52 protein-coding genes (2 of these 52 cut by a window edge) are annotated in these 57,671 nt (G+C 44.5%); 28 read left to right on the top strand and 24 right to left on the bottom strand.

Going from position 1 to position 57,671, the window contains the following annotated elements:
- Positions 1-1,340, top strand: the end of a protein-coding gene (locus QI63_RS11435; protein ID WP_044016533.1) for a hypothetical protein. 1,510 nt of this gene lie to the left of the window's left edge; the window shows 1,340 of its 2,850 coding nt (coding positions 1,511-2,850); its start codon lies beyond the left edge, outside the window; it ends in the stop codon at positions 1,338-1,340.
- A 48-nt stretch (positions 1,341-1,388) separates the two neighbouring features.
- Here the strand turns inward: QI63_RS11435 and QI63_RS11430 are convergent, their stop codons facing one another.
- Entirely contained in the window at positions 1,389-2,765 is a 1,377-nt protein-coding gene (locus QI63_RS11430) for a sigma-54-dependent transcriptional regulator (protein ID WP_044016532.1), read from the bottom strand.
- A gap of 3 nt (positions 2,766-2,768) precedes the next feature.
- Positions 2,769-3,971 carry a two-component system sensor histidine kinase NtrB gene (locus tag QI63_RS11425; protein ID WP_235619704.1) on the bottom strand — a complete coding sequence of 401 codons (1,203 nt, stop codon included), beginning with the start codon at positions 3,969-3,971 and terminating at the stop codon, positions 2,769-2,771.
- Between the two features lie 90 nt (positions 3,972-4,061).
- Here QI63_RS11425 and QI63_RS11420 point away from each other — a divergent pair, with 90 nt between their 5' ends.
- The 6 genes from QI63_RS11420 to QI63_RS11395 all read left to right on the top strand — a co-directional run bounded on the left by QI63_RS11420 (position 4,062) and on the right by QI63_RS11395 (position 10,945).
- Complete coding sequence (locus tag QI63_RS11420; RefSeq protein ID WP_044017378.1) at positions 4,062-4,721, top strand: HlyC/CorC family transporter associated domain-containing protein; 660 nt, start codon at positions 4,062-4,064, stop codon at positions 4,719-4,721.
- A gap of 25 nt (positions 4,722-4,746) precedes the next feature.
- Positions 4,747-6,198 carry a sigma-54 interaction domain-containing protein gene (locus tag QI63_RS11415; protein WP_044016528.1) on the top strand — a complete coding sequence of 484 codons (1,452 nt, stop codon included), beginning with the start codon at positions 4,747-4,749 and terminating at the stop codon, positions 6,196-6,198.
- Positions 6,199-6,305: 107 nt separating this feature from the next.
- Positions 6,306-6,812, top strand: coding sequence for a UvrB/UvrC motif-containing protein (locus QI63_RS11410; protein WP_044016526.1), 507 nt, complete (start codon positions 6,306-6,308; stop codon positions 6,810-6,812).
- Positions 6,813-7,913 (top strand): ATP--guanido phosphotransferase, encoded by a 1,101-nt coding sequence (locus QI63_RS11405; protein WP_044016524.1) that lies wholly within the window; start codon positions 6,813-6,815, stop codon positions 7,911-7,913.
- Between the two features lie 13 nt (positions 7,914-7,926).
- Positions 7,927-10,419 (top strand): ATP-dependent Clp protease ATP-binding subunit, encoded by a 2,493-nt coding sequence (locus QI63_RS11400; RefSeq protein WP_044016522.1) that lies wholly within the window; start codon positions 7,927-7,929, stop codon positions 10,417-10,419.
- A gap of 76 nt (positions 10,420-10,495) precedes the next feature.
- Positions 10,496-10,945 (top strand): 2-thiouracil desulfurase family protein, encoded by a 450-nt coding sequence (locus QI63_RS11395; RefSeq protein ID WP_044016521.1) that lies wholly within the window; start codon positions 10,496-10,498, stop codon positions 10,943-10,945.
- A gap of 7 nt (positions 10,946-10,952) precedes the next feature.
- Here QI63_RS11395 and QI63_RS11390 read toward each other — a convergent pair whose 3' ends face one another.
- From QI63_RS11390 to QI63_RS11370, 5 genes are all read right to left on the bottom strand, one after another.
- Positions 10,953-11,816: a metal ABC transporter permease gene (locus tag QI63_RS11390; protein ID WP_044016519.1), complete on the bottom strand. Its 864-nt coding sequence runs from the start codon at positions 11,814-11,816 to the stop codon at positions 10,953-10,955.
- A gap of 173 nt (positions 11,817-11,989) precedes the next feature.
- Complete coding sequence (locus QI63_RS11385) at positions 11,990-12,850, bottom strand: metal ABC transporter permease (protein WP_044016517.1); 861 nt, start codon at positions 12,848-12,850, stop codon at positions 11,990-11,992.
- A gap of 259 nt (positions 12,851-13,109) precedes the next feature.
- Positions 13,110-13,988, bottom strand: a complete 879-nt coding sequence (locus QI63_RS11380) for a metal ABC transporter ATP-binding protein (protein WP_052185559.1) — start codon at positions 13,986-13,988, stop codon at positions 13,110-13,112.
- Between the two features lie 84 nt (positions 13,989-14,072).
- Positions 14,073-15,023, bottom strand: a complete 951-nt coding sequence (locus QI63_RS11375) for a metal ABC transporter substrate-binding protein (RefSeq protein ID WP_044016513.1) — start codon at positions 15,021-15,023, stop codon at positions 14,073-14,075.
- Positions 15,024-15,171: 148 nt separating this feature from the next.
- Entirely contained in the window at positions 15,172-15,588 is a 417-nt protein-coding gene (locus QI63_RS11370; protein WP_044016511.1) for an iron dependent repressor, metal binding and dimerization domain protein, read from the bottom strand.
- Between the two features lie 147 nt (positions 15,589-15,735).
- Here QI63_RS11370 and ltaE point away from each other — a divergent pair, with 147 nt between their 5' ends.
- The 4 genes from ltaE to QI63_RS11350 are packed head-to-tail and all read left to right on the top strand — an operon-like array spanning position 15,736 to position 19,254.
- Positions 15,736-16,770 (top strand): low-specificity L-threonine aldolase, encoded by a 1,035-nt coding sequence (ltaE, locus tag QI63_RS11365; RefSeq protein WP_044016509.1) that lies wholly within the window; start codon positions 15,736-15,738, stop codon positions 16,768-16,770.
- Positions 16,771-17,739, top strand: coding sequence for a cation diffusion facilitator family transporter (locus tag QI63_RS11360; protein ID WP_044016507.1), 969 nt, complete (start codon positions 16,771-16,773; stop codon positions 17,737-17,739).
- Positions 17,739-18,440 (top strand): hypothetical protein, encoded by a 702-nt coding sequence (locus tag QI63_RS11355; protein ID WP_044016505.1) that lies wholly within the window; start codon positions 17,739-17,741, stop codon positions 18,438-18,440. The genes QI63_RS11360 and QI63_RS11355 overlap by 1 nt, the downstream gene beginning before the upstream one ends.
- On the top strand, positions 18,415-19,254 hold the full coding sequence (locus QI63_RS11350; RefSeq protein WP_044016503.1) for a hypothetical protein: 840 nt from the start codon (positions 18,415-18,417) through the stop codon (positions 19,252-19,254). Before QI63_RS11355 ends, QI63_RS11350 begins: the two co-directional genes overlap by 26 nt.
- A 429-nt stretch (positions 19,255-19,683) precedes the next feature.
- Here QI63_RS11350 and QI63_RS11345 read toward each other — a convergent pair whose 3' ends face one another.
- From QI63_RS11345 to QI63_RS11335, 3 genes are read right to left on the bottom strand one after another with little or no spacing between them, the layout of a single operon-like run.
- Positions 19,684-20,223, bottom strand: a complete 540-nt coding sequence (locus QI63_RS11345) for an ATP-binding protein (RefSeq protein WP_044016501.1) — start codon at positions 20,221-20,223, stop codon at positions 19,684-19,686.
- 14 nt (positions 20,224-20,237) lie between these two features.
- Positions 20,238-20,582, bottom strand: a complete 345-nt coding sequence (locus QI63_RS11340) for an STAS domain-containing protein (RefSeq protein WP_044016499.1) — start codon at positions 20,580-20,582, stop codon at positions 20,238-20,240.
- 18 nt (positions 20,583-20,600) lie between these two features.
- A complete protein-coding gene (locus QI63_RS11335) occupies positions 20,601-22,253 on the bottom strand; it encodes a PP2C family protein-serine/threonine phosphatase (protein WP_044017376.1) in 1,653 nt (550 codons plus the stop codon).
- A 267-nt stretch (positions 22,254-22,520) separates the two neighbouring features.
- Between QI63_RS11335 and ftsH the strand changes: the two genes are divergently transcribed.
- The 5 genes from ftsH to ispH all read left to right on the top strand — a co-directional run bounded on the left by ftsH (position 22,521) and on the right by ispH (position 29,896).
- On the top strand, positions 22,521-24,596 hold the full coding sequence (gene ftsH / locus QI63_RS11330) for an ATP-dependent zinc metalloprotease FtsH (protein ID WP_044017374.1): 2,076 nt from the start codon (positions 22,521-22,523) through the stop codon (positions 24,594-24,596).
- 149 nt (positions 24,597-24,745) lie between these two features.
- On the top strand, positions 24,746-26,686 hold the full coding sequence (locus tag QI63_RS11325; RefSeq protein ID WP_044016497.1) for an alpha-amylase/4-alpha-glucanotransferase domain-containing protein: 1,941 nt from the start codon (positions 24,746-24,748) through the stop codon (positions 26,684-26,686).
- Between the two features lie 26 nt (positions 26,687-26,712).
- On the top strand, positions 26,713-27,789 hold the full coding sequence (locus QI63_RS11320) for a 3-dehydroquinate synthase (RefSeq protein WP_044016495.1): 1,077 nt from the start codon (positions 26,713-26,715) through the stop codon (positions 27,787-27,789).
- Positions 27,786-28,958, top strand: coding sequence for a cysteine desulfurase family protein (locus QI63_RS11315; RefSeq protein WP_044016493.1), 1,173 nt, complete (start codon positions 27,786-27,788; stop codon positions 28,956-28,958). Before QI63_RS11320 ends, QI63_RS11315 begins: the two co-directional genes overlap by 4 nt.
- A gap of 29 nt (positions 28,959-28,987) precedes the next feature.
- Positions 28,988-29,896 carry a 4-hydroxy-3-methylbut-2-enyl diphosphate reductase gene (ispH, locus tag QI63_RS11310; RefSeq protein ID WP_052185558.1) on the top strand — a complete coding sequence of 303 codons (909 nt, stop codon included), beginning with the start codon at positions 28,988-28,990 and terminating at the stop codon, positions 29,894-29,896.
- A gap of 143 nt (positions 29,897-30,039) precedes the next feature.
- Here ispH and QI63_RS11305 read toward each other — a convergent pair whose 3' ends face one another.
- From QI63_RS11305 to QI63_RS11290, 4 genes are all read right to left on the bottom strand, one after another.
- The gene (locus QI63_RS11305; RefSeq protein ID WP_044016492.1) at positions 30,040-32,106 is read right to left on the bottom strand and encodes an adenylate/guanylate cyclase domain-containing protein; all 2,067 of its coding nucleotides are present in this window, start codon (positions 32,104-32,106) and stop codon (positions 30,040-30,042) included.
- Positions 32,103-33,983: an adenylate/guanylate cyclase domain-containing protein gene (locus QI63_RS11300; RefSeq protein WP_052185557.1), complete on the bottom strand. Its 1,881-nt coding sequence runs from the start codon at positions 33,981-33,983 to the stop codon at positions 32,103-32,105. The genes QI63_RS11305 and QI63_RS11300 overlap by 4 nt, the downstream gene beginning before the upstream one ends.
- Before the next feature lie 121 nt (positions 33,984-34,104).
- Positions 34,105-35,484: an MATE family efflux transporter gene (locus tag QI63_RS11295; RefSeq protein WP_052185556.1), complete on the bottom strand. Its 1,380-nt coding sequence runs from the start codon at positions 35,482-35,484 to the stop codon at positions 34,105-34,107.
- Positions 35,485-35,573: 89 nt separating this feature from the next.
- Positions 35,574-36,830, bottom strand: a complete 1,257-nt coding sequence (locus QI63_RS11290) for a CobW family GTP-binding protein (RefSeq protein ID WP_044016489.1) — start codon at positions 36,828-36,830, stop codon at positions 35,574-35,576.
- A gap of 524 nt (positions 36,831-37,354) precedes the next feature.
- On the opposite strand from QI63_RS11290, the gene rpsF reads away from it, so the two are divergent.
- From rpsF to dnaB, 5 genes are all read left to right on the top strand, one after another.
- Complete coding sequence (gene rpsF, locus QI63_RS11285) at positions 37,355-37,636, top strand: 30S ribosomal protein S6 (RefSeq protein WP_044016487.1); 282 nt, start codon at positions 37,355-37,357, stop codon at positions 37,634-37,636.
- Positions 37,637-37,651: 15 nt separating this feature from the next.
- Positions 37,652-38,131: a single-stranded DNA-binding protein gene (gene ssb, locus QI63_RS11280; protein WP_044016483.1), complete on the top strand. Its 480-nt coding sequence runs from the start codon at positions 37,652-37,654 to the stop codon at positions 38,129-38,131.
- A gap of 12 nt (positions 38,132-38,143) precedes the next feature.
- Positions 38,144-38,455: a 30S ribosomal protein S18 gene (rpsR, locus tag QI63_RS11275; protein ID WP_044016481.1), complete on the top strand. Its 312-nt coding sequence runs from the start codon at positions 38,144-38,146 to the stop codon at positions 38,453-38,455.
- A 136-nt stretch (positions 38,456-38,591) separates the two neighbouring features.
- Positions 38,592-39,155, top strand: coding sequence for a 50S ribosomal protein L9 (rplI, locus tag QI63_RS11270; RefSeq protein ID WP_044016479.1), 564 nt, complete (start codon positions 38,592-38,594; stop codon positions 39,153-39,155).
- A 122-nt stretch (positions 39,156-39,277) separates the two neighbouring features.
- Positions 39,278-40,603 carry a replicative DNA helicase gene (dnaB, locus tag QI63_RS11265; RefSeq protein ID WP_044016478.1) on the top strand — a complete coding sequence of 442 codons (1,326 nt, stop codon included), beginning with the start codon at positions 39,278-39,280 and terminating at the stop codon, positions 40,601-40,603.
- A 34-nt stretch (positions 40,604-40,637) separates the two neighbouring features.
- Here dnaB and QI63_RS11260 read toward each other — a convergent pair whose 3' ends face one another.
- The gene (locus tag QI63_RS11260; protein WP_044016475.1) at positions 40,638-41,876 is read right to left on the bottom strand and encodes a CapA family protein; all 1,239 of its coding nucleotides are present in this window, start codon (positions 41,874-41,876) and stop codon (positions 40,638-40,640) included.
- A 114-nt stretch (positions 41,877-41,990) separates the two neighbouring features.
- On the opposite strand from QI63_RS11260, the gene QI63_RS11255 reads away from it, so the two are divergent.
- Positions 41,991-42,719, top strand: a complete 729-nt coding sequence (locus tag QI63_RS11255) for an adenylate/guanylate cyclase domain-containing protein (protein WP_044016474.1) — start codon at positions 41,991-41,993, stop codon at positions 42,717-42,719.
- Between the two features lie 55 nt (positions 42,720-42,774).
- Here QI63_RS11255 and QI63_RS11250 read toward each other — a convergent pair whose 3' ends face one another.
- From QI63_RS11250 to murG, 3 genes are read right to left on the bottom strand one after another with little or no spacing between them, the layout of a single operon-like run.
- Positions 42,775-44,073 (bottom strand): DNA polymerase III subunit gamma/tau, encoded by a 1,299-nt coding sequence (locus QI63_RS11250; protein ID WP_044016472.1) that lies wholly within the window; start codon positions 44,071-44,073, stop codon positions 42,775-42,777.
- A 14-nt stretch (positions 44,074-44,087) separates the two neighbouring features.
- Entirely contained in the window at positions 44,088-44,576 is a 489-nt protein-coding gene (locus QI63_RS11245; protein ID WP_044016470.1) for a CvpA family protein, read from the bottom strand.
- Complete coding sequence (gene murG / locus QI63_RS11240) at positions 44,573-45,697, bottom strand: undecaprenyldiphospho-muramoylpentapeptide beta-N-acetylglucosaminyltransferase (RefSeq protein ID WP_044016468.1); 1,125 nt, start codon at positions 45,695-45,697, stop codon at positions 44,573-44,575. The genes QI63_RS11245 and murG overlap by 4 nt, the downstream gene beginning before the upstream one ends.
- Before the next feature lie 91 nt (positions 45,698-45,788).
- On the opposite strand from murG, the gene folD reads away from it, so the two are divergent.
- From folD to QI63_RS11220, 4 genes are read left to right on the top strand one after another with little or no spacing between them, the layout of a single operon-like run.
- Positions 45,789-46,703: a bifunctional methylenetetrahydrofolate dehydrogenase/methenyltetrahydrofolate cyclohydrolase FolD gene (gene folD, locus QI63_RS11235; protein ID WP_044016465.1), complete on the top strand. Its 915-nt coding sequence runs from the start codon at positions 45,789-45,791 to the stop codon at positions 46,701-46,703.
- Positions 46,703-47,419 (top strand): IMPACT family protein, encoded by a 717-nt coding sequence (locus tag QI63_RS11230; protein ID WP_044016463.1) that lies wholly within the window; start codon positions 46,703-46,705, stop codon positions 47,417-47,419. Before folD ends, QI63_RS11230 begins: the two co-directional genes overlap by 1 nt.
- Before the next feature lie 49 nt (positions 47,420-47,468).
- Entirely contained in the window at positions 47,469-48,077 is a 609-nt protein-coding gene (ruvA, locus tag QI63_RS11225; RefSeq protein ID WP_044016461.1) for a Holliday junction branch migration protein RuvA, read from the top strand.
- Positions 48,078-48,134: 57 nt separating this feature from the next.
- Positions 48,135-48,833 carry a GntR family transcriptional regulator gene (locus QI63_RS11220; protein WP_044016458.1) on the top strand — a complete coding sequence of 233 codons (699 nt, stop codon included), beginning with the start codon at positions 48,135-48,137 and terminating at the stop codon, positions 48,831-48,833.
- Between the two features lie 44 nt (positions 48,834-48,877).
- Here QI63_RS11220 and QI63_RS11215 read toward each other — a convergent pair whose 3' ends face one another.
- The 4 genes from QI63_RS11215 to QI63_RS11200 form a co-directional block, all read right to left on the bottom strand.
- Entirely contained in the window at positions 48,878-50,596 is a 1,719-nt protein-coding gene (locus QI63_RS11215) for an ABC transporter ATP-binding protein (protein WP_044016456.1), read from the bottom strand.
- Between the two features lie 165 nt (positions 50,597-50,761).
- A complete protein-coding gene (locus QI63_RS11210) occupies positions 50,762-52,498 on the bottom strand; it encodes an ABC transporter ATP-binding protein (RefSeq protein WP_044016454.1) in 1,737 nt (578 codons plus the stop codon).
- A 1-nt stretch (position 52,499) separates the two neighbouring features.
- Positions 52,500-53,084 carry a YcxB family protein gene (locus QI63_RS11205; protein WP_044016452.1) on the bottom strand — a complete coding sequence of 195 codons (585 nt, stop codon included), beginning with the start codon at positions 53,082-53,084 and terminating at the stop codon, positions 52,500-52,502.
- Between the two features lie 86 nt (positions 53,085-53,170).
- On the bottom strand, positions 53,171-53,824 hold the full coding sequence (locus tag QI63_RS11200; RefSeq protein WP_044016450.1) for a TetR/AcrR family transcriptional regulator: 654 nt from the start codon (positions 53,822-53,824) through the stop codon (positions 53,171-53,173).
- Between the two features lie 337 nt (positions 53,825-54,161).
- Between QI63_RS11200 and QI63_RS11195 the strand changes: the two genes are divergently transcribed.
- Both QI63_RS11195 and QI63_RS11190 read left to right on the top strand, forming a co-directional pair.
- Entirely contained in the window at positions 54,162-54,770 is a 609-nt protein-coding gene (locus tag QI63_RS11195; RefSeq protein WP_044016449.1) for a LemA family protein, read from the top strand.
- Between the two features lie 27 nt (positions 54,771-54,797).
- The gene (locus tag QI63_RS11190) at positions 54,798-55,490 is read left to right on the top strand and encodes a TPM domain-containing protein (protein WP_044016447.1); all 693 of its coding nucleotides are present in this window, start codon (positions 54,798-54,800) and stop codon (positions 55,488-55,490) included.
- Positions 55,491-55,688: 198 nt separating this feature from the next.
- On the opposite strand, the gene QI63_RS11185 is transcribed toward QI63_RS11190, so the two are convergent.
- Positions 55,689-57,509 carry an ABC transporter ATP-binding protein gene (locus QI63_RS11185; protein ID WP_044016444.1) on the bottom strand — a complete coding sequence of 607 codons (1,821 nt, stop codon included), beginning with the start codon at positions 57,507-57,509 and terminating at the stop codon, positions 55,689-55,691.
- Positions 57,510-57,573: 64 nt separating this feature from the next.
- Positions 57,574-57,671 carry the 3' end of an ABC transporter ATP-binding protein gene (locus tag QI63_RS12490; protein WP_052185555.1) on the bottom strand. Its footprint extends 1,066 nt past the window's final position, so only the last 98 of its 1,164 coding nucleotides appear in the window; its start codon lies off the right edge, out of view — the gene reads right to left on this strand; it ends in the stop codon at positions 57,574-57,576.

Here is a 57,671-nt window from a genome sequence, read left to right as displayed (position 1 = left end):
AAACACAGCAAACCGATATTTCCGGCGGTGTATTCTTTCCCATTCTACTGCCGGAGAAACAGCAGCTATCAAATGAAGCAGGTAATCATTCCATCCTTTACGTAGGGCAGCATGCTACCTATCACCGTTTATATACTATGAAGGAAGCGGATCTTACGGTAAAAACTATCCAGCCGGCAGCTATAACTGTTCAACCGGATATACCGGCATCGACCAAGCTTCCTAACCTTGAGCTTCTCAATCCGAGCAGGTATCAGCCGCTCACATGGCTGTGGCGGGCAAAGATACGGCCGATAGCCAATATTCCTGCCAATATACGGCGTTTCGGGGGATACGGTCTCGGGATCAAACTGGCTATGCTTGATCCTACGGAGACAATAGAAGTTAATGCTTCATTGCTATTTCTGCTAAAGCCTTTTTTTACACAAATAAAAGCCGATGCAGCCTATCACTTTAAGCCTATTTCGTTAAATATGAACGTCTTTGATCAACTTGATACAAAGACGTTTACCTACCGTAAAACCGGATTTGGCATCGGTGCAAGCAGCGTTATTCCGCTTTCCTATTCATGGGAAATGTTTAAACTCTCTTATCTGGCAACGGCAGCATGGATAGCGCCTTTATCCGATACCGGTAAAACCTACTATCCGTTCCCATATAAGTATACGGTACTTGCACATGAAGGGCAGCTTTATTACCGAAATGTCCGCAGTTCCCGCATAATACGGTCTCCTTTCTTTGCAAAGGATCTTCAAGGTATCACTATATCAAGCTCTCTTGCTCACGCATACTGCGTTGAACAAAAAGCCAATGCTGCCGTTTTTCAGGCATCGTTTGACGGCTATATCCCTGTAGTACCGCTTCGCTTTACTTTGAGCGGTTATCTTGGATTCAATGCACAGTTTAATCCTTTAAACGGAACCTATTCGCATATTGCCGCTCATTACCCTGTTACGGAAACTAATTATTTTCCCTCTTTTGCGGCATATAATACCGATGCAATGCGGCAGAAATTTGCTTCGCTTGGAACAGGTAAAGTGTCGGGAGGAATATCCGGTGTATGCGATCTTACATTTTTCAGCTATGACGTACAAAACGGCAGCTCTTTCTTACCGCTGTTTATAAACCGTATATCCTTTCATACCGGCTATGCATGGATACTGACAGGGAATTTCGCTTCAAAAGCGCATACCGGCGGCTTTCTCTATTTGGATACCCTCTATATAAACTGCCTTGTGGCATTAAACAGATCGGTGGAGATTGGGGGAGAGTATATGCATCCGGTTCGAACGTTTTTACGGCCGGGAGTTTTCCGATTTGTCGTCGGCGTAAACCTGTAACAAAACCTTTTTCAATGTTGCTAACCGATTCATTCCCGTGCTCCCGGTTTACTCCGCACCCGAACCGGCGGCATCGGTAGCATGTGCCGCAAATTCATCGAGCTTTCTATGCAGGGTTTTACGCCCGATGCCGAGTATGTCGGCGGTCTTCGATTTATTTCCGTTATAGGCGACAAGGGTTTCCATGATGATATGCCGTTCCGCTTCGGCAAGGGGAGTGCCGATTTGGATGCGGATGGAAGAATTCTGCTCCGCTTCGCGTATCGGTTCGGGTAAATCGGACAGGCGGATGGTATCGTCCGAGCTCATCACGACGGCGCTTTCCAGACAGTTCCGCAGCTGCCGGATATTGCCGGGCCAATCATAAGCATAAAGCGCCGCGCGGGCTTTCGGCTCGATGGCGGTAATCTGTTTTGCATTTTCTTCCGTAAATTCCTTGATAAAGGCAGCAATCAGCAGCGGAATATCCTCTTTCCGTTCCCGAAGCGGCGGCACGTGGATGTGGACGACATTCAGGCGATAATACAGATCGCTCCTGAACGTACCGGCGGCAACCTCTTTTTCAAGGTCGCGGTTAGTCGCGGTGATAAGGCGGGTATCAACCGTGATGGACTTTTCGCCGCCCACCCGCTCGAACTGCTTTTCCTGCAGTACGCGCAGTATTTTTATCTGCAAACTCTGATTGATTTCTCCGATTTCATCCAAAAAGATTGTGCCGCCGTCGGCGAGTTCAAATCGCCCCCGCTTTTGACTGACCGCGCCGGTATATGCGCCCTTCTCATGTCCGAACAGTTCGCTTTCCAGCAAGCTTTCCGCAAGCGCGGCGCAGTGTACCTTAACATAGCTGTTATTTTTCCGCGGAGAAAGATTGTGTATCGCACTTGCGATCAGTTCCTTGCCGACGCCGCTTTCGCCGGTGATAAGCACGGAGGCACGGGAGGGCGCCACCTTCCTGATCATCGCAAACACGTGCTCCATCGCCGCGCTCTTCCCGATGATGTGCTCAAATGTTTTATCCGACTGCATCTGCTCGACAAGTTCACGGTGCTGCAATACCAGTTCACGGTTCTGGAGTGCGCGTTTTACCAGCAGGGAAAGCCGATCAAGGTCGAGCGGCTTGGTTAAAAAGTCATAAGCGCCCATACGCATCGCTTCGACGGCGGTTTCGACGGTGCCGTGGCCGGTCAGGACAATCACCGGTACGCCCGGCATTTCCGAACTTACCCTGCGGAGGATTTCCTGCCCGCCGACGCCCGGCATCCGCAAGTCGGTGATAACGAGATCTACTACCTCAGACAGCGCTTTTTGCAGGCCGTCGGTTCCGTCTTCCGCAGTCAGTACCTCATACCCTTCATCCTCAAGCGCCATCTGGAGCCCTTCACGGATATTTTTTTCGTCGTCGATAACTAAAATTTTAAACTTCATGCCTTATACTCCTGTGCTGTGTGTACTGTCGGCGCTTTGTGCGGTGCGGGCCTCCAATAAAAGCGGTTTTTCGCTGCGGGTAATGGGCAGCATGAATGTAAAGCGGGTTCCTTTACCCACTTCCGAATGTACCTGAATATCTCCGCCGTGCTCTTTCATCACCTTATACGTCATCGTGAGTCCGAGCCCGCTGCCGTCCGGCTTTGTTGTAAAATAAGGTTCAAAAATTTTATGCAGTATGTCGGGCGGAATGCCTTTGCCCGTATCGGTAATGATGATATATACCCGCTCTTGATCAAACCGCGTTGTAATGCCGAGTTCTCCGCCCGAAGGCATCATCGCGGCTTTTGCGTTCGTCAGGATATTCATCAATGCTTGCCGTAAAAAGCGTTCGTCCGCTTGAATAATCGGCAGTTCATCGTCAAGCTGAGAGACAAAAGAAATACCGGCAGCGGAAAATTCTTCCTGAAAGGTTGTAAAAAGATTTTTAATCAGTTCATTAACATTGACCGGTGCAAATTCGCACTGGAGCGGCCGAACGGCAAAGAGAAAATCTACGACTATCTTATTTAACCGTTCGATTTCTTCTTCCACTACGTCAAGGTGTTTTTGCGCCTTTGCATTAATCTCCAAATTACACGCTTTAAAGTTTTTCCGCAGCAGCTGCACGTGGATACTGATAGCCGCAAGCGGATTTTTTATTTCGTGAGCAACTGCCGCCGCAAGGTTGGTAAGGCTCGCCAGGTTTTCAAGCCGCCGGTTATTGATTTCTTCCCGTTTCCGCTGCGTAATATCTTCAACGGTGATAATTGTTCCCCGTACCCTTTTTTCTTTAACAAGCGGCAGTACCGAAAGCTCAATGTATTGATTTCCCTCGTCGGCAACGATGACGAATTCCTCTGCCGTTCTGACTTCTTCATTCCGTATCACCGTATGGATAAAATCCGCTAACTTTGCATCGGAAATTGATGTCCACAACGGCCGGTCGGGGCTTTCCGCAAGCGGAATGCCGAGAATCCGCGAAGCAGCTCGGTTGGTTTTTATAATCGTATGATCTGAATCCAGAATGATAACGCCGTTCGCAAGCGAATCCATCATCGCGTCAAAGAGTGCGTAGTCATCGGCAATTAATTGGATAAAAGAGCGTAGTTGCGAATCGTTCATGCGCGGTAGCTTCCGCAGTGCGCGGCTCATAAACTCTCTCATGCGGCAAGTATAGCGCAAAACGATAAAAAGCGCAAATTAGTAAAAATTTACTCTTTCTTTTTGAGGATTTCAGTGTATAATATCCGGTATATGAATAAATTAAAAGCGAAATTGAACAAACAAAATCTCAGGCGTTATTTAGGTTTAATGGCGAGTTATACGGAAATTCTGCTCGCTCTGGTAGTTATTATCGGGATTTTGCTCCTCTGTATTCGGGTTCTTGTACAACTGAAAGGCTTTATCATCAGTACATTTGCCGGTGCGGAGGTTCCGTCATTCGCGGAATTTCTTTCGACTGTATTTGAACTGGTTATCGGTATCGAGTTTGTAAAGATGCTCACAAAACATACGCCGGGCAGCGCTATCGAGGTGCTTTTATATACGATTGCTCGCGCACTCATTATGGATCACAGCAGTATGGTGAGTTCTTTGTTAGGTGTTATCGCTATCGCAATCCTTTTTGCGGTTCGCAAATATTTCAATGATCCTGAAGTGCATAATCACGAAACCGGCGGCGACTATATTGTAAACGGCGGTATCAGTATGAAAGAAGTTAATAAGCGGCTTGATGCCGATTTTGACGAATCGTATGGGCATACCGTTGCAGGATATTTATTCAATTATTTACAGGCAATAGGAAAAGCGCCGACAGTTGGATGTGAAGCTCAAATCGGTGAATATATGTTCCAAGTATATGATATGGAAGGAGAACTCATCCGGCATATTAAGATAACTCCGTTAAAATCATAAAAAATAGTTATAGGGAGGGCTGTATATGTCTGACTATAAATGTTCACGAAAAGATTCTTGCCCCATCCGCTTGGATGCGGAAAAACAGCTCGATTCCATCATTGAAAATATGTTTGACGGTATTTATATCACTGATGGTGAGGCCAATACGCTGCGGGCAAATAAAGCCTATGAAGTGATTACCGGTATTTCCCGCGACGATGTTATCGGTTGTAATATGAAGCAGCTTGAAGAGGGCGGTACTATTTCTCAATCGGGGTCTTTAATCGCTATCAGAACGGGTAAGCCGGTAACATTGCAGCAAAAATTCAGCACAGGACGTCAGGCGCTCATTACCAGTACACCGGTATTCGGACCCGACAATAAAATAGAAATGGTCATCACAAACGTCCGGGATATGACTGAAATCCATCATCTGAGGGAGGAAATAGAATCCCGAAATGAGGAACGGCTGCGCCTGCATAAGGAATTGGAGCATATAAGGACTCAATTTCTTGATAAAACCGATTTTATTGCAGCCGATAAGGTAACGCTTTCGATTATCCGTATGGCGGATAAGGTTGCCCCGCTTGATACAACGGTGATGATCAGCGGTGAAACTGGTGTGGGAAAAGAAGTATTTGCCCAATATGTCCACAGCCGAAGCCGCCGCAATAAAAAATCATTTATCAGTGTAAACTGCGGCGCTATTCCTGCCAATCTGATAGAAAGCGAACTGTTCGGCTATGAACGGGGCGCTTTTACCGGTGCCGATAAGAACGGCAAGGCGGGGCTTTTTGAGGTTGCCGACCAAGGAACTATCTTCCTCGATGAAATCGGAGAGCTGCCGCTGAATATGCAGGTAAAGCTGCTGCGGGTTTTACAAGAACATGAGGTAAAGCGTATCGGTGGCACAAAACCCATTCCGGTAGACATACGCGTCATTGCGGCGACAAACCGTAACTTAGAAGAAATGGTGAAAAAAAAGAAGTTCCGCAAAGACCTGTATTACCGGATGATGGTGTTTCCCCTGCACATTCCACCGCTCCGAGAACGCCGCAACGACATTATCCCACTGGCGGAACTGTTCCTTGAACAGCTCAACCGGAAATATGCATTCCGCAAATACTTTTCCGACGCAGCGCTCCGGCTGATGGTTGAGTACGAGTGGCCCGGAAATATCCGCGAACTGCGGAATATTGTGGAACGGGCGGTTATCGTTACCGACAGCGACGAGATTACTGCAATGAATACGTTCATTACTCCGTGTAAACAGCAGGCGGAACCCTTATATATACCGGTAAAGCAGCCTGACAGCGTACATGATTTAAAAGCCGCCCTTGCGGATATAGAAGCGGAGTATATCGACTTTGCCTATAAAACATACGGAAATGTGCGGCTTGCCGCCGAGAGTCTTGGTATGTCTCATGCAACCTTTGTCCGCAAGCGTCAGCGGCATACGGCCTCTCGCGAGATAAACGAAAAACCCTCAGCATAACGGAGCAATCAAAACCTTAATACTACCGACTCCTTGATTTTATCAATCATTGTCTGTATGCTTCTAGCGTATATGCAAGGAAATACCATAACCTTGAGGAGTGCAGCATGATATGTCAGATATGCGGAAAGCATAATGCCTCTATGCTCGTGCGGCAAATTATAGACGGAAAAACAAAAGAACTGTATATTTGCAGATCATGTGCTAAAAAGCACCATCTTTACTCTGATAACAATGAAATGCATCTTTCACTTAAAGCTATTTTTGACGGGCTTGTACCTCAATTAGACACTTCGGAAGAAGCAAGGGATAGCGTCCACCCTCTGGTGTGTCCCGATTGCGGGATGCCGTTTAGCCGTGTCAAAGAGAAGAAAATCCTCGGCTGTCCTCGCTGTTTTTTTTATTTCCGCGATACCGTATTAAAACTCATGCAAGAAACTTCCGGAGAGGTTTTTTACGCAGGAAACCTGCCCTTAAAAACGGAAACGTTTTCGGACACGGCGGTCTCATTGCAGCATCTTGAAGAGGAACTGCAAAAGGCGGTAGAAAATGAAGAATATGAACTGGCTGCATACCTCCGCGATAAGATAAAAGAGCAGGAGGTTTCAACCTAGATGTTTGCATCTTCGAATGCATGGTATACCTATTCCGGAAACGACAACGATACGGTTCTTTCTTCACGGGTACGTATTGTACGGAATTTAAAGAACTATCGCTTTCCGCCGACGCTCGAAAAAGAAGAAGCGGAAACGGTGTATCGGACTGTCGTATCCGCATTTCAAGACCTGCCTCCTTCCGACGGATTTCATCCCATTCGGCTTGATACCTTGGATGCAATAGCAAAAAAGATTTTTGAAGAGCGGAATATCATTCCTACCAATCTGGAGCGGAATTTCGGTACGGGGGTTATTGTCCGTGATGACGGTATTCTTTCGGCAACTGTGAATGTGAAAGATCATATTAGACTTTCAGCGTTCTATGCAGGTTTTGAACTGCAAAAATGCTTTACGCTGGGAAAGAATATCATCGATACATTGGCTGAAACGCTGGAATTCAGTGCCGTGCAGGATTTCGGGTATTTATCTTCGGATGTGATGAATATCGGGAGCGGAATGAAATGTTCGGTTCTGTGTTCGCTGCCCGGTCATTCGCTGACGAACAAAATACAGGGAAAGATAGAGGCGCTGACAAAGCAAAATTTTGAAGTACACGCTTATTATGCGCAGAATACCAAACGGCTGCTCGGTTATTTGTACCTCATTTCTACTAAAAGCGCCGCGGGCTATACCGATGAGGTGCAAATCAGTATGATAACGTCTGCGATTCGGGAACTCATCAATGAAGAGCGGGAATTGCGGGATTCGTTGGTAAAAACGCAACTGTGGCGTATTCAAGATGATGTCATTAAGGCGTTCAGTATTGCGAAAAATGCGTACTTGCTCGATGTAAAAGATACGATAGACCTTGTATTCAAGATAAAACTCGGTATCAATCTCGGCTTTATCGAAGGTTTAAGTCCGGAAGCCTGTCTCGCGCTTCTGTATCAAACTCAAACCGCCCATATCGCCTTTTTGATGTTGAACGGCACGTTTCATCTTGAAGAACCCTTTCAGCTTGATGAACTCCGTATTGAGCGTATCCGCGCGATTTTAGTACAGGAGATCTTAAAACGGGCTGAGCTGCGGATACAAAACTCCGCAAAAAACGGACTGTAGAAACGGGAGATACATGATGCATACTCTTTCACAGAATCTTTATGAATTGTTAACGGTTTTTAGCCAGCAAGAAGCTCGGCGGGTGAATGCCGACACGGTAGAACCTGAACATATACTGCTTGCGCTCATCACAAAAAAACTGGGGCGCGGATACCGCTTATTGGAGAATCTCCATGTCAATTTTTTGACCCTGCAACTGCGGCTGGAGCAAAGTACACCGATACGGGAAGGCGAGCCGGTGAGGGGAGAAATTCCTTCATCAAATAGGGTCAAACAGCTTGTCGATACCGCTGCCGCTCAAGCCCGGATTATGCAGCAGGAAGCGGCAGGAACGGAGCATCTTATTCTGGCCTTTGCTCAGATACAGGAGAGTATTCTTGCGCATTTCTTTTTACAGCAGGGAATTTTTCTGGATGACGTACAGCAGACCATACATCAACTGCACGGTACGGATACGCGGCGCGATAAGCAGCAGCAGGAAAAAAAGAAACACAGCGTATTATCCGAATTCAGTAGAGACCTCACGCAGATAACCCGAGAAGGCCTCCTCGATCCGGTTATCGGTAGAGAGCGGGAAATGCGCCGTGTGATGCAGATTTTATCCCGCCGCAGTAAGAATAATCCCGTCTTAATCGGAGAACCCGGCGTTGGAAAAACCTCGATTGTCGAAGGGCTCGCGGCGGCGATTGTGAATGAACAGGTACCTCGCTCGCTGTTCGGGAAGCGGGTTATCTCGCTTGACCTTGCCTCCGTCATTGCCGGCACCAAGTACCGCGGGCAGTTTGAGGAACGCATCAAGCGCATCATCAAAGAAGTCAGCGAGGCTAAAAATATCATTCTATTTATCGACGAGCTGCATACCCTCATCGGTACCGGCGGCTCGCAGGGTGCGCTCGATGCGGCTAATATCTTAAAGCCGGCGCTTGCCCGCGGAGAAATACAGTGTATCGGCGCAACAACGCTTGACGAATACCGCAAGTATTTTGAAAAAGATTCCGCCCTTGAGCGGCGCTTTCAGTCCGTGCTGATTAAAGAGCCGACAAAGGAAGAAACGTGTGCGATTCTCGGAGGGCTTAAAGCCAAGTATGAGCAGCACCACCATGTTCACTATTCCGACGAAACCATTAAAAAGATTGTGGAGCTTTCGTCCCGCTATATCCCCGACCGTTTCTTCCCCGATAAGGCCATCGACGTGATGGACGAGGCGGGCGCTTTGAAGAAAATGGATACTACCGAGCTGCCGCAAAATATCACGACCATCGAACAGCGGATTGCGGAGCTTGCCGGCGAAAAGAAGGACTTGGTTGCAGTACAGGATTATGAACGGGCGGCTGTTGTGCGCGACGAAGTAAAGCTCTTAAAAGTTCAGCTGGAAAAAATCAAAATGCGGTGGTTGAACCAAGAAAACGAAACAATGCTTGAAGTAGACCCTGCCGACATTGCCGAAACCGTCTCTTTAATGACGGATATTCCGCTCAAGAGTGTCGGCTCCGACGAGGCAAAGCGCCTTGCCGAAACCGAAAAAGAGCTGCATAAAACCATTATCGGACAGGATGAGGCAATCGGTATTATCGCAAATGCTTTGCGCCGTTCCCGCGCAGGAATTGCCTCAGCTGACCGGCCTATCGGCTCGTTCCTCTTTTTAGGACCGACGGGGGTAGGGAAGACGCTGCTGGCAAAGGCGCTTGCCGAATTCCTCTTCGGCTCTGCGGAATCCCTTATCAGGGTCGATATGAGCGATTACATGGAAAAACATGCCGTTGCACGCTTGGTCGGAGCGCCTCCGGGATACATCGGTTTTGAGAACGGCGGAATGCTGACGGAAAAAATCAGACGGAATCCGTATTCGGTTATCCTGTTTGATGAAATCGAAAAAGCGCACCCCGATGTCTTTAACCTGTTATTGCAGGTGCTGGAGGAGGGGGAACTGCGGGACAGCCTCGGCCATACGGTGAGCTTCCGGAATACGGTGATCATCCTTACCGGTAATGTCGGCACGCGAAATTTGATGGACGAACCGCTCGGCTTTGCACGGGAAGAAAACCGCACCATCGACTATCAGGGCATGAAAAAGTCCGCCGAACTGGAGGCAAAAAAAATCTTTAGTCCAGAATTTTTGAACCGGCTCGATTCGCTGATTGTCTTTACCCCGCTTTCGGAAAAAGAGATAGAAGCTATTTTCGAGTTGGAGCTTTCCAAATTAACCGGCCGCCTCGCTGCAAAACAGTTACAGCTTCGAATCACTGATAATGCCCGCGCCTATTGTATAAAGCACGGCTATGATCCCTTGCTCGGCGCTCGGCCGATGCGCAGGCTGTTGCAAACCGAAATAGAAGATGTCCTCGCCGTCAAAATCATCACAGGGGACTTTACCCCCGGCACTACCGCTGTTGTCGATACTGATGGAAACGCACTTACGATAAGCATTCAAACCGACATACCGGCTATTCCGGCAACAATCATTACCTTACTTCCTGCCGTCTCCACGGAACCGCAGGAAGGGTAGTTAAAACAGTGCTTCCGGCATTATCGGAAGCGCTGAAAATGCCGGAGATACATCCGCGAAGAGGAGCGTTCCGCTTATGATCATTGTAAGTGCCTGCCTTGCAGGATTCCCTTGTAGGTATGACGGAAAGAAAGCAATAAATCCTGCCGTGCAGCAGCTTGTAAAAGAAGGAAAAGCAATACCGGTCTGCCCGGAGCAGCTTGGAGGCTTACCGACACCGCGTTCGGCAGCAGAAATAAAAGCAGGAAAAGTCATCAACACCGACGGCGATGATGTAACCGAAGCATTTGAAAAAGGTGCTGCTGTAGTTTTAGAAATAGCACAGCAGTATGGTTGTACGGATGCACTGCTTAAAGCCCGTTCCCCTTCATGCGGAAAAGGTTTGGTTTATGACGGGACTTTTTCCGGAATACTCACTGCAGGAAACGGGAAAACGGCAGATTTACTCATGAGGAATGGGATAACCGTAATGACCGAAGAAGAATGGAGCGATATCGATCTCCCTTTGGGCTTTTTAAAGCACTAAGCAAGTTCTAAGCGAGCGCTAAACGTGCTTTCCGCGCTGCCCGGCGATGTGCCAGCATGCCGTATTTGGGTGCAAACACCATCGCGCAGGCAAAAAAGAACGACTCCGTTAAAATGATACACGCGCCGGTCGCTCCGTTCAGGTAATAGCTCACATACGTACCAATCAAGGAACTCATCACCGCGGAGCAGGCGGAAATAAGGAGCATCCGGTTCAGCCTGTCCGTCAACAGATATGCAATACAGCCGGGAATAATCAGCATCGCAACCGTCAGCAAAATCCCCGCCGCCTGCAGCGACGCAACAATGGTCAGCGCCGTCAGCGAAAGAAACAGGTAATGAATAGCCTGCACGTTCAAACCCACCGCCTGCGCATGGTTTTTATCAAACAAGTACAGCAGAATATCCTTCCGTTTGGCAATCAGTACAACCAGCGTCACCACCGAACATACAACCGCCTGTATCATATCGCCCCTTTCAATCCCCAAAAGGCTCCCGAACAAAATATGCATAAAATGAATATTTGAACTCACCTTCGTCACCAAAATCAGCCCGATCGCCATCAGCCCCGTAAAAACCACCCCCATCACCGAATCTTCATGGATACGGCTCCGGTCTTTTATCCACCCCGTCGCAGCCGCATTCAATAGCCCCGCCGCAAACGCCCCAACCCCAAGCGGAATATGTAAAAGATACGCCCCCACAATTCCCGGCAGTACCGCATGAGAAATCGCATCCCCCATCAGCGACCAGCCCTTTAAGATCAGATAACAGGAAATAAGGGCGCAAACACCCCCAACCAACGCCGCTATTACGAGTGCCTTTATCATAAATCCATACGTAAACGGCTCTAAAACCGACATTAACCACATAGACCCCTCCTCTTTTTTGTGTTTTTTATAATCTTTTGGGCGGCTTTTTGCTTCGCAAAAATCAGGCTTTTCGGGGTTCCGCCTCTCGGCTCCATTCCTTCGGAACGGCTTCGCCGCCCCTACAATCCTTGCCGCTATTAAAAGCTGGGCAGTTTAAAAATACAATCTTCTCCTCAGTTTTGCCCCAAAAAGGCTTTCAGCGAACGTGCTGCCGTCCGCCGCGCGGAGATGATGCCGTGATGCGGCGCAAAGAACAAAATGGCCAAAAATAAAAAGAATTGCAGCGCAACAATACACCCGCCCGCCGAACCATTCAAATAATAGCTGATATAGGCTCCTGCAGAAGCAGTAAGTGTCCCGATTACTGCCGCAAGCCCCATCATCATCGGAAATCTATCCGTGAGCAGATATGCGGCAGCTCCCGGCGTTACGAGCATTGCTACAACCAGCACACTACCTACCGTTTGCAGCGCCGCAATCGCCGTAACGGCAAGCAGAGTGAGCAGCAGCAAGTAGAGCGCATTGGTGTTTAGACCTATCGAGCGGGCGTGCGACGGATCAAACGAAAAAAGCCGCAAATCCTTCCATTTCAGCAAGATGATGATAAGACTTCCGCCTGCAATAATCAGTGTCTGCACAATATCTCTGTCGGCGATACCGAGAATATTTCCCATAATGATTGTCGTAAGACTGATGTTACTTGGGTACAGTGAGATCAGCAGCACACCGAGCGCAAAAAACGTGGTATAGACAATACCTATTACCGCATCTTCGCGAATCCGTGTCTTATTTTTAACAAAGCCCATGATAAGCGCGGCAAGCATTCCGCTGATAAACGCCCCGATAGAAAACGGAATACCGATAATATAAGCAACCGCAACTCCCGGCACCACCGCATGGGATAGCGCATCTCCCAAAAGTGACCAGCCTTTCAGCACAACAAAACACGACAGCAAGGCACACACCCCGCCGACACCTCCGCTCACCAAAATCGCTTTCACCATGTATTCATACTGAAAAGGAATTAATAACATATCACTCCATCAAGGCAAACGCATCAGACTATTTTTTTAAATACCCCGCAGAATAATGGGGCTGTTCGACCAGAGTTGAACTGCTTTGCAGTTCAAATGGTCTCACAACCTCCATTATTCTGCGATTTTTATATATTTGTCTAATGTGTTTGCCTTTCTCTTCAAAATAAACTGTGGAAAATTTTTAATAAAATTTTCCACAGAAAGGAACGCAACCGCTTTAAATATATCGGGCGCGGTTGCTTTTTCAAAACCACCACTACTCAACAACATTTCTTATGCCCTTGAGGTACGGTTTGCCCTCCTGCTTGGTAATCAAAGCCCCCTCGTCATCGGTGAATACTCTTATTTCGTGAGCAGTGTCTTCCGGATTATCGGTATGATCAATCTTAATACTCCGCAGAGCGCCTCCAAAGGCTTTGATCAGGTTTTCGGCGGTGAAGGTGGTTTCCGTCGCACCGGAGGCAATCACTGTCCGATTGATGATTACAACATGATCGCAAAACTCAGGGATGGAACCTAAATCGTGTGTGGAAACAAAGATCAGATGCCCTTCGTTTTTCAGCTCACGCAGCAGCTCGATAATCGCTGTTTCCGTTTTAACATCGACTCCGGTAAACGGCTCATCGAGCAATATGATTTTTCCCTGCTGCGCAAGCGCCCGCGCCAGAAATACTCGTTTTTTTTGTCCGCCTGAAAGTTCGCCGATCTGACGATCTTTAAAATCGAGCATTTGTACCCGCTCTAAACTGCGCTCGGCCATTTCTTTATCCTCTTTGCTCGGAATACGGAGAAAGTTCATATAGCCGTACCGCCCCATCATCACTACATCCCACACACTAATCGGAAACGACCAGTCCACATCTTCAGACTGCGGCACGTATGCAAGTAAGTGCTGTTTTTGTGCCATACCAATCAGTTTTCCGCAGATTGTTACATATCCGCTCATCGGTTTAATAAAGCCCATGATTGTCTTAAAAAGCGTGGACTTTCCGCTGCCGTTTACCCCGACCAATGCGGTAATCGTCCCCTTTTGCAGGGAAAATGACGCATTGTATAAGGCAACATGCCCGTTGTTATAGGCAACACTGACATCCTTTACTGTAAGTTCAACGGGATATTCCTGCTTACCGTCCATAATTCTCTCCTTAATTATTAGCCCGATATTGCGGGGGTATATTTCCGTACATCCGCCATCACCGTTTATCTAAATCTCTGCGGCTTACCGTGAAAGACTATCCTGGAATCCCTTCACGATTGCATTCGCATTGTATTCCAGCATTTTAAGATAGGTCGGGGCATCTCCGTCTTCATACGTCAAAGAGTCGACATATAAAACCCCGCCGTAATAGGCTCCGGTTTCCTTACAGACTTGCAGCTGCGGCTTATTGCTGATAGTACTTTCGGAAAAGGCAACGGGAATATGATGCTGCCGGATGGTATCTACCACCTTTTGAATTTGCTGAGGACTGCCTTCCTCGTCGGCGTTAACCGGCCACAGGTACAATTCTTTCATATTGCAGTCGCGGATAAGATACGAAAAAGCCCCTTCGCAGGTTACGAGCCAGCGCTGCGATTCGGGGATTTCGGAAAGCTTTTCAGTGAGGAAGGTGTCTATTTTTTTGATACTTTCACTGTACGCAGCTGCATTAGCATTATAGGTTTCCGCATTCGCAGGGTCTAAACTCACAAAGGCTTTTCTGATATTTTCCACATAGATGAGCGCATTTTTCGGGGACATCCACGAATGCGGGTTCGGCATCCCGTTGTACGGTCCTTCCCCAATCCCTATCGGATCAATCCCATCGCTGAGCGTAACGCTCGGCACATCTTTTACATTGCCCATGAATTTTTCAAACCAGCGTTCAAGCCCCAAACCATTGCGCAGCACCAAATCCGCAGACTGCGCCTTCACAATATCGAGGGGAGTCGGCTCATACTCGTGAATTTCCGCCCCCGGCTTGGTAATTGATTCTACCAAAAGCTTATCGCCTGCAATATTCTGTGCCATATCCTGCAAAATAGTGAAGGTTGTTACTACCCGTTTGGGGCGCGCAGCATCCGCTTTACTTGCAGCCGCATCTTTTTTTGCACAACCGGTAATACCGGCTGCACCGATAATAAACGTTAGTACTATGAGTACAATTATTGACCATTGTGTATGATTTTTCATACAATCTCCTTTAAAAAAAATATTTAAGAACAAAAAATCTGTTTTTAGTAGTTAAGACTACGTATTTCTGCCATAAATGTAGTACATACTACAGTATTTTGTCAAGACTATTATCATAATTTGAATGGTAATAATAGCAGTCCGGTGTTTAGAGGTTTTCTATAAACTGCTTCATACATTCCAATGTTTCGGAACTGATGTGGTGTTCCAATCCTTCGGAATCGAGGAGTGCAGTTTTTTCGCTTACGCCGAGTTTCAGTAAAAATTGGAGTACGATTCCATGCCGGACAGCACATTCGCGCGCCAATGCACGGCCTTCTTCGGTAAGGCATATCGGCTTATGGGTACCGCTTTCGATCAAATGATTGACTTTTAGCCGTTGCAGCACCTGAATGACCGACACATGACTTACGCCGAAATATCGTGCAAGATCCATAACGCGGCATTTCCCGTTTTCTTTACTGATTTGGGCGATAGCTTCCGTATAATCTTCCAGTATTTCTATTGCGTGATCCGCTCGTGTCCGCGAAAACGCCGCCGATGCTTCCGTTTTTTCTTCCATCATTATTCAATCCGATTTTTTACAAGATACTCCATGTTAGAGATGCCCTATAATATATGGTTCGGCGTCTGTCTTTCAAGTAACAAAATATTTTGAATATTGAAAACGCCTGTATTGCATTGGAAGGGGTTATGGGATACACTTGAATACATGAATTACATTGATTTACGCAGTGATACCGTTACATGGCCAACCGAGGCAATGCGGGAAGCTATGGCGAAAGCTCCGGTCGGCGATGATGTGTACGAAGATGATCCTACCGTTAAGGAACTGGAACAATATGCGGCAAGTATTACCGCAAAAGAAGCAGCACTCTTCGTGCCTTCCGGTGTATTCGGAAATCAGTTGGCGCTTTTCACGCATTGTCCGCGCGGCAGTGAGGTCATTTTAGACGATCAATGTCATATCGTGCAGCATGAAAGCGGAGCCGCAAGTATTATTGCAGGTGTACAACTGCGGACTATCGATGCGCACGGTTCTATTCTTTTGCCGGAATCAATCGAACCGCGGGTACGTATCGGCGACGATATCCATGAACCTAAGACAAGCCTTATCTGTTTGGAAAATGCGCACTCAAACGGAAAAGTATTTTCGATAGAGCAGATGGAGAAGGTGAGGCGATGTGCAAATCGCTATCATATTCCCATTCATCTTGACGGTGCGCGCCTGTTTAATGCAGCCGTTTCTTTAGGTGTTGAAGCGAAAGAACTGACGCAGCATGTCGATTCTGTTATGTTCTGCCTTTCCAAAGGTTTATGCGCACCGGTCGGCTCTATTTTAGCGGGAAGCCGTAAATTTATCGACCAAGCGCGCCGGAACCGGAAGATTATGGGCGGCGGGTTGCGTCAGGCAGGTGTTCTTGCCGCTGCAGGCTTAATCGCTTTAAAAGAGATGCGGTACCGCCTCGATACCGACCACCAAAATGCGGGAATGTTGGAAAAGCTCTTAAACGATGTCGATAAAATAGAGATTGCACATGACCGCAGGGACATTAACTTTGTGTTTTTCAAAAATAATGCAGATGCGCAATTGGATACCGAAGCCTTTGTCGAATACATGCATGAAAAAAATATTTTAATTAATCCTTGCGACCGCGACGGGTATTTCCGGTTGGCAACTCATTATTGGATAACAAAAGAGCATATCCAATATATTGCGGACACAATTAAAGAGTTTTACGCCTAAATGCAGCATACCAATCAAAATACGCTTACACAGGATACACGCACCAAGATTGTACGTACCGCCTCTTTTGTCGCACTCGGCGGTAATTTGCTGCTTTGCGTACTAAAACTCACTGTCGGTCTTATAACCGGAAGTTTATCGGTGCTGGGAGACGGTATCGATACTGCAACCGATGTGGGCATCGCCGTAATGGCAGTCCTTGTCAGCTTTGTCATCAATAAGCCGTCAGACTCCCGCTATCCGTGGGGACGTCAGCGTGCCGAAACCATTGCTTCTATGGTGTTGGCATTTATCATTATGTTTGCCGGTATCCAGCTTTTTATCGCCTCAATCAATAAACTGATACAGGTTTATAAGGGTGAACTGCTTCCGATGCCGCAGCGCATTGCGATAATCGTAACGGCGGTATCTATTGCCGGTAAGCTCCTCCTCGCGTTTAATCAATATCTCCTCGGTAAAAAAGCGCAAAGCTTGATGATACTTGCTAACGCGCGCAATATGGTAAACGATATTGTCATCTCATCTTCGGTACTTATCGGTTTTGTCATTTCTCTATTATTCCACGCGCCGTATTTTGATCCGCTTGTCGCATTGCTTGTTTCGTGTCTTATTATCAAATCGGCTATTACACTCTTTATCGAACTCAATGTGGAATTGATGGACGGCAATACCAATAAACAGCTTTATGAACAGCTTTTTAGCGCTGTAGCCTCCATCCCTGAAGTTAAAAACCCTCACCGGGCACGCATACGCAAGATGGCGAATTTGTGGGATATCGATTTGGATATCGAGGTGGACGGTTCCATGCCGGTAAGCGAGGCGCATATTATTGCAGAAAAGACTTCACTTGTTATTAGAAATACGCTTGGGAATGTCTATGATATTGTTATCCACATTGAACCCTATAATTCCGATAGGGACGGGGAGTGTTATGGGTTATCAGCGGAAGATGTAGGGGGCATAGAATAGTGCGGAAAAAAGGGTGCGGCGCACTTTTTTTATTGATACTGCTGCCGCTCTGTTCGGAATCTCTACGGGATCAAAATAAGGCATATTTTGACTCTATTCAATGGGAAGCATTAGGTGATGATTTAGTTATTCCGCCTATTTCCGAACCGTATAGTATTGAAGGTAACCGGCCTGTTCCGTATGCAGATACCATCGATGATGGAGATATTTTACCCTCATTGCCGCAGCTCGGCATATTGGACTATCAAAATATTCCGGAAGATGTATTGAGCTTTTGCGATAGCATTGCCGCAGCAGTTGTAGCAAAATCGCTCGGTTCCGCCTTATTTAGTACACAAAAAGCTTTTTTACCGCAGCTTGGACGTTTTATGTTTGAACATTTTCCTGATTTTTCTTCTGCTTTTTACGGACGCCCATCCTTTAAACAGGACGGAAGTGCAATAATACTGATGCGGCTTGCTGTAAAACAGGCTGTTCCGGAAGTCTCGAACGCAAATCAAGATGCCGCTATACAGCAAGATACCGCTGTGCAGACGGGAGATGCGGATAATATAGCCGATGCCCCCAACCTTTTTTCAGAAGACGAACAGCCGCTGTTTATTATGGTGGAATTCGGCGCAGTAAAAGAAGATACTGTATGGAAAATTTCTTATATTGATTTTAAGGGGGCAGAATATGCAGATTCCGCTCTCACGGATTGAATATGACTATATCGTTGAAGCATTTTTACAAGAGTTACCTCCGCTCCTTCTGCAATCGGGTGCACTCTTTTATATGTTACCGTCCGGCTCCTATACGATAAAAAATAGTAAGCTCTATTTTCAACCGCTTTCTGAATTCATTGGGAAGAAAACTTCCGTTTTTTTTGAGCATAAGAAGCGAAGTATTGTCTTTCATACGGCTGTGTATGCAGATGCAGGCAGCTGCTATGTAATGTTCCCGGATATTGCGTATAAATACGACCCCGAAAAACAGCCCCAAAATAATGTTTTTGCAGAAATTTATATACCGGATAATCCTCCGATTACCGCGCAGGAACACGAACATTTTCCCCTCGATTCGATTATCCACACAGATCTGCATCTGCCCCCCTTTACCGACTTTTTGCCCTCAGCGTATCAAACTGCCGCGCAATTTACGGCGGAAAAAACAGTAACACAGAATATTTTCCCGCTTTTTCTTTACCGGCTGCATGAGTTTGAACAGCAAACATTTATGATGTTTAACCCGTATGCTTCAAGCGGGTTGTATGTATTATTTATAGATAGCAAAATACTCATCTGTGGATGTAGAGACGACTATGCCGTTTCAATCGGAAAACGGCAATCGCTTAGATTTGTTCTGCATTTTCCTCACCGTATCATTCATAGCAAGGGACGCAGCTTATTTTCTCATTTTCTACCCAAGAGCAACCGTGCTGTTCTCGGTTTTGTGTTTGAAGAGCTTTTCGAAGAAGATAAACGTTTTTTATATGAGCGGGTGTATCATGAGAAATACAGCCCCTCGACCTTTTGAAATAGACGGTGCATCTGCGTTGCTCGTTCAGCGAAGTACATCCGTGACTTCGCTGAACACAAGTTTGACCGGTGTCAAACTTGTTTCTGCTTAATACGCGCGGCATCCGTGCCGCTTTTGAAAGTGCTCAACGTAGCAGAACCGCCATGGACGGCGGTGATGCAAATCAGAAACGTGTTTAGGCGTAAGACTAAACACGCAGCCCAAGAATGTATAGGACGTACATTCTTGGGCGTACCTGCGGTTAATTTGTGCTTGCGCCTTGTATCTGCAGAACGGACAAGGATGTCCGTGGATCCCGCAGCAGCGATGTTTTTGCAGCGCAAAAACTCGCGTCCAGAAGTGTACACGGATGTACACTTCTGGACAGGCTATTTTCAAAAGGCGTACGGAGATGATTTTTTGAAAAACAGGTAGTGCAGAACCGTATTATTCTATTGCAATACCGTGGCGTTTTTTGGGGTACTGCTTCAGCATCGCGATCGAGTTACGTTTATCACCGAATACAAAACCGCCGTTCCAGTACTCAAGCGCAGCAAATAACGCATTTCCGCCATCATTATCATCGCTTTGCGCCGTTCTAAAGGAAACATATTCGCCAAGATTGGTAAAATCTTGCTTATACAAACATTCAAGCCGTTTGCGGTTAAATTCATTCCATTTTTCTATATCTTTAAAGCCGGAACCTTCATCTTCTACGATGAGGTGAGCATGTTCGGGGCTGAATTCATACCAGACCTTTACTTTCTTTTTAGGATCGCATTTGTTTCCATGCTTTACGGCATTTTTAATGATCTCACTGATTTGCTGCTCAAGCAGGTTGATTCCTTTAATTTCCAACGGAGCCGACTGGACAATCAAAAGGGTGAAATAGCGAATTTGCCGGAAATCTGAAGGAAATTCCTTATACAGCATACCGGTCTTATCAAACAATGGGTCTTTTCCGTCAACACGTAATTCTTTGATCATATTGTAACATTCTCCTATTGGCTATCGGCTAATTTTTGCAGCGCCTCTTCCAGACTATTAGTAATTGGAAAGAAGCCCATCAGTTTTGTTAATTCGATAACTTTCTTTACTGAACCGTGAATATTAGTAATATACAATTTTAAGTTTTTCTTCTTTAAGGTTGAACAGATATAAATCAATGCGCCGATACCGGAAGAATCGATATATTCGACTTCTTCAAGATTGAGTACAATACATTGAATCTGACGCTCAAGCATCTTTGCAATTAATTCCTTCAGTTTATACGAATTGTATAAATCCATTTCTCCGCTTACATCGACAATGTATACATCCTTGTTTTTTCGGATTTTCAGTTCCATACTCTGTCCTCCTTATCCCTATTTCACTTTAATAATCATCACCGTTTGATCATCATGAGGCGATGTTTTCCCGATAAATGTTTTTATTTGCTTGTTAATTTTCTCGGTAATTGCTTTTGCCGGTAATGAGGCGTTGGCAGCCAAAATCTCCCCAAGAGCTTTTAATCCAAAGGGTTCTCCCCGTTCATTGAGTGTTTCAACAACACCGTCAGTAAACAAAACGGCAATATCTCCTGTTTCAACCTGAATCTTTTTGCAGGTATAAACCGACTTACTATCTACGCCGATAGGATCTGATTTTTGTTCAAGCCGGACTAATTTCTTTGTCGAAGCTTTCCATAAGAGGAGAGACTGCGTTCCGGCATTCACATACTCAATGCTTTTCTCTACAGGAATATACGCCAATAACGATATGCTTGCATAGTGGTCAATCGATATTTTTCCGGTAATACCCTTATTTAAAATATCGAGAATACTCTGAGTATTTTGTGCCGTATTGGTGATAAGATAAAGCAACGAGCGAATCATTACCATAACGATACAAGCATGAATACTTTTACCGGCAACGTCGGCGGTAATACAGAACAGTCTATCTTTCTGATTCTGAATAATATCATAGTAGTCGCTGCAAACGCCTCGCGCCTGATTAAAAAGCACCGAAAAACTCAAGTCCGCTGTATCGACGAGCTTCTTAGGAAGCAGTATCTTTTGAATACGGCTCGCAATATCGGTTTCATTTTCAATCGTGTTTAATTCCGTTTCTTCATGCAAATCATATATCAGTCTCAGTGCTGCCGTTGCATAGCTGGTTAATATTTCGCCGATTTGCACATCAGATTCGGTAAACGGTGCATGCTCGGTGCTTCGTGATAAAGAAATAAGACCGGCTACCGTATCCCGATATACCATCGGAAGAGTAAGTAATGAGCCCGGCATAAGAAACGGTTCTTCTCCGTTTACAACAATTCTGCTATCTTTCTGTGCATACGGAATTAAGATCGATTGTGCCGATCGCGCAGCCTCACCAAAAAATGAATTATTAAGCGGAAATTCCGCATATCTGAAATTAGTGGCAACTCGATCCGGCTGGTGCGGCACATCATCAGGCAGCTTATACGGCGGCGGATAATTTCCACTATATGCTTTAACACTGAGCACGTCTTCAAATTCACCGATGGTAAGGATAACACCTCCATCCGCAAAGAGCTGTTCAATCATGATTTTATTGATAAAACCAAGAATTGCGGATACATCATTTTGCTGCCGTATTGCTTCGGCTGCTTTTATTAAGAAGGTGTTGCCGATAGGCAGCAGCTCTTTTGCCCGTATCGCGGTTTCATCAGGACGTTGCGCGTTAATCAGTTCTTCCTGTATCGATTCTATTTCTGCTTTTAATGCTGCATATTCCCGCCGGTACATCATATCGTTTGAAGCAACTACCGACAATAGGATAAAACAGAGGATACCAAGCGCCAATGAAGCAAACGGAAAAGAAATATACCGGAAGTAACCTGCTGCCGCTATAGACAAAAGCATAAACACAGCCAATACAATATTATATACCCGCATCGTTTGCGTAGTTTTTCTATCCTTTATAGCCCGTATTACGAAAAACGAGCAGCATACTACGCTTATTGCAAGAAATACCGTTGCGGCAGAAACCATTTTCATAAAGGCAATTCTATCATCTATTGCCGGTATCGTCAATTATAAAATTCCTACATTATAAAATTCCTACATTATAAAATTCCCGCAAGCGCTGTTATTCTGCGGACATACATTTTGAAGAACCTGATGCCTTTGTTCTGACATTTTGAATATCCGGCTTGTCTATATTGTTTTTTTTGAGTATGTTATGCCTTATAAATAGGGAACCTCCACTACCTTCACCGGAGTTTTGAGCGGAATCCTAGAGTAAAAGATGAGGCAATGGCAGTTATGAATCAGAATGATGATAAGAACAAAAAGGATCCGAACGAACAAGATCCCTTTAATTTTTTCAAGTTAAGCTCCGAACCGTCCAATAACAATAATAATAAGGATCAAAAGAAACCTCGATTACCTTTTATCGCGATTATTGCAGGCGTGTTTATAATTCTACTGATTGTAAACCAGTTCTTGATGAAGCAAGATGCAAATATTATTCCTTTTTCGGAGTTTAAAGACCGTGTTGCATCAGGCGAAATCGTTAAGGTGATTATGGGGCCGACATACTTTATCGGACAAACGAAAACGCAAGCGAGCAGCGAACAAACACGAAGCAAGTTGCCGTTTTTACCTGCGGATGCGGGGGATGCCTATCAAACGGTCGGAATATATTCGGAATCTTTTTTACAATTGCTGGATGAGCACAATGTCATTTATTTAGTACGTCCTAAAGAAAACAACTTTCTCGTGGACTTTTTGGTACAATGGATACTGCCGTTCGGTTTTATCTTCCTTCTTTGGCATTTTGTCATGAAACGCTTTACCTCAAATCTCGGAGGGCTGGGCGGCAGTATCTTTTCCGGCGGGCAAGCGCGATCTGCAGCCGTCGAGGAAGGAAAAGTTACCACTCGTTTCAGCGATGTCGCAGGCGTTGACGAGGCAAAAGAAGAACTGGTTGAAGTTGTAGACTTTTTAAAATATCCTCAAAAATATACCGAAATAGGCGGTAAGATTCCGCGCGGCGTTTTGTTGGTCGGCCCGCCCGGAACCGGTAAAACCCTGCTTGCACGTGCCGTTGCAGGGGAATCGGGGGTTCCGTTCTTTCGGATTAGCGGCTCAGACTTTGTAGAGATGTTTGTCGGCGTGGGCGCCTCCCGTGTACGTGATCTCTTTAAGCAAGCACGGGAAAAAGCTCCCTGTATCATTTTTATCGATGAGCTTGATGCCATCGGTAAGTCCCGTTTAAATTCCATTCATTCAAACGACGAGCGAGAACAGACGCTCAATCAGCTGCTCGTAGAAATGGATGGATTCGATAACAGCACCGGGCTCATTTTGCTTGCGGCAACAAACCGCCCCGATGTTCTTGACCCTGCGCTGCTTCGCCCCGGCCGCTTTGACCGGCAGGTAGCGGTTGACCGCCCCGATATGAAAGGACGGGAGCAAATCCTCAAGATACACGCCAAGAATGTGAAACTTTCCAGCGGAATTGATCTCAGCGATACTGCGCGAATTACCAGCGGTTTTTCCGGCGCTGATCTTGCAAACGTGATTAACGAGGCTGCTTTGCTTGCAGTACGCGGCGGCCGTAAAGAAGTTATCGCAGAAGACCTTAATGAGGCGGTAGAAAAAGCGATTGCCGGTTTACAGAAAAAGAGTAGGGTAATAAAGGAAAAAGAACGTCAAATCGTCGCGTATCATGAAACCGGACACGCAATAACAGCCGCCTTTACCGAAGGAGCGGATAAGGTGCATAAAGTTTCCATTATACCGCGCGGTATTGCAGCACTCGGTTATACCTTGAATATCCCCGAAGAAGACCGATTCTTGAGTACTGAAAAAGAGCTGCTTGCAGAAGTTGACTGTCTCCTCGGCGGACGGGCAGCTGAATTTGTGCAGTTCGGTGTTGTTTCCACCGGCGCCTCAAGCGATCTATCACGCGCTACCGATATTATCCGCAGCATGATAACCGACTACGGTATGAGTGATCGATTTAAAAACGTTGCACTTTCAAAGCGGGGCGGCGGCTACGGAGCAGGAGATCCTCAGCTGGTACGCGAATATTCCGAAACAACACAGCAGTATATCGATGAAGAAATTGCCCGCATCATGGAAGAGCGATATGCCGTTGTCGTAAACCGATTACAAGAAAAAAAGACTCTATTGGAGTATATTGCAAAGCGCTTGCTTGAGAAAGAAACAATTGATAAACAAGAGTTTGAAGATATTATCAAGGCGGAGTCTCAGTTACCGCGGCAACCCATCCTTCAATCACCGGAAGCAGCACTGTCGGATGAATCGGATGTATCCGGAAAAGCCGGTGCGTTCGCTGCCGATAGTTCGGATTCATCCGCGCCTCAGCAATAATCAAACATTCAAAATACTTATCGTGTATCTCTAAAAGCTCATCGAGTGAGTTTTTAGAGATACCAATATCTAGAAATGTAACGGAATTTTATACTTCCATAATCACTGAAAATAGTATACAATAAATATTGTTTTAGTAAGGATGATCCGTGAATACCTCAAAAAAAAATGTGCATTTATGCTTTTGTGTACAGCTTTCTATCTCCTATTTACAGCAAATTGATAAAAACGATAATGCTTCGCTGTATAGGGCTTTTTTTTCCGGTATTCAAGCGGAGGAAAAGCTGCCGTTAACTATTTTTGCGGCGGGCAGCTTTTTAGAATGGCAAAAAGGGAAGCGCCAAGCTTATTCCATGCTGTTAAACAATATGCTTTCCCGCAAACAGATTGAGCTTCTGGGGGGAGGTTATCATCAGCCTTATCTATCACTGTTGCCTGCCTCCGATGTTATCGGTCAAATAGAGATGATGACCGCCGCTATCCGTACCCACTTCGGAAAGCGGCCGCGAGGGCTTTTTGTAACCGCTTCCGCATGGACACCGTCGCTTATTACCCCGCTTATCCGATGCGGTATGGAATATTGCCTTCTCGACTACCGTTTATTCCCGACAGATATAAAGCGAAATAATCAAAATATCGGTTTCTCTCCTGCGATTGTTGAAGATAAAGGAAAAACAATTACGGTATTTCCCTGTATTCCCGATGATCCTGATTTCGCAACCCGTACACCGCAAGAATTTTATGAAAAAGTAGCGGCCGCAGCCCCTTCTTCAGGAGAATCTATGTATCTCCTGTTCTTACCGATTAAAACCTATATAAAATGCCTTGAAAAGAATAAAGACGGATCAAATTGGTTTTCTTCCTTTGTAGAGCTGTGTAATCAACCTGAATCGGTTATTCGGCTTACCCACACGGCTGAATTGATGAAACGGAGACAACCGCATCCGCCCATGTATATTGCTCCGAATACGGTTCTCTGTGATGCTCCGACAGGACATGCGACAAAACACGCCGTTACGATACAGCGCGATGCCTTTAAAATTTATTCTAAAATGATGTATGTGAATATGTTGGCAAACGGTATGAAAGGCGATAAGGCGCGTAAAAAATATGCCTTGCAAGAGCTATGGAAAGCGCAAAATGCCGAGCTTTTTGCGCTGGAAGCTTGTATTCCCGAATACCATAACGAATTACGCCGTATTGCGTATCGAAAACTGCTTGTTGCTGAAAAACAAACACGCCTTCCGGGTATATTTACCGAAGGTCTTACCCGATATGATATCGATATGGACGGTTTTAAAGAGTTTTTATCTCAACGTTCATCATTAAATATGTATGTACATCATCACGGCGGGAAGATTTTTGAATGCGACGTATTCTCCGCTTATAAAAATTATTCCGATATGCCGCTCGAACATTCCGGAATGTTTATCGACTATCTCTTATCGGAAGCTGCTTTGCAGCACCTCAAAGATGGGCATCCGGAAGCACTTACAACCGTATTTTCCGATAATACGTATCAAGAAATTGAAATCAATACTATTCGATCGGAGCTGAAACTATCTACTGCCGGTTTATTTGATTCCAGTATCGAACAGCCAGTTTCACTGCGTAAACAATATACCTTTTTCCCTGAGGGAACACAGGTTCAATACATATTAAAGAACGACAGCCCTTTTAATCTTTCTTCTTATTTTGTCGTTGAAATCGATATTGCATTGGAAGAAACCGATTCCGTTATGCCTTCCTTATCACTGTATGATTGCGAAGAAAACCAAAAGAAAGAGTGCAGCATAACTACTGATGTATTCAATAAAGTTTCATGGATATTGCTCGAAGATCCCGAAGGAAAAATACAGTTTACAATGGAAGCAAATGAAGTACCGGGACTCATCGTTGTTCCCGTTTACGGTATGTGCAAAAAAGAAACGGAAACGATTGAACAGAGAATACACGGTGTTCGGATGTTTTTTTATTGGAAAGCTGATTTAAACTCAAATTATGAAACTGAAAAAATGCTCTTTTTAAAGATAAAAAATAGAAAGGCATCGCGAACGGCAGTATCAGCAACCACCGTGCGTGCCGATTAAATGTTACTGATACAACAAAATTGCTTATGATACCATTAGCGCAATCGTTTTCATTTTCTACACCGCATGGACGCACGCTCGTGTGCTATTCGGATACCGTCCGCCTCCCTCAACTTCCGGAAAAGGGAAGGGTAGATGCATTATATGTATGCGATGAGCATACGCTCCCGCTTTTGCGGCAAGCAGAATATTTTTCTGCTCAAGTACCGCTGGTAGTGCTGCCGGCAGGGGATGAGGCGAAAAACTTAGACACCCTGGCGCTTATTGCCGAAAAAGCTGCCGAATACGGACTTGATCGGCACGCTTGTTTTATTGCGTTCGGCGGCGGCGTAGTGTGCGACATAACCGCTCTTGCGGCTTCCCTTTATATGCGCGGTGTACAGTGTATTCTGGTACCGACAACCGTATTGGCAATGGCTGACGCAAGCATCGGGGGAAAAACGGCGGTTAATCTTTCCGGTTATAAAAATCTTATCGGTACGTTTTACGCTGCCTCATCGATTATCCTCTGTTTTCCGGTACTCAGTTCCTTGCCCGAAGCCGAATATCGATCAGGGCTTGCTGAAATACTGAAAACTGCCGCCCTCTACGATACCGAACTGTATCAAATGTTCCTAACCCGGCATGATGAGATTATCCGCAGAGATAGCACTTGCCTTTCACTGATGATTCGCCGCGCTGCAGAGGCTAAGGCACGTGTTGTTGAACGGGACTTTACCGAACAGGGAGAACGCGCTTTCTTGAATTTTGGGCATACTTTTGGCCATGCACTCGAAAGTTTATCTCATTTTTCCATACCGCACGGAGATGCTGTCGCTTGGGGCATATCCCGTGCCTTAGCTGTAGGTCTTCGTATGCAGCTCACTGATAAAGACTACGCTGCTTCTCTTATAAAGATTCTTAACTGTTATAATTGGTGTACAAATCCTGTCTACTTTAATAGACAGCTTAATAGTAGTTCTTTTGCAGATGAGATTATTGCACGTATGAAAAAAGATAAAAAGAACCGCGGCGGGATGATTCGGCTTGTTCTTCAAGAAGACATACTGAAAACACAGGTACGGGAAGTCGATACGTCTATAATACGGGAGGTACTGATATGATTTACTTGGATTGGGCGGCATCAGCCATTCCATATACTGATGAGATTGAAGCTGCTTATCGTGAGGCAACAGCGGTATTCGCAAATCCTTCTGCTCAGCACCGATTCGGAAAAGAGGCGCGGGAGATGCTGGAAAAAGCTCGCAGCCGCTGTGCCGCTGTACTCGGAGTTCCTGCTGAAACACTTTATTTTACCTCCGGCGCATCAGAATCAAACAGTCTTGTTCTCTTGTCATTATTAACCCGTCCCGTAACCGGTAGTCTGGTAATCAGCAACATCGAACACCCGTCGGTGCGGGAGCAAGCTGCCGTATTGGAGCACTGCGGCTGGACAGTTTTAACCGCACCTTCCGGTAAGAACGGTTGCGTTACCCCTGATGCAGTGCTGCATACGCTCCGGGAAGATACCATGCTGGTTGCAATTATGGGCGTTAACAATGAGGTCGGAGCTATTCAGCCTGTTAAGAGCATTGCACAGGCGCTCAAAACACACACCGCCGGGAAAAGACCCATCCATTTTCATGTTGATATGGTGCAATCGATCGGAAAATTACCGGTAGCGGAGCTGGGACTGGCCGATGTACATTCCGCATCGATGAGCGCTCATAAGATCGGCGGACCGCGCGGTATCGGCCTCTTATACTTAAAACAGCCCGTGAGTTCCGGTATCCGCGGCGGCTCACAGGAACGTAATATTCGGCCCGGAACGGAAAACCTTGCCGGTGCTTGTGCGCTTGCTCGCTGTCTTGAAAAAACATATACGGATTTTCAGCAAAAATTTGAACGGGCAGGGGAGTTATCGCGTTTTCTCCTCGAAGCGCTGTCTCAAATTCCTGAATGTTCGATTATCCCCGCTGCAAGAGTACCGGCTCCATCAGTACCGAATGAGACTAACTGCGCCTATGCATTTTCACCGTGGATTATACAAGTGAGCTTTGCAAATGTTCCTGCAGAAATTATGACCCGATGCCTCTCCGATCGCGAAATCTTCGTATCGGCCGGTTCGGCATGTTCATCAAAGAAAAAGGTGCGCCCGATACTGGCTGCTCTTTCCGTTAGTCCCGAAATTGCACAAAATGCCATACGGATTTCCATCGGGCATAGTACGGAAAAAAGTGATTTGGAACAATTCATTTCCGCAGTGAAAGAAATTATCAAAGATTTTAATTAATTTGGAATACAGTAAAAAGGTATAGAATAATGAAATTCGATATATCGCATCATCCACAAGAACGGCATCGGCAGGTAAAGCGTGCAAAAGTACTTGGTTACTGTATGGGCGTACGGAGGGCGGTTGAAGCGGTATATCGAGCTCTTACCAAGTATCCTGATAAAACGGTGTATACATACGGTCCGCTTATCCACAATCCGGTAACAATGCAGCTCTTGGAAGCGAATGGGGTACGTATTGTAAACCCCGACGAAGAGCTTAAATCTCAGATTACACCTGATTCGCCGATTATTATCAGAGCACACGGTATTGCTCCGCAAAAACGGCAAGAACTGATAGACTGTGGCGCAATCATTATCGATGCAACCTGTCCGCGTGTTATCGCAAGCCAATTCAAGGCTGCACAGTATTCGCAAAAAGGTTATACGGTTATTCTTGCCGGAGATAAAAACCACGGAGAACTGATTGGGATTAAGGGATACGTCTTGTCGGTTCCAAATGGTAAGTGTATTACCGTGCAGACAGCTGCAGAAGCGGAAAACGTGCTGTATGATGGAGCTCCCACTGTTCTTATTGCCCAGACCACCATTAAGCGGAAAGAATATCGTGCAATTGCCGAAATCCTCTGTAATAAAATTCCCGACCTTACTGTTTTAGAAACTATTTGTCCGGCGACCGACGAACGGCAGGAGGCACTCCTCGAACTCGTGAAAGAGGTTGAGGCGATACTTGTCATCGGCGGAGGTAATTCCGCCAATACACGCCGCCTGTTACAAACCGCCCTTGACAACGGCAAACCGGCATGGCTCGCCGAATCCGCCGACGGCATTCCACAGGAAATTTACCGATATGGAACAATCGGTCTTGCGGCAGGGGCCTCAACCCCTGACAGCAGTATTGACACAATCGAAAAACGGTTACTAGACAAACCGCTATGAAATATGCTATAATATTCAATTAAATCTATCAATAATGAGCGTTCTGTCTACTAGGATGTTATTCTAACTGATTTAATGTGTGACGTACACATATATAAACATAACAGCAGAGCGCAGACATCTCTCCTTTTTGAGATAATAAATCAAAGGTTATATATTGTTTCCCGTATTACTTTTTGATAATGTAATGCCAGCGGATCCTCCGGAAATATTTCCAATGATTTTGCAATATAAGTTTGAGCCGTAGCATAGTTTTTTTCTTTGATTTTCTTTAATGCTTTTTCAATATATGACGCTGTTTTTTGTTTTTTATCCTGAGTATCGGGCGCATCACAATCATATACTTCATAAATAACCGTTTGTTCTGCCGTATCAATAACCGGCGATTCTTGAATACACCGTATATGAAAATTTTCGGGATATTGAAGCGATTTAAAAATCGACTCAGAAATAATAATGGTGTTGGAATAAACTTTTGTTGCAGCCTGCAACTCTTCCGCCGTATAGCAAGTATTTGAAATAACGACACTATCTAAGCGGCTGTCATTTCCGATAACGCCTAAAAGAATCTTTCCGGTATCAATCCCTATTCCCGCTCTAATAGCAGGGAGATTTCCTAATCGTATATTTTCTTCTTGCAGTTTTTTCTGAATTTCAATACCGCATGCGACTGCGGCATCAGGATTCTTGGAAAATAACGCAGTAAAACCGTCACCAAGAAATTTCATAATAACACCGCCATATTTTCGAATAATAGGGGCAACTAAGGCAAAATATTTATTAAGCAATATAAATACTTCGTCAGGTTCGAGTTGTTCCGACATACTGGTAAAAGATCGAATATCAATTGAAAGTACAGTCATAGACAATTCTGACGAGTCGCCGGTATTTATCTCTGTAATATTATTTTTTTGCAGAAACATCAGTAATTGATTGGGGAAAAATCGGCGCAATGCATTTTGAATTCTCTTTTGCTCTTCTACAAGCTGCTCGATTTGATGTATTGATGTGGCATAGTTGTCAATACTCATAATAACGGCAATGATAATCGAAATTATAGCACCTTCTTGTAAGAGTAATTTACCTGAAATAACCCATTGGCTGACCAGTGTATCATACAGTGCAAAACCTGCCAGAATACCTAATACCATGGCAATCCATACCGCAGACTTCTTTCTTTTAAATAATGCACGGATAATAATTATTGCATCATAAATGGCAGCAATGAATATAAGTGTTTGCTGCATATATAAATACCGGGAAACAAGAAGCGTCGGTGCGATAGCAATAAAAGCGGTTGATGACAGACAAATTGCAATAATACTCCGATAAATCCATACATACTGAATATTAAAAATCTTATTAATAAATATCGTAAAAAACAATGCAGCTAACGGCATAGAGGAATAGCGCAAAATAAAATAAAACTTCCATGGCATTGTCAGCCAAATATAAGCAAGAATATGCGGATAGAATACACTAATTCGAATACTAATTGTTATGGCGGCAAACGCGAACCATAATATATAGGGCATTTTCTTATAATTTAAGTACAGCATGATAAAAAACATACTGAATAGCAGCAATACTGTAGCTGTGATATTATAGAATAAAAGATTGAATACAAAAGACTCGTTTAAAATATCAGCAGAACCGAGAATAATCGATTGATCTGTTCCTCCATACCGATTATGAAAATTAGATATATTCACAACAATATCAGCCGTACCGTTTTTTAGCGGCTTAAAAGATGCCATACTGATTGTTTTTCCGGGGATTTCCGTTTGTGCGGATACGCCGGGCTGCCCCTGCCCTGCCCTATCAATACCATTAATAACAATAGTACAGCTTGAGAGAATATGATTTAATTGAAGTACATATACTTTATTAGGATTAAGTCCGACAATACGTAATCCGTATGAGGCATAGCCGAATTCGGTTTTCAGCGAAGTTTCACTGAGTCTACCCGGCAATGGCGCATATAACGGCCGCGTATTATCTCTAAAATAATAGAACTGATTAGGGGTAAAATGCCATTGCCCTTTAATGCTGAATATATCCCGGTCGCCATGTGCAGGCAATGTCAATAGACCATGTTGAGCCGTTATTGCATGTTCCCTCATGTGTTGTATCGGTTTTGCTTTATGAATAAATGTTATAATAAAAAACATACAAAGAAAGGGTAAAGCCCCTAAGAGTATCTTTTTCATAGTAAATCGACCTCATAAACATTTATTAAATTTCTTTTACCATGGAATTTTATTTTTCCATAATAAAAGCAGGTGTGGGTGCGCCAGTAGTTTTCAAGAAGCTGCTCCCTAACCGTTTCGCTAATAATGACATTCACCTTTTTTTCAGTTGCGTAACTGTGCATACGGGAAGAAATATTTACTACGTCAGAAATAACCGTCGTATCCATCCGCTCCGGTTCTCCGATAGTTCCCATCATCAGTTTTCCATAATGAATCCCTGATGAGATATGAATCGAAGACAGTTTTTGTTGCTGTCTATGTATATTGATCTTTTTAATAAGTTGAGTAATCTCAATAATGCAGTCTACCGTTTCTTCTGCGGTACCGTAAAATAGAACCATTAATCCATCTGTAAGATATTTATCAATAAATCCTTTATATTTTTTAATAATAGGATTAGCAGCCTGAATAACAGTGTTGTATAAAATCAATAATTCTTCGCGGGCACTGCTTGATGAAAGCTTTGCTTTGATACCGAGGTGGATAAAAGCAATAAACATATTTTTATTAGTATTGTCACCAAGCGAAATATCCGTAACGTTTTTCTTATTCAAAAATTGCAAGAACTCATTCGGAAAGAATCGTTGAAAAGATATATTGGTGTTTTGAATCGATTCAATCATCTGCTCTTGTGTTTTAAAAGCTGCAGAAAAATGCCGAATAACAACAAATGCCATCGGAACCATCAATAGCAATACGCCAAAATGAGAAATAAAGGGAGCATTGATAATACCGTTGGAAATTAATCCGTCAAATATTGCTGCACTGATAAACAATAAAAATGAGATTAAAAATGTCAACGCATACGGTTTCCGTTTGATTAATGCATAAGCAACAACTATGCATACAATAGTAGAAAGAAATAATATATAGAGCTGCACACCCAGCAAGATGCCGACGAATACCGGCATCGGCGCAAGAAGTGTCATTAAACCGTACAAAAACAGCGGAATAGTCAAAAAATAAAAAACCTTTGACGGTTTTTTGATAAATAAATTAAGAATAAAAAGAAAGGTAAAAATAGCACAAAGCGGAAATGTCAAATACCCCAACCGGTACATAGTAATTGTCGACACATCGGGGAAGAAACTTCTTAATAAAAAGTCATTATAACAAAGTGTTCTGACGGCAAAACCGTAACAAAGCAACCCAAAGATACCGGCAGTCGTTTCTTTTCGGTAAAAAAGGAATAAAGAAATAAAGAAAGTAGCCATACTGAAGAGAATAGAAAAGATACCGGATGAAATCAATTTATCCAATACTTTTTTTGTTTGCAATGTTGAATAAAGACCAAAAAGAAAGGGCGTTTCCAACCCCGGATTCCTATCATGAAAATTCGACAAATGAATGACAATGGTTGCTTCTGTTTCATTATTCAGCGGTAAGATAACCGTATCGGAATGCCAATCAAACACCTCTTCTTTGAAATTCTTTCCGGGAACTCCCGATGTATAGAATAGGTTACCGTTTAGATATACGGTGAAGGCCGAGGATGTGCGGGTAAAATGCATCGCATATATCTTCTGAGGCTCAAAACCGCGGATTCTGACCGCATACGAAGCATATCCTTGTACCGGTTGTGCAGGCGTATATGTTGTCCAGCCGAATTCAATCGGCTGGAAATGCATATATGCCTCGAGCGGCATAACCGAAGAAACAAATTCTTGTTCTGCATAAGCCCATGAACCTTTCAGCGAATAGACTGTATCCTTATCAATATCTGAGATATCATAAATTCCATTTGAAGCATAGAGCCTATCTTCTTTTGTACAAGAAATCGTATAAAGACTCACCGTGAGCAGGATAAGAATGAATGCTATACTTTTAATTTTCACAATTAATCCTTGACTGTTGTATTCCGGTACAGCCACTTTACTAAATTTTCTTAATCTACTATATAAATGAGGTTATGTCTAGAATGATGTCAAATTGCTCAAGGCAAACATATCCGACACTTTACACCGGCAGCGGTTCGATTTTTTCTTTGTAAATACGATGCATAAAAAAGATACACGCGATGATGGAAACAACTTCGGCAATAAGGTACGACCACCAGATGGCATTGACATCACCGGACAGCGAAAGCAGATACGCTGCCGGAAGGAGTGCGACGATTTGACGCACAAAGGTCGCAATCATACTGTAGACTGCGTTGCCGAATGCTTGAAATACCGAAGAAAAGGTGATACCGAGCGCTGCTCCGAGAAAGCTGCATGCGATGATGCGGATTGCAGGAACACCGATCGCGAGCATCGCGGGGGATGCATCGAACAGCCCCAAAAGCTGCGCAGGGAATAATTCAAAAAGTACCAGCCCGAATAGCATAACCCCCATCGCAAGCAAAAGGCCGTTCCGTATCGTCGCCGTAATCCGCTTTCTGTTCCGTGCCCCGTAATTGTACGCAATAATCGGCACCATACCGTTATTCAATCCGAACACCGGCATAAAGATAAAGCTGTTCAGCTTAAAGTACACGCCGTACACCGCAATTGCAGTGCTCGAAAAAGCGCTCAAGATGATGTTCAGAAAATAAGTGGTAATCGATGTTATCGAGCTGAGGAGAATCGACGGCACGCCGACCTTATAAATTTCCGCAACAATGCGCGGTTCGGGAAGCAGATTTTTAAGCTTAAACTGAATTTCACGGTTTTTTGTTAGGTTAAAGAAAACCGAAACACAGAGGCCGAGAATCTGACCCAATACGGTTGCAAGCGCCGCCCCTCGTATACCCATTTTGGGGAACGGCCCAATCCCGAAAATTAGCAGCGGGTCGAATATCACATTGAAAATCGCACCGGAAAGCTGTGAATACATTGTATACAGCGTAAGTCCCGTCGATTGGAGCAGCCGGTCGAACGTAATACCGAAAAAGAGCGCGAACGACCATCGAAGCACAATATCCAAATACTCTTCTCCGTAGGTAACAATTCCGGCGTCTACTCCCTGCGAGGCAAGGTAGGGGCGTACCAGTATAATCCCCGCAATAAAAAAAACGATAAAGTTACAGGCTGCCAGAAAAACGGCGTTCATCGCGGTTTTGTTGACATCATCTTGATTCCGCTGCCCGAGCCGTTTGGACAGCAGCGCATTAACGCCGACACCCGTCCCTACGGCAAAGGAAATCATCAGGTTTTGAATGGGAAAGGCAAGAGATACGGCCGTCAACGCATCCTCGTTGATTTTTGCCACAAAGATACTGTCAACGATATTGTACAATGCCATAATAAACATCGAAAACATCATCGGCAGCGACATATTGAGGATGAGCTTCATAATCGGCATAACGCCCATCTTGTTTTCAGCCGGGCCGATAGGTCTTGCCTTTACTTCTTCCATCTTATCTCACCTTATAAAACAGACCTGTTCGATAACTGCGTTGTCGAACAGGTTTAATCTATTAAAAACGGTTTTTGTTCAGCATTTTGTTAATCGAGCAGGGCATCCAAGTCTGCGCAAATCTTCTTTTTATCAAGCTTTTGCCCGATAATGCAGAGCTTAATCATCCGGTCGCCGACTTTTTCGTCCCATTCTTCCCGCATCCGAGGTTCTTTGGCGAGGATTTTTTCCTGCTCGCGTTTAGAGGCGGTTGCGAGCCATCTGCCGGAAGCTCCTGCTTGAATTTGCCGTCCCGAAGTTTCAAAGACGTATGCCATATCCTGTTCATCGCTGAACCAGACGACGCCCTTGGAGCGGATAATATTACGCGGCCATACTCCTGCATATTTTTCAAGCTTTTCCCTGCTGAACGGGCGGCGGCGGTAGTATACGAAAGAGCCGATACCGTACTCATCCTCATCCGCGCCTTCATGTTTATGTTCGTGATGATGGTGGTGGTGATGCCCGTGTCCGTGCCCTCCATGTTCATCATGTTCGTGATGGCCATGTTCGTGTTCGTCATGGTCGCAGTGTTCATGCTCATCATGATGGTCGTGATCGCAGTGCTCATGGTCGCACTCTTCATCATCATCGTCATATTCTTCCGCACGTTTTTCCAACTCGGCAACCCAGCCCGCACTTTCAAAGACTTTTTCAAAGTCGAACCGCTTTGTCGCAAGCAAATCCTCGAGCGGTACCTGACACCGTGTCGTCTCTATCACCTTAACATGGGGCTGGAGTTTAGTAACAACAGCCCTCACCTTTTTCATCTGATCTTCCGTTACCAAATCTTTTTTATTGATAATGAGCGTAGAACAAAACTCAATCTGCTGGACGAGGAGCGATTCGATATCTTCTTCTCCCATATTCTTTTTTAATAGCTGTGCCCCCTCGGAAAACTCATCCACCAACCGCTTCGCATCGACAACGCTGACAACATTATCCAAGTAGCCGTTTTCGATTGTTTCAATAGCCTGCGCAATCGGCATCGGCTCGCATACGCCGCTCGATTCAATCAGCAGATAGTCGTACTTTCCCGACGCAATGAGGTTTTCAATCTGCATCACAAGGTCGGTTTTAAGCGTACAGCAGATACAGCCGTTGGTAAGCGGCACAAGGCTGCTTTTATCCGTGATATTGGCATCCTTCTCTATCAGACTGGCATCGACGTTGATTTCACCGATATCGTTGACAATTACCGCTACCTTGTAGCCCTTTTGGTTCGCAAGGATCATATTCATCAAGGTTGTTTTGCCCGCGCCTAAGTATCCGCAGAGCAAGGTAATCGGTACTAATGGTTTCTTCATATATTTCTCCTATAAAAAGTCAAGAAGAAAGTATCAACTTTCGATTGACTTTTTACGCACATTCGCAATGAAATGAGAATGTGCAGTAGATATACAAGTTTGCAACGCAAACTTGAGTAGATACAAGCTGACGATATATTCGGCAGCTTGTATCGTACGGTTCCTATCTAAAAACAATAAAGCATGAATATACTGTAAAACAGCATAAAATGGAAGGTGTAATTTTGCATACTGTAAACTTCGGCTGAAATATTGATGGGACAATTTTAGACGATACCCCGCAGCGCATACGGGACACAACAAGGCTTGAACAAATAATTTACAATCATGAATGATAAATTGCAGCATTGACTGAACAAGTCTTTTTATACTATACTGGAATATATGCTTTTACACCTCTTTATGATAGCTTCTACTATGTGGGATTGACTATTAAAAGGCTGTAAATGCTATTTCGGGGGTTAAACCCGATAAACAACTCCATCCCGTAGTAAATACGGGGCTAATGGCCATTAGGAGGGCACATGAGAAAGTATGAATTGATGACTGTCTTTCCCATTGAGGAAGCGCAGTTCAAGCCGGGCATTGAAGACGTTCGATCCGTTTTGGGCGACTTCAGCGTCCAAATTGATTCCGAAGACCCGTTCGGAGACCGTGAATTAACGTATGAAATCAAAAAAAGAACAAAAGGCCGCTATGTATTGTTCAATATCCATGCCGAACCGGATAAGATTATCGAAATAGACCGCAAGTTTAAGCTCAATCAAAACCTTTTGACTTTTTTATTTATCAAAATTGATGAATAATTCAGGAGAACATTGATGGCAGATATAAACCATGTCGTACTTGTCGGTAGGCTTACCCGTGATGCAGAATTAAAATACACCCAAGGAGGAGCTGCTGTATGCAGATTTTCGATTGCAATTAATCGGCGGCGGAAAAATGGTGAAGAATGGGTTGAAGAAGTCAACTACTTCGATATCGTACTTTGGGGCAGACAGGGCGAAGCACTTAATCAATACCTTGTAAAAGGAAAGCAAGTCGCTATTGACGGGGAACTTCGGCAAAACCGATGGGAACAGGACGGGCAAACCCGCAGTAAAGTAGAAATTATCGCGAATAATCTTCAGCTTTTAGGGGGCGGTTCCGGAAGCGGCCAGCAAATGAATAACGGCAATCGGGAGACATATCAGCGATCAAATGCACCTTCGGCATATCAGGCTCGGCAAAATACACCGCCGTCTAATGACGGTTATGAAGCCGATTTTGATAACGCCAATTATGACAATATTCCATTCTAAGGAGAATCAAACATGGCAGATGAAATACTGAATACCGCTGAAGTAGATACAAATACACAGGAAAATCCCCGCGAAGGCGGAGGAGAGGAACGGCAAGGTAATAAAAAGGGAAAAATGTTTTTCCGTAAGAAAGTTTGCCGCTTTTGCGCACAGAAAGCAAAGATCGATTATAAAGATCCCGATTCTTTGCGGCGCTTTATTACCGAACGTGGAAAGATTTTACCCCGCCGTATTACCGGAACCTGCGCAAAGCATCAGCGTAAACTTGCACTCGAAATTAAGCGTGCGCGAGCACTTGCGTTACTCCCTTACGTTGTAGACTAAGAGTTGATACTCCTAAAAACCGTGTTTTTAGGAGTTTTTAAATTGTCTGCTGCCGGATTCCAACTCCTGGAATACCGGTCGGCTGTCTTTTTATCATTATGTACCGTTGTAACGGTACGCCTATAAGGAGCTTGAAATGAAAGTAATTTTAAATGAAGATGTCAAACACCTCGGAGAAGAGGGGGATATTAAGGATGTTGCCAAAGGATATGCCCGTAACTATCTGTTTCCGCGGAATTTAGCGGTTCCCTGCAATTCTTTTACCCTTGCCCATTTTGAAAGCCGCAAAGAAGAAATTGAACAGCGGAAGGCTGTTAAGCGGCAAAATGCAGCAGGTTTAAAAGAGCGGCTTGAAGCACTGACACTGACAATCGTTATGCCCGCAGGTCCTAATGGGAAACTCTACGGTGCGGTTACCAACCAAACAGTTTCCGACGAGTTGCAGAAACTCGGATTCGAAGTCGAACGGAAGCGCATTGAACTGCCCGGTCTTACCTTTAAAAGCGTGGGACATTATAACGCAACCCTTAAACTGTATGAAGCTGCAGTCGCAGTACTTCCTATCGTGGTAGAAGCTCAGCCCGAGGCTGAAAAAACGGTTGAAGCAAAACCGGAGAAACGCTCTCGCCGCCGTCAGGAAGAAACGGAAGAAGTTCAAGCTGACGTAAAAGTTGAAGAATCTGCAGAAACACAAGAATAGCCTACTTCTCTTATATTTATTTATAGAGAGAAAACGGTGCAGCACCATCATAAAAGAGAAGTTCTATCAGGGCTTCTCTTTTATTTTTTTAGGCATATATAAAAATTATCAAGGAAAATAAAATGTCGGATATGATGAAACAACTGTCCTCATTGAAGGATAAAATACCGCCGAATAATACGGAGGCTGAAATAGCTGTACTCGGAGCTATTTTACTTGACTCGGATGCTATCGGAACGGTTTTACAGTATATCCGTGCAGAAAGTTTTTATACGATTGCTCACCAAAAAATCTTTCAGGCTGTTGTTGATCTTTACAATAAAGGACAGAATGTCGATATCCTTGTGATTAGTGAGCATCTGAGACAGGAAGGGCTTCTTGATTCCGTAGGTGGCACCGCTTATATTGCTTCGCTGACAGATGCTGTTCCAAGTACGGCAAATGTTACCTATTATGCTAAAATTGTGCTTGATGCAGCGATCCGCAGATCACTGTTGAGGATTTCACATCAGATTTCTGCCGATGTCTTTGACCAAACCGTTGCCTACTCTTCCGTACTGGAGCAGGCACAGAAAAATATTTTCGATTTAACCGATGCAGGGCAATCGGCGACCTTCCATACTCCAAAGGATCTTATTCTTGAAGCTATTGAAATCATCGAAGCGCGTGCAAAACACCGCGATGAATTCTCCGGTATCCCTTCCGGTTTTGAATTTTTAGACAGTCTTACGAGCGGTTTCCAAAACTCGGAACTCATTATCATCGGGGCTCGTCCATCAATCGGAAAAACAGCACTGGCGCTCACTATTGCCGACTATATTTCCGTAATAAAAAAAATACCGGTTGCGTTCTTTTCACTTGAAATGTCCAATATGCAGCTGATCCACCGGTTGTTTTCTCTCGAATCGCGGGTATCTTCTTCAAAAATCCGTTCGGGGAATCTACAAACCGCTGATTTTCAAAAACTTCAAGATGCAGCGGGAAGACTCTATGATGCACCGCTCTATATCGTCGATATGCCCAATATGAAGCTGCTCGATTTACGGGCGATGGCTCGGCAGCTCTGTTTGCAGGAAGGGGTAAAGATTATCTTTATCGATTACCTCGGCTTAATTTCTTCGGAAAACAACCTCATCCCGCGTCATGAGCGTTTTGCAGAGATTTCTCAATCGCTTAAAAGCCTCGCCCGCGAGCTCAACATTCCGGTCATAGCACTATCGCAGGTAGGCCGTGATGCCGAAGGAACAGCACCGACACTTGCCAATTTGCGGGAATCCGGCGCAATTGAACAAGATGCCGACGTTGTTATGTTTTTACACCGAGAAAAACGCGAAAGTCCCGATACCGAACTGATTGTAGCAAAACAACGCAACGGCCCCGTCGCAACCGTCAACCTTGAGTTTATCAGTGAATGTACCCGCTTTGTCTCCAAAACGCGGAACGAATAATATTGCTGAAGATTACACCTCTCAAATTAATACCTTATTCGTTTGAAATATTTATTGGAAGATATCCCTGCATAAGCTCAAGTCTTTTTGTAAAATATTTCTTTTCTTTTTCGTTGAGCGTATCGATCCACTCCTGCGTAAAGCGTTTGACCACCGGATATGCCGGTTCATTGTATTGGGTAATAAGCAGAGGTGATACCGAAAAGTCCGCCCTCCCCGCTTCGTTCCGCGTACACGTTAGCTGCAGCAGCACAGCATCACCGGTGTATTCACGATAGAATGCAGGGTCGTCATACCGTGTGTGCCAACGCTGCCCTGAAATAAAATTTCCCATCGAATACATACAAAAGATTTGACACTGTTCCGAAATAACAGCTTCTTGTAAAACGAGAGGCCGTTCGACCGTAATAGTCTCCCACGATTGCATTACATGAGGATGATGAGCCCAAACAATATCAATTCCCGCTTCGCCGAGCTGTTTAAACCACGCTTTTTTTGCTTCGGAGACAGTCCGTCCGTACTCAGGCTCATTGAGATGGAGCCCTAAGATAAATAAATCGCAAGGATATCTGTTGCGAGCTTCTTTAATAGCCGAAAGGAGTGCTTCCCTTCCCTGTTTTGTCGGTGCACTGTAATAAAGTCGATTCTTTGATGAATCATAAGAATTCAAAATCTCGGTAACGGAACAAAAGAGTATATTCCACCCTTTATAAAAGAACGGGGTTACTTGTATACGATCATTTTCAGAATCCTTTAAGCCGGAAAATATTAAGAATGGGGGAAGCATACCGGCGGTAAGCCGTTCCTTTTGCACTGTCCGCACCGCAGCAAGCGTTCCGTCAATACCGGTTCTGCCGTGATCGTTTGTATGGTTATTTGCAAAGCTCAGCACATCAAAACCCGCTTGAACAGCAGCGCGTAAATAAGACGTATGGACATTAAAATTAGGATACGTTGAAAGCGGGAGTGTGTCACAGACCGGTGTTTCAATATTTACAAAACTTAAATCATCATTATGTAGTATTTTTTCTACATCTTTGTATATTAAATCATACATACTCATATTGAAATTTACGTTATGAGCCATAAGATCGCCGGCAAAGGTCATCACAAGAGACGGCGTATGAGAGGAATTCCGGGATGAACAAGTGTTATTATTTACGGAAAGTTCGGGAGCGTTTTGATCGGTTTGACTATCATCGACTTGGAGAGAAGCTGCGATAACACAACACGAAAAAAGAATAGGAAATATGAAAGCGGCTAATCGGCGCATAATGAATTACTCCTAACCCCATTAGTATGCGGGGAATAGTAAAAATATTCAAGCTGCGAAACAACTGAATTTTTGCCTTGCCTTTTTAAATAAAATATGATAAATTGTACGCAAATGGATACAGTATCGCTTAATAACCTGGTATTTCCTAATGCTGAAAACGGATCCGTTGAGCTTGATGCTTCAACCCTTGCCGGATTAAAAAAGATGCCTGTCGATATATTCGATAACGTATATGTCGGTGATGTAAAACCTCATGCACTTATCTTGTGTGTCGATGTGCGCGGATTCAGCAATTTCCTTTGTTCACATGACGAAAAGGCCGTGTTTTCGCTCATTACCTCGTTTACTTCAAACTTTTTATCTTGTGTAAACCAATTCGGATACGGATGTTCATACTATAAGCTCCTGGGCGACGGTGCTTTAGTTATCTGGGATGAAACAACTCCGACGACATTAGGCGAAGCGATTATGGTGTTTCAAACCTATACCGAATTCCTCGGTGAGGAGCTTTTCAGCCCCTATCCCGAATTGGGACTTGGCGGTGCTTTAGTGATGGAAAAGGTATATAAGTATGAAATTTCTGCGGAAGCATCTGCCTTAAAATATCGCGACTATGTCGGTTACGGCATCAACCTTGCGTGCCGATTACAAGGACTTGCCCGAAAGTCGGAATTGATTATCAATAAAAACCTTGCAAATCTGAATGCACTTACAACAGTTATTAAGGATGCGCCTGCATTGGTGGAAGAAGCAAAACGCTTGAAAGGTGTGTTCGCTGAAGATAAGCAGCCTCTGTATTTTTATGCAGGTGTAAATCCGGCAAATACCTTTGGGTTATAGTTCCCTCATTGTGCGGAAGTTTAACTAAAATTCCGCACAGTTTACTGACAATTCTCTAGGCAAAGGCAATCTGTTCGCTTAGGGTTTCCAAGGCTGCTTGAGGTGTACCGTTAAAAATATCTACCGATTGCATGGCTGTGTGAATAAACTGAGAAACGGCAGCATAGCGTTCTAATTCGTACGGTGTACATACGCCGGTGTGAATACTCTCCTGTAAAAAAACAATAATCGCTTCTAAAAAAAGAATATATATTCGTCTCGGTTTGCAATTATTCAGTAGCTTCAGTACAGCCGTAATCGACGGTTCATAGGTTGACGGATGTTCGGTTCGATAAGCCGTAAGTTTTTGAATAAGAACTGTGAATTGTTTTTTTTGCTGCTCTCCCCTATTTAAGCAATACTCCCAAAAGACCGTGGCAGCTTCCCGAAAATATTCGGGAGCAACCGGCAAAAAACTCTGTAAGTACGAAACAATGCGGATTGGCTGCGATGGAGATACAGCCGTACAAAAATGATGATCACGGAATACCCGCTCGACCACTGCCTGTTGATGTTCCGTATCCCGTTCGATGAACAGATAAGTACGTACACGGGACAAAATAGTCGGAATAACGGCAGCTCGGCGCGTTGTGGTTAAAATAAAAACAGTATATTCGGGAGGCTCTTCCAATATTTTTAAAAATGCGTTTCGGGCAGATTCTTGCATTTTATCAGCATTTTCAATAATCAGTACCTTTTTTTTTCCGACGGGCATTAATCGCACCCATGCGGACGCTTTCCGTACTTGATTAACGGGGAGCGTGTCATACATACAATCTTCTTGTAGCTTTTGGCAAAGATCGGTGATTTTTTCAGTCTGCTTTTCCAGTTTTTTTGCTTCTTCTTCCGATATGGTTTCCATATTACCATATTGACCGATAAGATCTGATAGTGCTTCCTCTATATCAGTAAGAATCGGCGCGGCTTTTACAAAACGGGATTCATCCGTATCCCACAGCCGGGAATCAAATCGGGAGGTAAGCTTACGTACGGCTCGGACAAAAAGATACCGCGCTGCCATAGTTTTTGCAGTACAGAGCGCATGAGCTGCTGCCTTTGTTTCAAGCACGGTATCCCGTGTTCCGAGGATTAACAGATCACTTGCCGATAAGTCTTTATGCCGTTTGCAGGATTCACATGTGCATGTCCAACTGCCGTCTGTAACACATGAAAGAACACGTGCCGTTTCCAATGCGGCGGTGAGTTTCCCGCTTGATTCCGGCCCGGCAAAGAGCAATGCCGGCGGTACTTTTCTCTGCTCCAGCTCATCACTGAGCAATTGAATAACCGGCTGTCCGAGTACATTTTCAAACATATATGCCTCTCACCTTAGATACCGTTTCTGATTATTTGTAGGACATTATCGCTGTCTACGGGAAGCGGCACCAGCATTCGTACAATCATGCTGTGGGCAATAAGCGCATCGATATTAAAAAACGGCTGCAGCTGCAGAAGAGCTACGAGAATAATAAGTACAATATATGCTTCAAATAAGCCCAAAAAGAAACCGAGTGCATGGTCAAGGCTGTTTAATATTTCATTATCGAACACTGCGGAGATCAGCATTTGCAGCAGTTTAACGGCAATAAACACGACGATAAATATCATAAAAAAAGCAATGAGCTTCATTACCGTCGGGGAAAGTCCGCTCACCTTTGTGTGTAAAGAAAGCGGACGATAAAACCAAAAGGCTACCGCAATTGCAAGTAAAAAAGCCGCCATTGAAAAAAACTCATCGATAAAACCCCGAACGGTAACTTTAATGATGACAATAATGCTGATAATCAATAATACCATATCAAGTATATTTATACTCATTCTTCCGTTATCCACTGTTGTAAAAGATGCGCAATTTTAACTGCGGGTTTTTCATCGGCAAGAGCAGCTGATGCTTGAGCCATCGCTTTTAACTCGTGAGGATTTTCTAAGAGCCGAGTTAATACGCTGCAAAGCACATCCGGCGTCGTATCTTTACCGGAGAGGGTAATTGCCGCCCCTTGTTCGGTAAAAAAATCCGCATTTTCAATTTGATCACCGCGGCTGCTGCCTTTTTCAAGCGGCAATAAAAGCATCGGTTTCCCTGCCGCCGCAGCTTCCCAGATGGTATTGGCACCTGCGCGCGACATCACAAGATCGGAGGCAGCAAGGATATCCGGCATTTGCTCAACGATAAAAGGAAACGGTTTATATCGACCGCTCAAATCAGGCCGTTCTTCCTTTAACCGTTTTTTAATCCGTTCTCCTTGGGCACGGTGCTGAGCTCCAGTTTGGTGCACAACAAAAAAAGACTCGGCAAGAAAGAGGATTGTTTGCTCTACCAGTACATTGATCTGAAGTGCGCCGAGGCTTCCCCCCTGTATAAACAGAATCGGCTTATTTCCAGTATATTGAATAAATGCTTTTCCTGCATCCGCATTGGCCTCATAAAAACGCATTCTTACGGGATTTCCCGTAACGGTAATTTTACGCTGCACTGCATTTGGAAAAAAACTTGCCGTTTTTGTGTATGAAACAAAAATTTGAGCGGCAAATCGGGTATTTATTTTTGTAGCAAGTCCGGGAGAAAAATCACATTCATGCGTAATAACCGGAATCTTGAGGCACCGCGCTGCAGCACACGGCGGTACCGATACAAAGCCCCCCTTAGAAAACACGAAGCGAGGCTTCAGCCTTAAAAGGATAATCAATGAGGCAAAAAAGCCTCCGATAATTTTAAACACATCGATGAGGTTTTCAAGGCTGAAATATCGTCGGAACTTTCCTGCCGGTATTCCGTAAAACGGGATATCGGCACTGCACACATACGATCGATCGGTGCCGTTATTGGACCCTATCCAGATAATCGGTATCCCTGTTTCTTTTTTAAACACTTCTGCAACGGCAATACCGGGGAATATATGCCCTCCGGTACCTCCGCCGGTAAATATAACACAGCTCATAACTCGGCAAGTATACCAGAAAAAAGACCGTCATACAATGCGCCGGATATTCCCAAAGCGATTTTAATATACTACAATAGAGAACTTGATTATGGCACAGATTATAGACGGCAAAAAATTAGCCGAAGCATTGACCGAAGCGGTAACACAAGAAAATGCCGCATATTGTAAAAAGCACCCGCAGCCCTGCCTCGCGATTGTATCATCGGGGAGCGATCCCGCCTCACAGGTTTACATTAAAACAAAGGTGCGGGCATTGGAGAAAGCGGGAATGCAGAGCCGGATTATTCCATATTCCGAGACAATAAGCGAACAGGAATTAACAGCGTGCGTACAAAACCTGAATGCTGACAATACCGTTGACGGCATTTTAATTCAGCTGCCACTTCCCTACCCGCTGGACAGCAGGCGGATACTGGCGCCGCTTGATCCGGCCAAAGACGTCGATGGCTTTACACCGGAGAATTTAGGACGATTGCTTACCGGCAGTTCAGGCTTTATTCCCTGTACACCGCAGGGAATTATGTATGCATTGCGGCAATACGGCATACCGCTCAGCGGCGCTCATGCGGTTATCGTCGGGCGCTCTGCGATTGTCGGGAAGCCCCTCGCCGCCCTGCTCACTGCGGCGGATGCAACCGTTACACTCTGCCACAGTAAAACGAAAGACCTTGCCGCACTGACACGGCAAGCTGATATTTTGATCGCAGCTGCGGGACATCCGGCGCTTATTACCGGCAGCATGATAAAAAAAGGCGCCGCAGTTATCGACGTGGGAATTAACCGCGTCCCCGATCCTACTGCATCCAAGGGCAGCAGGCTGACCGGCGATGTTGACTTTGAAAGCGCCTCTGAACAAGCCGGCTGGATTACCCCGGTTCCCGGCGGTGTCGGTCCGTTAACCGTAGCAATGGTGTTGTGGAATACCCTGCGTGCCGCGCAGCTCCGGCACGGCTGCTTGCCGGAAATGGAAACCGGAGCAGGGCTTAACACAGGCCTCGCCTGATGCTAGTTCTCAGCCGCAGCCGGGAGCAAACCGCTCGACACGAACCCACTGTAGCGCCGGATGCAGAATTAACGGATAGGGCGGCTGCTTTACCGGACATATTGGTATCTACCCCTGAAGCATCAACGCCCATACCCGAAGCTGCGGCGGAACTTACCGTAAAAAAATCGGTGTTCCGTGCCGAGGTGTTTTACACGGACAATGCGCAGGAAGCTAAAGAAACCGTAAAGCGGCAAAAAGACCAATACCGCGATGCCCGGCATGTGGTACACGCCTTTGTTATCGGTGAAAGCGGCGCGGTACTCGGTTGCAGCGATGATGGAGAGCCGGCAGGCACGGCGGGACAGCCTGTTCTAGCCGTCTTAAAGGGAAGCGGAATTACCAATATTCTTGTAACCGTTACTCGCTGGTTCGGCGGTACCCTATTGGGAACAGGCGGCTTGGTAAAAGCCTATTCTACGGCAGCAAAAGAGGCGCTCGCCAAAGTACACACGGAGCCGCTCATTCAAAAAGCGGAGTTCACCTGCGAATGCAGCTACGAGAATCACAACCCGCTGCTCCGCGCCGCCGCACACCTGCCGATCAGCTTTGCACAAACGGAATTTGCACAAACCGTCCGGCTGAGCGGGTCAATTCCGCTTGAATATTGCAATGAGCTTGCTCAGCTTGTTACGGAAATCACCAAAGGCGCTTCTTCGGTGCAATTTTCAGAATAGCAACTCACCCGAAAAGAGGTTCTCGGATATATTTCAGAAGGAGAAAGAGATGTTCAACAGCATCAGCGGGACGCTAACCGGTAAAACGGCGGAGTCCATCTACATAGAAACCAATGGCATTGAATGGGAAGTTTTTGTATCCGCCCTGAGTGCAGACCGATTCGGAGCTGCGGGGAGCACGGTACGGGTCTATACATGGCTCTATCATCGGGAAGATCAGATGAGGCTTTTCGGCTTTCTAACACTGGCGGAGCGGAGTCTTTTTTTGGATTTAACAAAAGTTGACGGGATTGGCCCGAAACAAGCGCTAAAGATTCTTTCCGGTCTTGACGGCGCAGCGCTGGAAGCGGCTCTTGAGGCAGGGGATGTCGCACGGCTGCAAAGCATCCCCGGTATCGGAAAGAAAACGGCGCAAAAGATGGTGCTTGCTTTGAAAGGTCAACTCACCGGATTACACGATACCGGACGGACGGAAACAGCAAAAAAATCGGAGTTTGAAGATATCATCACCGCTCTTATCAATATGGGATACGATCGAAAGCGTGCTGCAGAAACGGTAGAATCGGTTGCGCAATCTATGCGCACGAAAAGTATTGATCCTGCTGCAAAAGAAGAAGAGTTATTCCGCACCGCGATTGTCAATTTGAGTTCAACGTAGGTAGTGAACTCAACGGAAAAATAGAGAAACAGTAAGAAAATTCCGGAAGGAGATTATATGTCTGATAAAAAAGAGTCTTTGATAGGCGGTGTAGTTGTAAAAACTTTAACCTACAAAGAACAAGCTTATGAACTTATAAAAGATGCTGTTTTATTTAACCGGTTTAGAGTCGGAGCCATATACTCGCAAGATGAAATATGCGAAGAGCTCGGTATCAGCAGAACGCCTGTGCGGGAAGCCTTGTTAGAATTACAAAAAGAAGGCTATGTTGCTTTTGCACGAGGTAGAGGCGTAAAAGTTGTTCCGGTTACCGATGAAATCGCCAAAGACATTTTAGAGATACGGTTATTAACGGAACAGAATAATGCTTATCTTGCGGCAGCACGGGCAAATGATCAGAGTGTAAAAGATATTTTTAACTGCTTACAAAATCTTGAAGATCAACTGGAAACAAGAGATGGAATAAAACTCTATCGATTGGATCATACATTTCACAGAGCAATAGCAAAAGCAACAAATAATAAATGGCTTTATCGGGAAACGGAATTGATCTTGGATAACTATCTCCGCTTTGAAAATAAATCCGTGTACAATAATTCGATCGATGCGCAAACCGTATTTAATGAACATCTTGCTATTGCAGAAGCAATTAAAAAGAACGATCCCGATAAAGCAAAACGAATGATCAGAAAACATTTGATCAATTCATATAAAAGAACGTTAAATAAAATATTTAATGATAAAGACATCCTATAGACATCTCTAAAAACTCAGGTATAGCTTTTAGAGATGCCAAATTTTTAATAGGTATATTTCTCCGTTACCGAAGACTTTTCAATCATACTGCGGTACAGCACCGATTTTTGTAACAGCTCTGCGTGTGTACCTTCCGCATCAACTTTGCCCTGATTCATTACGATGATTTTATCGGCGTTCTCGATTGACTTTAAGCGGTGCGAAATGATAATCACCGTTTTGCCTTTTATGAGTGTGTTAAGACTCTCCTGTATTTTCATTTCGTTTTCCACATCGAGCGAGGCGCTGATTTCGTCAAGGATGATAATCGGCGCGTTTTTCAAAAGAGCACGAGCAATGGAAAGACGCTGGCGCTCTCCACCAGAAAGTCTGCTGCCGTTTTCGCCGATGACCGTATTGTAGCCGTCCGGCAGCGCTTCGATAAACTCGGCGCAGTTGGCAAGACGGGCAGCTTCTTTTACCTCATCATCGCTGGCATTTTTATTTCCGACGCGGATATTTTCCATAATCGAGGTATTGAAAAGCCCGACATCCTGAAAGACAATCGAAATTTTATCGAAAAGGCTGTCGGTATCAATCGTTGCAATGTCTTTGCCGTCGATGAGAATTTGTCCCCTGCCGTAATCATAAAGACGGGACGCAAGCCGGAGTACGGTTGTTTTTCCGCAGCCGGAAGGCCCGACAAGCGCGGTAACTTTATTTTGTTCCGCCGTAAACGAAATACCGTCGATAATCTTTTGTCCGCCGTTATACGAAAACTCAACATCTTTAAATTGAATACCATAATGCTGCAAAGAAGCAGGTTCGCCTTCCTGCGTTTTTGTTTCGCGCAGCTCGTTTATGCGCTTAACCCGTGCATCGATATACATCATCTCTGCAAGGTTCGCTTCAACACCTGCAACCGCATCCACCACACGGGAAGCTGCAATAATATAGCCGATAAGATATAAAAGCGGTGCCGTTCCTGCCAGATACATTTTTAGTCCAAAAAATACGGTAACGCCGATGGAAAACTTTAAAAACAGCAGTGCGATGTTAAGCGGGATCGCTTGATGCGCTTCCACAGTTAAGTGCAATTTTTCCGCTTCATCGACATTGCGATTCAGTTTTGCCGCCGTGTCTTCCGTCAGACCATAGCTTTTAATTTCCTGTTGCAGTTCTATCGCTTCTTGAAAAAATTCCGTTCGCTCACGCTGTTTATGAAAGTCCCGCGTTGTCTCCCGTATCTGAATTTTTTTCGACAGGATCAATAGAATAAAGCTGATAATAATCGGAACAAATACGCACAAGCCTAATCCCGGATGCGCAGTAATCATCATTGCACCGATTATAATCAAATAGAACACAAGACCGATTGTTTGCGGAATTGCGTGGCTCAGCGCGTGCTCGATTGTAGCGACATCGGTCATCACCGTCTGTGATAAGTCGGAAACATCGTGTTTAGAAAAATACGCAAGCGGCAGCGCCTTGAGACGGTCTGCAATATTCACACGCAGTTCTTTACATTCTTTGAATGTCGCGGTGTAGAGCGTATTGTAATTGATATGCACAAGCACATACATCACAACCGCAAGCGCAGCGATAATACCGATATAAAATCCCGCCGACCGCAGCGTCCCGTCAAAATAGCTTTGCAAAAAAAACATCATCACAAACATCGGTAGAATAAATGCAACATCCGCAAGCATCGACCACACCGACGCCGTAACAATCCCTTTTGCCCCCGATTCGGTTACCCCGAACCATTTTTGTAGTTTAGTCATATATAACTCCCTAATTAGGAAAAAATCTCTTTCCTTCCAACGCTTTTGCAAATAGGTGAGGTAAGTACGCGGAGCGAATAAAAATTAACCGGAGGCGTATCTTTGATACGTTGAGGATTAATTTTTATGCAGCGACAAAGTAATTACCCGCATATTTGCAAAAGGCTAGACTCTCCACTCATTCGCTTGCGAATATAAGCTCTGCAATCGGCTGTATTTTCCGCCCTTCTGCATCAGTTCCGCATCGCTGCCGCGTTCGGCGATATTTCCGTCTTCGACAACCAAAATCTCATCGACATTTTTAATCGAGCTTAACCGGTGTGCAATCATAATAACCGTTTTGTTTTTCATCAAATTGGAAAACGCCTGCTGAATTTCGTATTCGTTTTCAGGGTCGGCAGCGGCGGACGCCTCATCCAGAATAATGATATCTGCATTTTTCAAAATCGCGCGGGCAATCGCAACACGCTGAATTTCTCCACCGGATAAGTGTACGCCCTTTGAACCGATAACCGTTTTTTCACGTTCGGGGAATTTTGCTAAAATATCTTCGCAGCGGGCAAGCCGAAGCGCATACATCACCTCTTCATCGCTTGCATTTTTATTCCCCATTTTAACGTTTTCAAAAATACTTGTTTTAAAAAGCTTCGATGTTTGAAATACAAAGGCGATACTGTGCATCAGCGCATTCCGTGAATATGACGAAATATTTTTTCCGCCGATTAAAATTTCACCTGAATTTATTTTATAAAAACCCGAAATCAATTTTGCTATTGTACTTTTTCCTCCGCCCGATGAGCCGACCAGTGCATAGGTTTTATTCGGTTCCAAGGTAAAACTGACATCCTTTAAAATCTTTTCTTCCGTGTAACCGAACGATACGTTTTTAAATTCGATACCGAAGTTCTCAAATGTTTCTTCCGTACCGTGTTCAAGGTTATCCTTTTCCATGTCTGCAAAAAGATTTTCGAGTTTATCTACAACGCTTTTTGCCTGAAAGTTATACATACCGACATACATCACGCGCATAAATGCCGAAAAAAGCACCCCGGCGATACAGACAAAAAAGACGAGCTTTGCAATGATGAGATTAGCGTCCGCCCCCTTGTTCATAAAATAAATAGCGGCAGGAATAGTGAATACCGCGAATAGATTAAACAGCACTTGAAACATCACATACGGCGTACGGCAGCTGAGTGTGTACTTATATGCTAAATCGGAGTAGCCGGTAATCGCTTCGTAAAACGCTTTAAAAGATTCAACCGTGCTTCTAAAGATTTTTACAATCTGCATACCGCGGACATATTCAACTGCTTCGGCATTCATCCGTTCCAACGCCGCTTGATACTTCCGCATAAAATCTTTATTGCCCATCATAAACATCATCTGCGCACCGCCGATAAGCGCAACGGCAAGTAGCAAAAGACCGAGTTTTACATCAACTGCAAATACAATGATAAACATAAAAATCGGTGTAAACAATGCGGAAATATTATCGGGAATTAAATGCGCAACCAGCATGTGCGTCTCTTGTGCATTGTCGTCAATGAGCTTCCGGATTTTTCCCGACGGGTTCATATCAAAAAAAGCAAACGATGCATTCATCAAATGGTTGATTGCTGTTTTGCGTAAATTCGATTCAAGCCGGAACCCAAGCACGTGCGATGCCCACAAAGCACAAAAGTATACAACCGAATAACCTGCCAACAGCGAAACAATCACCGTTGCGTACATCGAGCCGTCCGTAACGTTTTTGGTAACCAAAAGCGCGTACAAGAACTTCCATAAAAACCAAAATGCCCCCATCTGAGAAGCAACTCCCAGCGTAGCGCATACCATCGAAATATACGCACAGTGTATTTTCTCCGGCGTATATTTAAACAACCTTTTATATGTGTCCATTTCAGACCTCCTTATCTTTTGTAAATATGCTTTTTCGATCTTGTATGAACTGCACAACTCGCTGATATTCATCGTTTTGTATGGCATCTTTTTTAATAAATACATAGTTAAAATGAGCATATTCAAATACATAAAAAATATCTGTTTCAAAAATACCGATAAAATCTTTATGCTCTAATCGGGTTGTCATGCCCAATGCGCTGCATTCAAGATAATCCTCGTCAATAATCATTTTATCGGTGTAGGTACTAAGCTGATGCTGTGCAAAATTGTCTTTATAATATTTTGTAAGAGCTTTTTTTAAATTTTTTACGGTACGCTTCTTGATACATATGATATTGAAAAGCAATAATATACAAAATATTGCAGATGCGGAAATGACAAAATGCAGAGAAGAAAATATCTCACTGATATTACAAAAGTACAGTATAAAAATCACGCCAATCGTTATACCGGTGCCGCTTATTTCCGTTATTGCTAATCGTTTTGCATGACGTTTTAATTCCCTTGTCCGTGCATTTATTATAAGTGATTGTTCAACCTTATCGTCAAGTGTAAATGTCTGCGTTATTTCCGAAATATTCATAGGTAAACCCTCTACTATGTCAATTTGTAATTGAGTACGTTGCACATACCCACTCTAATTACCCACTACAAATTATCCATTAACCTTTAGCCCTTTACTTGTTCCATCCAATATTGTTTCCATCCGGCACAATGGTATATGTTAAAGTCGAGCACATATTCCACTGCTTCCGATTTTTTTAAATTATGATAAAAAATTTCTTTTAGATTTTCAAAGTGAGACGTTACCATGACATGAATAAAAAACTGTATGCGCCGCGACATTTTAACGCCGTCGAGTTTCAATAATCGAAAGGTGTCGTTTTCAGTTATATCGATTGCCTTATCGAAAATATGCTCGTAGGAACTTCCCTTCGAACAGCAGACAATCAGTTTCATTGCATCCCAATTATCATAAAAAAAATCTATCATTCGTAAGAATTGGCGTTGCGATAGTTCCGTAATTGCGGAGAGGTCGCTCGTTTTCATACCGAAGTTCTGCGATTCAAGAAGCTCGCTGTGTGATATGATGTTCAATAATTCATCAAATACACCGCTTACAAGAGCTTCGAATATGCTGTCCTTATTATCAAAAAGGTTATACAGCGCCCCTGTCGTAACCCCTGCTTTTTCTGCAATGGTGCGCACATTGGTATCTGCGAACCCCTTGCCCAAAAATTCCTGTTTCGCTGCATATAAAATTTTTGCCCGCGTGTTTAATTCATCCTTATCGGCTAATATTTTTTCTGCATGGTTGTTCATATTTGTAATAACTCTTCTATTAATTAGTAACAATGTTATTAAAATAAACTGATAATGTCAAGCATGGGTTACTTTCATAATGCAAAATAGAGAAATCACTATGTCTATAAAAAACTATTTTTTGTACAGACAAAAGGACGTCGATCCGTTTTTCTACTGTAATTTTGTACGGAAAAGGGTAATATCTCGGTCTCTGTGCTATAATAACAATTACAACTACCTTATGGACTTTCGGCACATTGTTTCTTTTCGTCAAATGGTCTATACTTTAGAGTCAGTTCGGCATACATCAGTATGCATAAGAATACTTTAAAATTTTTGATAGGAGCATTCAGCTATGAGCAAAGGACTCAAAACAGGTCTTATCGTTCTCGGCATTATTGTGCTGATTATTTTTTCACTATACGGCTGTGTTACCGGTTCGTATAATTCGATGGTAGCGGCGGATGAAAATGTTAAAGCGGCATGGAGTCAGGTCGAAAACGTGTACCAGCGCCGTTTTGATTTAATCCCCAATCTTGTTAACACCGTAAAAGGCTATGCAAGCCATGAGGAAAAAGTCTTTACCGAAATAGCGGAAATGCGTTCCAAAGCGGGCGGCGTTATCAATGTTTCGGACGAAGTATTAAACAATCCCGAATCGTTTGAAAAATTCCAAAAAGCACAGAGCGAGTTAGGCGGTGCACTGCAGCGGCTGCTTGCCGTTGCGGAAAATTACCCTGAATTGAAAGCAAATGAAAACTTCCGCGACTTGCAAAGTCAGCTTGAAGGAACCGAAAACCGTATTGCCGTAGAACGGAAGCGTTTTAATGAGGCGGTACAGACATATAATCTACAGATTAGGCGTTTCCCGCAAGCGTTTCTCGCCAATATGTTCGGCTTTAGAGAAAAGGCGTATTTTAAGGCTGACGAACAAGCTGCAACTGCGCCTAAAGTTGAATTTTAACTGATTATCGATTAAGGAATGGACGCAATGAAAAAGAATAGACTGTTAAAACTGATGGATATTTCTCCTACTCAAATGAGAGAAATTGCGGATACGGTTGCGGAGGCTGAGAAAAAGACAACCGGAGAAATTGCCCTTGCGGTTGTGTACCAAAGCGATTCCTATGCCTTTGTAGAGCTATTTGTTGCATTTTGCGCGTCCTTTCTCTCTTTTCTCATCTTGTTTTTATGCGCTGCCCCCATCTGGAACCTGTTGGAACGCACTGTTTGGTTCCCTTCTCCTGCCCAGTTGACAGCAGTTATCGGCAGCAGTGCAGCTACCGTTGTGCTTATCGTTTATTTATTGGTAAATATTCCCGCAATAGACCGGCTGATTATCCCGAATACATTAAAAAACCGCCGCGTCTATGCCCGTGCACTCCAACACTTTGTGGAAAGCGGTGTGTATAAGACTACGGAACATTCCGGTGTTCTCATCTTTGCCTCCGTACTTGAACGGAAGTTTTTTGTTATTGCCGATTCGGGAATTGCCGCGAAAGTAGCTCAAAATGAATGGGACGGTATTTGCAAAATTATGACTACCGGATTAAAAGAACACCAAGCCGCTCAAGCCTTTGTCTCTGCCGTAAAAGAATGCGGCAGGATTCTGCAAGAGCACTTTCCCAACAAAGCGGAAAATCCCAACGAGCTGCCTGATGGGTTGGTAGTGTTGGAAGACTAAAACACTTTTGAAAATATACGGCACATCTGCGTTGTCGCATCATGAAAAGTGTACATCCGTGTACACTTTTCATGGCGAGTTTTTGCTGCGCAAAAACATCACTTCTGATATAACCAGCGGCATCCGTGCCGCTGCTGAAACTAGATATCGGCTTTAGAACGGACGAAAGCGTCAGATACTGCGTGCAGGTTTCTCCCATCATATCGCTTGACCATCGCCTTCTCCGATTAGTTCTCTAAAATAACCGGAGGACTGTGTCAGCGCTTCAAAGGTTCCTTCCGCTTCTACCTTGCCGTCTTTCAGCACGATTATTCTATCGGCGGCTTTTATCGTAGAAAGGCGGTGCGCAATCACTAAGGTAATGCGCCCTTTTTTCAGCTGCGTTACCGCCTCGTTAATTTTGCTTTCGTTTTCGGAATCGAGGTTTGCGGAAGCCTCATCCAAAACCAAAACCGGCGAATTTTTGAGAAAGGCTTGTGCGATTGCAAGCCGTGCTTTTTCGCCTCCTGACAGTTTTAATGCCCGCTCGCCGATAACGGTGCCGTACCCGTCTGGAAGCTGTTCGATAAAAGATGCTGCTTGCGCCTGCGTTGCCGCCGCCTGTATTTCTTGGAAGCTCGCATCCCGTTTTGCAAGCCGGAGGTTTTCTTCTATCGTTGTGTTAAATAGATACACATCTTGCGGAATAACCGTAATAATATCGCGTAAAGCTTTTAAGCGCAGTTCCCGTATATCGATGCCGTTGATGGTGATAGCTCCTGCATCAGGCTCTCTCAACCGCTGTAAAAGACGGGCTGTTGTCGTTTTTCCGGAACCTGAACGGCCGACAAGCGCAAGGGTTTCGCCTGTTTTAACCGTAAACGAAATGCCGTCCAATATCTTAGGATTTTGCTTTTCCGCATCGTGCTGCGGATAGGTAAATGCAACGTCCTTGAATGTAATGCGCATTTCGGTTCCGGTCGATTTTCCTGCTCCGTTTGCGTTTTCTACACCGTCCACCTTTCCTGCGGCCATTACGTCTTCTACCGTTTTTACTCCCGTATCGTACACTTCCGGTTCGGTAAGTAGCAGGTTAAACAGTCTTTTAGCAGCCGCAAAGATAAGACCGTACTGGGTACTCATGTTGAGGGCATCAGCTATGGGGCTTAAAAAAGCGGAAGAAAGGGTTAAAACAGGTAAAAACCAGAGCGGGGATAACCGTCCCTGTTTTACTAGCAGAGCGGCCGCAATAGTTACGGCAAAAGAAGCCGTTAAAATTAAAAACGATAGCAACTGGCTTTGAGTGATCCTTCGCTTAGAATCTTCAAAAACGGCGGTATTAAATTTTCCTATTGCTGTACTCATCTTTTGAAAATAGCGTCTTTGATATCTGAACGAGATAATATCTTTGAGTCCTTGAATACAATCGACGGATTCTGCATTCAAATCTCCCGCTGCTTTCATATAATCAAAACCGTGTACATCGGCTTTTTGTTTTTTGAATTTTGGGAATAATAAGAGCGCGATAAGGAACGGTAAAAGGGTAACCGGAAGATACGGTGAAAGACTCCCCATAAAGATGAGAGCTGCAAGCGGAATAAGGAACGCCACAAAAATCTGTGCAATGGTATGGGCATAAAACCATTCAAGAATTTCCACGTCATCTAAAACGATCGAAATTAAATCGCCGCTTCTTTCGTTTTCAAGTCCGGCCGGAGCCAGCTCATCTATTTTGTTATAGGCGATTATTCTTAATTTGGCTAAAATCCTGTAGGCCATATCGTGTCCGACAAGAATATCCAAATACGCAAAAACGGCTTGCAGTACAATAAAAACGCAAACAAAAGCGAACAGCAGCTTTGTTTTTTCCGCACTGCCTAAGACGATTGCGCTTATCATGTACGAGGTTAAGAGGGTGAGCGCGAGCGGAATAAGTTTAAACACTGCGTTACAAACGATCGAAATACCTAAATACAGGTGAAAGCCTTTGATGTATTTTGTAAGTGCAAAAAGATAAAAAAGCCTTGATTTTTCTTTCATCGATATTCCTTATCAGGGAACCTCTAAAAACTAATCGAGCTTTTAGAGATGCCCTATGCAACGGTTATACAATTTGGCTGCCCATGAGGGTGCGATAGGATTCGGAATGCAAAGACAGCTGCTCATGCGTTCCTCTGTCCTCTATTTTTCCCTTGCGTATGA

Origin of the sequence: Treponema sp. OMZ 838, from assembly GCF_000775995.1 — a bacterium.
Taxonomy (GTDB): Bacteria; Spirochaetota; Spirochaetia; order Treponematales; family Treponemataceae; genus Treponema.
Note: the sequence above shows the minus strand (reverse complement) of the source record. Positions and strands in the feature narration are given on the sequence as shown.

What these genes read in the sequence shown, in the direction of transcription:
- QI63_RS11415 (WP_044016528.1), top strand. Translation starts at nt 4,747, where the DNA reads ATGTCTGACTATAAATGTTCACGAAAAGATTCTTGCCCCATCCGCTTG.
- QI63_RS11420 (WP_044017378.1), top strand. Translation starts at nt 4,062, where the DNA reads ATGAATAAATTAAAAGCGAAATTGAACAAACAAAATCTCAGGCGTTAT.
- ruvA (WP_044016461.1), top strand. Translation starts at nt 47,469, where the DNA reads ATGTTCAACAGCATCAGCGGGACGCTAACCGGTAAAACGGCGGAGTCC.
- QI63_RS11220 (WP_044016458.1), top strand. Translation starts at nt 48,135, where the DNA reads ATGTCTGATAAAAAAGAGTCTTTGATAGGCGGTGTAGTTGTAAAAACT.
- QI63_RS11430 (WP_044016532.1), bottom strand. Translation starts at nt 2,765, where the DNA reads ATGAAGTTTAAAATTTTAGTTATCGACGACGAAAAAAATATCCGTGAA.
- murG (WP_044016468.1), bottom strand. Translation starts at nt 45,697, where the DNA reads ATGAGCTGTGTTATATTTACCGGCGGAGGTACCGGAGGGCATATATTC.
- QI63_RS11380 (WP_052185559.1), bottom strand. Translation starts at nt 13,988, where the DNA reads ATGGACGGTAAGCAGGAATATCCCGTTGAACTTACAGTAAAGGATGTC.
- QI63_RS11305 (WP_044016492.1), bottom strand. Translation starts at nt 32,106, where the DNA reads ATGAAAAAGATACTCTTAGGGGCTTTACCCTTTCTTTGTATGTTTTTT.
- QI63_RS11360 (WP_044016507.1), top strand. Translation starts at nt 16,771, where the DNA reads ATGCAGCATACCAATCAAAATACGCTTACACAGGATACACGCACCAAG.
- QI63_RS11350 (WP_044016503.1), top strand. Translation starts at nt 18,415, where the DNA reads ATGCAGATTCCGCTCTCACGGATTGAATATGACTATATCGTTGAAGCA.
- QI63_RS11400 (WP_044016522.1), top strand. Translation starts at nt 7,927, where the DNA reads ATGATGCATACTCTTTCACAGAATCTTTATGAATTGTTAACGGTTTTT.
- QI63_RS11315 (WP_044016493.1), top strand. Translation starts at nt 27,786, where the DNA reads ATGATTTACTTGGATTGGGCGGCATCAGCCATTCCATATACTGATGAG.
- QI63_RS11215 (WP_044016456.1), bottom strand. Translation starts at nt 50,596, where the DNA reads ATGACTAAACTACAAAAATGGTTCGGGGTAACCGAATCGGGGGCAAAA.
- QI63_RS11410 (WP_044016526.1), top strand. Translation starts at nt 6,306, where the DNA reads ATGATATGTCAGATATGCGGAAAGCATAATGCCTCTATGCTCGTGCGG.
- QI63_RS11390 (WP_044016519.1), bottom strand. Translation starts at nt 11,816, where the DNA reads ATGTGGTTAATGTCGGTTTTAGAGCCGTTTACGTATGGATTTATGATA.
- ltaE (WP_044016509.1), top strand. Translation starts at nt 15,736, where the DNA reads ATGAATTACATTGATTTACGCAGTGATACCGTTACATGGCCAACCGAG.
- QI63_RS11260 (WP_044016475.1), bottom strand. Translation starts at nt 41,876, where the DNA reads ATGCGCCGATTAGCCGCTTTCATATTTCCTATTCTTTTTTCGTGTTGT.
- rpsF (WP_044016487.1), top strand. Translation starts at nt 37,355, where the DNA reads ATGAGAAAGTATGAATTGATGACTGTCTTTCCCATTGAGGAAGCGCAG.
- QI63_RS11290 (WP_044016489.1), bottom strand. Translation starts at nt 36,830, where the DNA reads ATGAAGAAACCATTAGTACCGATTACCTTGCTCTGCGGATACTTAGGC.
- QI63_RS11245 (WP_044016470.1), bottom strand. Translation starts at nt 44,576, where the DNA reads ATGAGTATAAATATACTTGATATGGTATTATTGATTATCAGCATTATT.
- QI63_RS11200 (WP_044016450.1), bottom strand. Translation starts at nt 53,824, where the DNA reads ATGAACAACCATGCAGAAAAAATATTAGCCGATAAGGATGAATTAAAC.
- folD (WP_044016465.1), top strand. Translation starts at nt 45,789, where the DNA reads ATGGCACAGATTATAGACGGCAAAAAATTAGCCGAAGCATTGACCGAA.
- QI63_RS11250 (WP_044016472.1), bottom strand. Translation starts at nt 44,073, where the DNA reads ATGTTTGAAAATGTACTCGGACAGCCGGTTATTCAATTGCTCAGTGAT.
- ftsH (WP_044017374.1), top strand. Translation starts at nt 22,521, where the DNA reads ATGAATCAGAATGATGATAAGAACAAAAAGGATCCGAACGAACAAGAT.
- QI63_RS11205 (WP_044016452.1), bottom strand. Translation starts at nt 53,084, where the DNA reads ATGAATATTTCGGAAATAACGCAGACATTTACACTTGACGATAAGGTT.
- QI63_RS11340 (WP_044016499.1), bottom strand. Translation starts at nt 20,582, where the DNA reads ATGGAACTGAAAATCCGAAAAAACAAGGATGTATACATTGTCGATGTA.
- QI63_RS11405 (WP_044016524.1), top strand. Translation starts at nt 6,813, where the DNA reads ATGTTTGCATCTTCGAATGCATGGTATACCTATTCCGGAAACGACAAC.
- dnaB (WP_044016478.1), top strand. Translation starts at nt 39,278, where the DNA reads ATGTCGGATATGATGAAACAACTGTCCTCATTGAAGGATAAAATACCG.
- QI63_RS11320 (WP_044016495.1), top strand. Translation starts at nt 26,713, where the DNA reads ATGATACCATTAGCGCAATCGTTTTCATTTTCTACACCGCATGGACGC.
- QI63_RS11230 (WP_044016463.1), top strand. Translation starts at nt 46,703, where the DNA reads ATGCTAGTTCTCAGCCGCAGCCGGGAGCAAACCGCTCGACACGAACCC.
- rpsR (WP_044016481.1), top strand. Translation starts at nt 38,144, where the DNA reads ATGGCAGATGAAATACTGAATACCGCTGAAGTAGATACAAATACACAG.
- QI63_RS11385 (WP_044016517.1), bottom strand. Translation starts at nt 12,850, where the DNA reads ATGTTATTAATTCCTTTTCAGTATGAATACATGGTGAAAGCGATTTTG.
- QI63_RS11370 (WP_044016511.1), bottom strand. Translation starts at nt 15,588, where the DNA reads ATGATGGAAGAAAAAACGGAAGCATCGGCGGCGTTTTCGCGGACACGA.
- QI63_RS11345 (WP_044016501.1), bottom strand. Translation starts at nt 20,223, where the DNA reads ATGATCAAAGAATTACGTGTTGACGGAAAAGACCCATTGTTTGATAAG.
- QI63_RS11395 (WP_044016521.1), top strand. Translation starts at nt 10,496, where the DNA reads ATGATCATTGTAAGTGCCTGCCTTGCAGGATTCCCTTGTAGGTATGAC.
- ssb (WP_044016483.1), top strand. Translation starts at nt 37,652, where the DNA reads ATGGCAGATATAAACCATGTCGTACTTGTCGGTAGGCTTACCCGTGAT.
- QI63_RS11190 (WP_044016447.1), top strand. Translation starts at nt 54,798, where the DNA reads ATGAAAAAGAATAGACTGTTAAAACTGATGGATATTTCTCCTACTCAA.
- QI63_RS11425 (WP_235619704.1), bottom strand. Translation starts at nt 3,971, where the DNA reads ATGAGAGAGTTTATGAGCCGCGCACTGCGGAAGCTACCGCGCATGAAC.
- ispH (WP_052185558.1), top strand. Translation starts at nt 28,988, where the DNA reads ATGAAATTCGATATATCGCATCATCCACAAGAACGGCATCGGCAGGTA.
- rplI (WP_044016479.1), top strand. Translation starts at nt 38,592, where the DNA reads ATGAAAGTAATTTTAAATGAAGATGTCAAACACCTCGGAGAAGAGGGG.
- QI63_RS11255 (WP_044016474.1), top strand. Translation starts at nt 41,991, where the DNA reads ATGGATACAGTATCGCTTAATAACCTGGTATTTCCTAATGCTGAAAAC.
- QI63_RS11185 (WP_044016444.1), bottom strand. Translation starts at nt 57,509, where the DNA reads ATGAAAGAAAAATCAAGGCTTTTTTATCTTTTTGCACTTACAAAATAC.
- QI63_RS11295 (WP_052185556.1), bottom strand. Translation starts at nt 35,484, where the DNA reads ATGGAAGAAGTAAAGGCAAGACCTATCGGCCCGGCTGAAAACAAGATG.
- QI63_RS11375 (WP_044016513.1), bottom strand. Translation starts at nt 15,023, where the DNA reads ATGAAAAATCATACACAATGGTCAATAATTGTACTCATAGTACTAACG.
- QI63_RS11195 (WP_044016449.1), top strand. Translation starts at nt 54,162, where the DNA reads ATGAGCAAAGGACTCAAAACAGGTCTTATCGTTCTCGGCATTATTGTG.
- QI63_RS11335 (WP_044017376.1), bottom strand. Translation starts at nt 22,253, where the DNA reads ATGAAAATGGTTTCTGCCGCAACGGTATTTCTTGCAATAAGCGTAGTA.
- QI63_RS11210 (WP_044016454.1), bottom strand. Translation starts at nt 52,498, where the DNA reads ATGGACACATATAAAAGGTTGTTTAAATATACGCCGGAGAAAATACAC.